The 56,162-nt window shown below is 64.6% G+C and carries 52 protein-coding genes and 1 pseudogene (2 of these 53 running past the window's edge); 18 read left to right on the top strand and 35 right to left on the bottom strand.

Going from position 1 to position 56,162, the window contains the following annotated elements:
• Both GGD65_RS01120 and GGD65_RS01115 read right to left on the bottom strand, forming a co-directional pair.
• Nucleotides 1–144, bottom strand: partial view of a hypothetical protein gene (locus tag GGD65_RS01120; protein WP_183234191.1) — the 5' portion only. 108 nt of this gene lie to the left of the window's left edge; the window shows 144 of its 252 coding nt (coding positions 1–144); the start codon lies at nt 142–144; its stop codon lies beyond the left edge, outside the window.
• Between the two features lie 74 nt (nt 145–218).
• Nucleotides 219–479, bottom strand: coding sequence for a hypothetical protein (locus GGD65_RS01115; protein ID WP_026202873.1), 261 nt, complete (start codon nt 477–479; stop codon nt 219–221).
• A 148-nt stretch (nt 480–627) separates the two neighbouring features.
• On the opposite strand from GGD65_RS01115, the gene GGD65_RS01110 reads away from it, so the two are divergent.
• Complete coding sequence (locus GGD65_RS01110) at nt 628–1,857, top strand: lytic murein transglycosylase (protein WP_183234190.1); 1,230 nt, start codon at nt 628–630, stop codon at nt 1,855–1,857.
• A 110-nt stretch (nt 1,858–1,967) separates the two neighbouring features.
• Here the strand turns inward: GGD65_RS01110 and GGD65_RS01105 are convergent, their stop codons facing one another.
• The 3 genes from GGD65_RS01105 to recJ all read right to left on the bottom strand — a co-directional run bounded on the left by GGD65_RS01105 (nt 1,968) and on the right by recJ (nt 5,579).
• A complete protein-coding gene (locus GGD65_RS01105; RefSeq protein WP_183234189.1) occupies nt 1,968–2,765 on the bottom strand; it encodes an aldolase in 798 nt (265 codons plus the stop codon).
• A gap of 97 nt (nt 2,766–2,862) precedes the next feature.
• Nucleotides 2,863–3,672, bottom strand: coding sequence for an SDR family NAD(P)-dependent oxidoreductase (locus tag GGD65_RS01100; RefSeq protein WP_183234188.1), 810 nt, complete (start codon nt 3,670–3,672; stop codon nt 2,863–2,865).
• 65 nt (nt 3,673–3,737) lie between these two features.
• Nucleotides 3,738–5,579, bottom strand: a complete 1,842-nt coding sequence (gene recJ, locus GGD65_RS01095) for a single-stranded-DNA-specific exonuclease RecJ (RefSeq protein ID WP_183234187.1) — start codon at nt 5,577–5,579, stop codon at nt 3,738–3,740.
• Nucleotides 5,580–5,859: 280 nt separating this feature from the next.
• On the opposite strand from recJ, the gene GGD65_RS01090 reads away from it, so the two are divergent.
• The 3 genes from GGD65_RS01090 to GGD65_RS01080 all read left to right on the top strand — a co-directional run bounded on the left by GGD65_RS01090 (nt 5,860) and on the right by GGD65_RS01080 (nt 8,510).
• Entirely contained in the window at nt 5,860–6,936 is a 1,077-nt protein-coding gene (locus tag GGD65_RS01090) for a methyl-accepting chemotaxis protein (protein ID WP_092258484.1), read from the top strand.
• A gap of 363 nt (nt 6,937–7,299) precedes the next feature.
• Nucleotides 7,300–8,043 carry an SDR family oxidoreductase gene (locus GGD65_RS01085; protein WP_091956819.1) on the top strand — a complete coding sequence of 248 codons (744 nt, stop codon included), beginning with the start codon at nt 7,300–7,302 and terminating at the stop codon, nt 8,041–8,043.
• 50 nt (nt 8,044–8,093) lie between these two features.
• Nucleotides 8,094–8,510 (top strand): cupin domain-containing protein, encoded by a 417-nt coding sequence (locus tag GGD65_RS01080; protein ID WP_183234186.1) that lies wholly within the window; start codon nt 8,094–8,096, stop codon nt 8,508–8,510.
• A 174-nt stretch (nt 8,511–8,684) separates the two neighbouring features.
• On the opposite strand, the pseudogene GGD65_RS01075 reads toward GGD65_RS01080, so the two are convergent.
• From GGD65_RS01075 to GGD65_RS01040, 8 genes and pseudogenes are all read right to left on the bottom strand, one after another.
• A pseudogene (locus GGD65_RS01075) lies at nt 8,685–9,741 on the bottom strand (glycosyltransferase family 4 protein).
• 134 nt (nt 9,742–9,875) lie between these two features.
• Nucleotides 9,876–10,091 (bottom strand): hypothetical protein, encoded by a 216-nt coding sequence (locus GGD65_RS01070; RefSeq protein WP_084675008.1) that lies wholly within the window; start codon nt 10,089–10,091, stop codon nt 9,876–9,878.
• 132 nt (nt 10,092–10,223) lie between these two features.
• Entirely contained in the window at nt 10,224–11,228 is a 1,005-nt protein-coding gene (locus tag GGD65_RS01065; RefSeq protein ID WP_183234185.1) for a 4-hydroxythreonine-4-phosphate dehydrogenase PdxA, read from the bottom strand.
• On the bottom strand, nt 11,225–12,763 hold the full coding sequence (locus GGD65_RS01060; RefSeq protein ID WP_018323069.1) for a tripartite tricarboxylate transporter permease: 1,539 nt from the start codon (nt 12,761–12,763) through the stop codon (nt 11,225–11,227). The genes GGD65_RS01065 and GGD65_RS01060 overlap by 4 nt, the downstream gene beginning before the upstream one ends.
• A gap of 10 nt (nt 12,764–12,773) precedes the next feature.
• Entirely contained in the window at nt 12,774–13,256 is a 483-nt protein-coding gene (locus GGD65_RS01055; RefSeq protein WP_026202871.1) for a tripartite tricarboxylate transporter TctB family protein, read from the bottom strand.
• Nucleotides 13,257–13,485: 229 nt separating this feature from the next.
• Complete coding sequence (locus GGD65_RS01050) at nt 13,486–14,478, bottom strand: tripartite tricarboxylate transporter substrate binding protein (protein WP_179730559.1); 993 nt, start codon at nt 14,476–14,478, stop codon at nt 13,486–13,488.
• A gap of 55 nt (nt 14,479–14,533) precedes the next feature.
• Nucleotides 14,534–15,793, bottom strand: a complete 1,260-nt coding sequence (locus tag GGD65_RS01045) for a CaiB/BaiF CoA-transferase family protein (RefSeq protein ID WP_183234184.1) — start codon at nt 15,791–15,793, stop codon at nt 14,534–14,536.
• Nucleotides 15,794–15,803: 10 nt separating this feature from the next.
• Nucleotides 15,804–16,598, bottom strand: a complete 795-nt coding sequence (locus tag GGD65_RS01040; RefSeq protein WP_183234183.1) for an enoyl-CoA hydratase/isomerase family protein — start codon at nt 16,596–16,598, stop codon at nt 15,804–15,806.
• Nucleotides 16,599–16,717: 119 nt separating this feature from the next.
• Between GGD65_RS01040 and GGD65_RS01035 the strand changes: the two genes are divergently transcribed.
• Entirely contained in the window at nt 16,718–17,383 is a 666-nt protein-coding gene (locus GGD65_RS01035; protein WP_183234182.1) for a GntR family transcriptional regulator, read from the top strand.
• A gap of 224 nt (nt 17,384–17,607) precedes the next feature.
• Nucleotides 17,608–18,579 carry an MBL fold metallo-hydrolase gene (locus GGD65_RS01030; protein ID WP_018323065.1) on the top strand — a complete coding sequence of 324 codons (972 nt, stop codon included), beginning with the start codon at nt 17,608–17,610 and terminating at the stop codon, nt 18,577–18,579.
• Between the two features lie 52 nt (nt 18,580–18,631).
• Here the strand turns inward: GGD65_RS01030 and GGD65_RS01025 are convergent, their stop codons facing one another.
• Together GGD65_RS01025 and GGD65_RS01020 are read right to left on the bottom strand one after the other, a co-directional pair.
• Entirely contained in the window at nt 18,632–21,778 is a 3,147-nt protein-coding gene (locus tag GGD65_RS01025; protein WP_183234181.1) for an efflux RND transporter permease subunit, read from the bottom strand.
• 5 nt (nt 21,779–21,783) lie between these two features.
• Nucleotides 21,784–22,986 carry an efflux RND transporter periplasmic adaptor subunit gene (locus tag GGD65_RS01020; RefSeq protein WP_183234180.1) on the bottom strand — a complete coding sequence of 401 codons (1,203 nt, stop codon included), beginning with the start codon at nt 22,984–22,986 and terminating at the stop codon, nt 21,784–21,786.
• 272 nt (nt 22,987–23,258) lie between these two features.
• On the opposite strand from GGD65_RS01020, the gene GGD65_RS01015 reads away from it, so the two are divergent.
• Together GGD65_RS01015 and GGD65_RS01010 are read left to right on the top strand one after the other, a co-directional pair.
• Complete coding sequence (locus GGD65_RS01015; protein WP_018323062.1) at nt 23,259–23,837, top strand: TetR/AcrR family transcriptional regulator; 579 nt, start codon at nt 23,259–23,261, stop codon at nt 23,835–23,837.
• 132 nt (nt 23,838–23,969) lie between these two features.
• A complete protein-coding gene (locus tag GGD65_RS01010; RefSeq protein WP_183234179.1) occupies nt 23,970–25,310 on the top strand; it encodes a TAXI family TRAP transporter solute-binding subunit in 1,341 nt (446 codons plus the stop codon).
• A gap of 10 nt (nt 25,311–25,320) precedes the next feature.
• Here the strand turns inward: GGD65_RS01010 and GGD65_RS01005 are convergent, their stop codons facing one another.
• The 5 genes from GGD65_RS01005 to GGD65_RS00985 all read right to left on the bottom strand — a co-directional run bounded on the left by GGD65_RS01005 (nt 25,321) and on the right by GGD65_RS00985 (nt 30,407).
• A complete protein-coding gene (locus GGD65_RS01005) occupies nt 25,321–26,040 on the bottom strand; it encodes a haloacid dehalogenase type II (RefSeq protein ID WP_183234178.1) in 720 nt (239 codons plus the stop codon).
• A gap of 141 nt (nt 26,041–26,181) precedes the next feature.
• Nucleotides 26,182–27,183 (bottom strand): class II fructose-bisphosphatase, encoded by a 1,002-nt coding sequence (glpX, locus tag GGD65_RS01000; RefSeq protein WP_018323059.1) that lies wholly within the window; start codon nt 27,181–27,183, stop codon nt 26,182–26,184.
• A 165-nt stretch (nt 27,184–27,348) separates the two neighbouring features.
• Nucleotides 27,349–28,665, bottom strand: a complete 1,317-nt coding sequence (locus tag GGD65_RS00995; RefSeq protein WP_183234177.1) for a homoserine dehydrogenase — start codon at nt 28,663–28,665, stop codon at nt 27,349–27,351.
• Between the two features lie 29 nt (nt 28,666–28,694).
• Entirely contained in the window at nt 28,695–29,915 is a 1,221-nt protein-coding gene (locus GGD65_RS00990; protein WP_018323057.1) for an LL-diaminopimelate aminotransferase, read from the bottom strand.
• Nucleotides 29,916–30,131: 216 nt separating this feature from the next.
• Nucleotides 30,132–30,407 (bottom strand): hypothetical protein, encoded by a 276-nt coding sequence (locus tag GGD65_RS00985; RefSeq protein WP_049815128.1) that lies wholly within the window; start codon nt 30,405–30,407, stop codon nt 30,132–30,134.
• Between the two features lie 253 nt (nt 30,408–30,660).
• Here GGD65_RS00985 and GGD65_RS00980 point away from each other — a divergent pair, with 253 nt between their 5' ends.
• Complete coding sequence (locus tag GGD65_RS00980; RefSeq protein WP_179730565.1) at nt 30,661–32,469, top strand: alpha/beta hydrolase; 1,809 nt, start codon at nt 30,661–30,663, stop codon at nt 32,467–32,469.
• Between the two features lie 67 nt (nt 32,470–32,536).
• Nucleotides 32,537–32,935, top strand: coding sequence for an MAPEG family protein (locus tag GGD65_RS00975; protein ID WP_018323054.1), 399 nt, complete (start codon nt 32,537–32,539; stop codon nt 32,933–32,935).
• A 130-nt stretch (nt 32,936–33,065) separates the two neighbouring features.
• Here GGD65_RS00975 and argC read toward each other — a convergent pair whose 3' ends face one another.
• The 3 genes from argC to GGD65_RS00960 all read right to left on the bottom strand — a co-directional run bounded on the left by argC (nt 33,066) and on the right by GGD65_RS00960 (nt 35,464).
• Complete coding sequence (gene argC, locus GGD65_RS00970; protein ID WP_183234176.1) at nt 33,066–34,046, bottom strand: N-acetyl-gamma-glutamyl-phosphate reductase; 981 nt, start codon at nt 34,044–34,046, stop codon at nt 33,066–33,068.
• Entirely contained in the window at nt 34,043–34,708 is a 666-nt protein-coding gene (locus tag GGD65_RS00965; protein WP_018323052.1) for an FMN-binding negative transcriptional regulator, read from the bottom strand. The genes argC and GGD65_RS00965 overlap by 4 nt, the downstream gene beginning before the upstream one ends.
• A gap of 225 nt (nt 34,709–34,933) precedes the next feature.
• The gene (locus GGD65_RS00960) at nt 34,934–35,464 is read right to left on the bottom strand and encodes a DedA family protein (RefSeq protein WP_018323051.1); all 531 of its coding nucleotides are present in this window, start codon (nt 35,462–35,464) and stop codon (nt 34,934–34,936) included.
• Nucleotides 35,465–35,737: 273 nt separating this feature from the next.
• Here GGD65_RS00960 and parE point away from each other — a divergent pair, with 273 nt between their 5' ends.
• The 4 genes from parE (at nt 35,738) to GGD65_RS00940 (ending at nt 40,292) form a co-directional block, all read left to right on the top strand.
• Nucleotides 35,738–37,783, top strand: a complete 2,046-nt coding sequence (gene parE, locus GGD65_RS00955) for a DNA topoisomerase IV subunit B (protein WP_018323050.1) — start codon at nt 35,738–35,740, stop codon at nt 37,781–37,783.
• A 428-nt stretch (nt 37,784–38,211) separates the two neighbouring features.
• Nucleotides 38,212–38,994 (top strand): outer membrane protein, encoded by a 783-nt coding sequence (locus GGD65_RS00950; protein ID WP_018323049.1) that lies wholly within the window; start codon nt 38,212–38,214, stop codon nt 38,992–38,994.
• Nucleotides 38,995–39,314: 320 nt separating this feature from the next.
• Nucleotides 39,315–39,500 (top strand): hypothetical protein, encoded by a 186-nt coding sequence (locus tag GGD65_RS00945; RefSeq protein WP_179730569.1) that lies wholly within the window; start codon nt 39,315–39,317, stop codon nt 39,498–39,500.
• A gap of 21 nt (nt 39,501–39,521) precedes the next feature.
• The gene (locus GGD65_RS00940) at nt 39,522–40,292 is read left to right on the top strand and encodes an SDR family NAD(P)-dependent oxidoreductase (protein WP_183234175.1); all 771 of its coding nucleotides are present in this window, start codon (nt 39,522–39,524) and stop codon (nt 40,290–40,292) included.
• Nucleotides 40,293–40,407: 115 nt separating this feature from the next.
• Here the strand turns inward: GGD65_RS00940 and GGD65_RS00935 are convergent, their stop codons facing one another.
• From GGD65_RS00935 to GGD65_RS00915, 5 genes are all read right to left on the bottom strand, one after another.
• Entirely contained in the window at nt 40,408–41,172 is a 765-nt protein-coding gene (locus tag GGD65_RS00935) for an outer membrane protein (RefSeq protein ID WP_183234174.1), read from the bottom strand.
• A gap of 180 nt (nt 41,173–41,352) precedes the next feature.
• Entirely contained in the window at nt 41,353–42,600 is a 1,248-nt protein-coding gene (locus tag GGD65_RS00930) for an FAD-dependent oxidoreductase (protein ID WP_183234173.1), read from the bottom strand.
• A 232-nt stretch (nt 42,601–42,832) separates the two neighbouring features.
• Complete coding sequence (locus GGD65_RS00925; RefSeq protein WP_183234172.1) at nt 42,833–43,258, bottom strand: hypothetical protein; 426 nt, start codon at nt 43,256–43,258, stop codon at nt 42,833–42,835.
• 141 nt (nt 43,259–43,399) lie between these two features.
• Nucleotides 43,400–43,618 (bottom strand): hypothetical protein, encoded by a 219-nt coding sequence (locus tag GGD65_RS00920; protein WP_018323043.1) that lies wholly within the window; start codon nt 43,616–43,618, stop codon nt 43,400–43,402.
• Nucleotides 43,619–43,844: 226 nt separating this feature from the next.
• A complete protein-coding gene (locus tag GGD65_RS00915; protein ID WP_183234171.1) occupies nt 43,845–45,353 on the bottom strand; it encodes a caspase family protein in 1,509 nt (502 codons plus the stop codon).
• A 207-nt stretch (nt 45,354–45,560) separates the two neighbouring features.
• Here GGD65_RS00915 and GGD65_RS00910 point away from each other — a divergent pair, with 207 nt between their 5' ends.
• The 4 genes from GGD65_RS00910 (at nt 45,561) to fabA (ending at nt 50,320) form a co-directional block, all read left to right on the top strand.
• Nucleotides 45,561–46,523, top strand: coding sequence for a helix-turn-helix domain-containing protein (locus tag GGD65_RS00910; protein WP_183234170.1), 963 nt, complete (start codon nt 45,561–45,563; stop codon nt 46,521–46,523).
• Between the two features lie 299 nt (nt 46,524–46,822).
• Nucleotides 46,823–48,358, top strand: a complete 1,536-nt coding sequence (locus GGD65_RS00905; protein WP_183234169.1) for a DEAD/DEAH box helicase — start codon at nt 46,823–46,825, stop codon at nt 48,356–48,358.
• A 165-nt stretch (nt 48,359–48,523) separates the two neighbouring features.
• Complete coding sequence (locus tag GGD65_RS00900) at nt 48,524–49,591, top strand: GGDEF domain-containing protein (protein WP_183234168.1); 1,068 nt, start codon at nt 48,524–48,526, stop codon at nt 49,589–49,591.
• Nucleotides 49,592–49,789: 198 nt separating this feature from the next.
• Entirely contained in the window at nt 49,790–50,320 is a 531-nt protein-coding gene (fabA, locus tag GGD65_RS00895) for a bifunctional 3-hydroxydecanoyl-ACP dehydratase/trans-2-decenoyl-ACP isomerase (RefSeq protein ID WP_179730576.1), read from the top strand.
• 56 nt (nt 50,321–50,376) lie between these two features.
• Here the strand turns inward: fabA and GGD65_RS00890 are convergent, their stop codons facing one another.
• The 7 genes from GGD65_RS00890 to sufB all read right to left on the bottom strand — a co-directional run.
• On the bottom strand, nt 50,377–50,817 hold the full coding sequence (locus GGD65_RS00890) for a TfoX/Sxy family protein (protein WP_183234167.1): 441 nt from the start codon (nt 50,815–50,817) through the stop codon (nt 50,377–50,379).
• 211 nt (nt 50,818–51,028) lie between these two features.
• On the bottom strand, nt 51,029–51,427 hold the full coding sequence (locus GGD65_RS00885) for an iron-sulfur cluster assembly accessory protein (RefSeq protein WP_018323036.1): 399 nt from the start codon (nt 51,425–51,427) through the stop codon (nt 51,029–51,031).
• 49 nt (nt 51,428–51,476) lie between these two features.
• Nucleotides 51,477–51,848: an SUF system Fe-S cluster assembly protein gene (locus tag GGD65_RS00880; RefSeq protein WP_018323035.1), complete on the bottom strand. Its 372-nt coding sequence runs from the start codon at nt 51,846–51,848 to the stop codon at nt 51,477–51,479.
• Nucleotides 51,845–53,092: a cysteine desulfurase gene (locus GGD65_RS00875; protein WP_183234166.1), complete on the bottom strand. Its 1,248-nt coding sequence runs from the start codon at nt 53,090–53,092 to the stop codon at nt 51,845–51,847. The genes GGD65_RS00880 and GGD65_RS00875 overlap by 4 nt, the downstream gene beginning before the upstream one ends.
• A complete protein-coding gene (gene sufD, locus GGD65_RS00870) occupies nt 53,089–54,393 on the bottom strand; it encodes a Fe-S cluster assembly protein SufD (RefSeq protein ID WP_183234165.1) in 1,305 nt (434 codons plus the stop codon). Before sufD ends, GGD65_RS00875 begins: the two co-directional genes overlap by 4 nt.
• Nucleotides 54,394–54,404: 11 nt before the next feature.
• A complete protein-coding gene (sufC, locus tag GGD65_RS00865; RefSeq protein ID WP_020508824.1) occupies nt 54,405–55,157 on the bottom strand; it encodes a Fe-S cluster assembly ATPase SufC in 753 nt (250 codons plus the stop codon).
• A 61-nt stretch (nt 55,158–55,218) separates the two neighbouring features.
• Nucleotides 55,219–56,162 carry the 3' portion of a Fe-S cluster assembly protein SufB gene (gene sufB, locus GGD65_RS00860; RefSeq protein ID WP_018323031.1) on the bottom strand. Its footprint extends 553 nt past the window's final position, so 944 of the gene's 1,497 nt are visible here — the last part of the coding sequence; its start codon lies beyond the right edge, outside the window; its stop codon occupies nt 55,219–55,221.

Raw genomic sequence — 56,162 nt, 5'->3', positions numbered from 1 at the left:
CACGCGGTCGGCGCTTTGCTCGAGGTGCAAATCGGTCTCGGGCTTCCAACTCAGCGTGGTTGCGAGATCGCCGGGAAAGATCTGCCATTGCGATCCGTCGTCGAGTTCGACGACATGGCTTTCCGCATGCGTGTGTATCTTCATTCCACCCCGAATGTTCAATGAACGGACTGCATGCGCAAGGCGGGGCCCCGACGCTCCGCCGGGGCCCTGCTCCGTCAGTCGTTGTCGTGATGAATCACGGTCTTGCTGCGATTGCCGAATTCATCCTGCTTCTTGATCACCGTGGTGCGATCAGAGGGCTCGCGCTCCCTGATGACGGTGGTGCGGTCGCGATCGCGATCCCGCTCACGATACTCGTGGGACTGACCGACCGTCACGCCGGCGCCGACCGGGCCGACGTGAACGCCGACTTCATCAGCGAACGCAGGCGTCGCAACGGCGGTGATCATGGCGGCGGCAAACAGATATGTCCTCATCATCTCTTCCTCCTTCCGGATACGGAGGGAATGCAGGACTGCGACAGTTTGTTCCGACCGAAGCATGATGCCGGGCCGCGCAGAATCAGCCGCGTGGCTGTTCCAGGAACCGACGCACACCGGCCATGTTTCGGGCTACAATGTGCCCATGACGCACGCTGATTCCTCCCCCCATCCGACTCGCCGCAGCCTGCTGCAATCGACGTTCGGTGCAGCCGCTTTGCTCGCATTCCCGACACACGTGCTCGCCGCGCCTCCAGGCTTCGACGAATGGCGCGAGAGCTTTCGCGCACGCGCGATGGCCAAGGGCATCTCGGCCGCGACCTGGCAGCGCGCGATGGGACGGGTCGAGCCCGACATGAGCGTGTTCAAGCAGATGCGGAGCCAGCCCGAATTCCACGAGCAGGTCTGGCAATATATCAACCGCCGCGTCTCCGACTGGCGCATCATCAACGGCAAGATCGCGCTGAAGAACAACGAGGCGCTGCTGGCGCGCATTGAGCGGGATTTCGGTGTCGAGCGGGGCACGCTGCTGGCGCTGTGGGGCGTCGAGTCCGCTTATGGCGATCCCCTGGTGCAGCAGAACCACATGACGCCGGTGTTTCCCTCGCTCGCCGCGCTCGCCTGGAACGAGCCGCGCCGCAAGACCTATTGGGAGACCGAGCTGATCAATGCGCTGCGCATCGTCGACAAGGGCTGGAGCACGCCCGAGCAGATGCAGGGATCCTGGGCCGGCGCGATGGGCCATTCGCAATGGATGCCGGAAGTCTGGCTCAATGTCGGCATCGATTATGATGGCGACGGCAAGGTCTCACCCTTCGGCAAGCCCGACGACGCGCTGGGCTCGACCGCAAAATATCTCGTCAACCGCGGCAAATGGCATCGCGGCGAGCATTGGGGCTATGAGGTGCGCGCCGCCAGCAATATGAGCGGCAGCCGCACCTATGCGGCCTGGGCGTCAGCCGGCGTCACCCGCGCCGACGGCCAGCCGTTCCCGCAGCCGAACGCATCCGCACAAATGTGGACGCCGGTTGCGGGCGGACCGACGTTCCTGTTGGGACCGAATTTCTACTCGGTGAAGAGCTACAACCCTTCCATGAACTATGCGCTTGCGATCTGCCATCTCGGCGACCGCTGCCTCGGGGCGCCGCCCTTCATCCAGCCCTTCCCCGGCTCCGAGCGCGCGCTGACGCTTGCCGAGGTGCAGGAGATGCAGACGCGATTGACGAAAGCCGGTTTCGACACCGGCGGCACCGACGGCCGGGTCGGCAACGACACCATGAAGGCGATCAAGGATTTCCAGCAGCGCGCGGGGATCACGCCGGCGGACGGCTATGGCGGGTTGAAGGTGCTGGCGAAGCTGCGGCAGGGGTCATAGGCCTCGCGTTGGCCCGTAGCCCGGATGGCGCGCAGCGTAATCCGGGACAATACCTCCGCTGTTGAAGTCCCCGGATTTCGCTGCGCTCCATCCGGGCTACGCACTCATCGCTAATGCCGGTACTGCGGCTCTTCGGCGTCGAGCTGCCTGCGGATCGCGGCGAGATGGAGCCGGGCGGATTCGGAATCGCCTTCGCGCATCTGCCTGTAGGTCTCGGCCGCGATCGCGGGATCGACGGGCAGCACCTTCCGTCCCGTCGACATCGCCAGCACCTGTACCTCGGCGGCGCGTTCGAGATAATAGAGATCATCCCAGGCTTCCGCGATGGTGGGCGCCAGCACCATCACGCCGTGATGCTTCATGAAGACGATGTCGGCATCGCCGACGGCGGATGCGATGCGCGCACCTTCCTGGTTGTCGAGCGCAAGACCGTTGTAGTCGCGATCGACCGCGGTGCGGCCATAGAATTTCAGCGCGGTCTGGCCGGCCCAGATCAAGGGATCGCCTTCGGTCATCGACAGCGCCGTCGCATAGGGCATATGGGTGTGGAATGCGACCTTGGCGCGCGGCAGGCGCTTGTGCATCTCGGCATGGATGTAGAACGCGGTCGCCTCCGGCACGCCCTCGCCGTCGAGCACATTGCCGTGGAAATCGCAGATCAGCAGCTTTGAGGCCGTGATCTCGCGAAAGGCATAGCCATAGGGATTGACGAGAAACAGATCGTCATGGCCGGGTACCACGGCCGAGAAGTGGTTGCAGATGCCTTCCTCAAAACCGTTGCGCGCCGCCATGCGGAAGCAGGCGGCGAGGTCTTCGCGTGCGGTGCGGATTGCATCGGTGGCGAGGTCCGGCCGGTTCGAGCGAGCGGGCTCAGGCGCAGAAGAGGACGAATGAAGGCTGTGCGCCATGGCGAAGGAAACCTCTGTCGGTCGGAAAGCTCCTCGCGTTGTACAGGGGCTGCGCCTGCGCGTCAGCCCCTGCGACCGCCACCCTGCCCTGCGCGGCTCAGGCCCGCCGCGGCACGCCGCCGGCATTCATGCCGCCGTCGATGACGAGCTCGCTGCCGGTGACGTAGCGCGAGGCATCGGAGGCCAGATACAGCACGCCTGAGGCGATCTCCGCCGCCTGCCCCGCGCGGGCGAGCGGCGTGACGACCTTGGCACGCTCCTCGGGATCGATTGGCGCGTTCTGGCCGGCGCCGGTCGCACCCGTCGGGATCTTGCCCCAGATCGGGGTATCGATGATGCCGGGATGCACGGAATTGACCCGGATGCCGTCGCCGGCCGCCGCGCATTCCATTGCGATCGATTTGGCGAACAGCCGCACGCCGCCCTTGGTCGCCGAATAGGCCGACAGGCCCGGCGCCCCGCGCAGGCCCGCGAGCGAGGACATCATGACGATCGAACCGCCGCCATGCTTTCGCATCAGCGGCAGGCAATGTTTGACCGAGAGAAACACGCCGTCGAGATTGATCGCGTTCTGCTTGCGCCAGTCGGCGAGGGTCATGTCGACGATCGATGGCACGGAGATGCCGATGCCTGCATTGGAGACGAGAATATCGAGCCGACCATAGCGCTTGGCGATTTCGGCGACGATATCGATCCAGCGCTCCTCGCTGGTGACGTCCTGCTCCAGGAACATCGCCTTGCCGCCGGCTTTCGTCACGCGCTTGGCGAGCTCGGGCCCGCGCAGCTCATCGATGTCGGTGATGACAACAGTCGCGCCCTCACGCGCGAACAGATCGACGATGGCCTCGCCGATACCGGAGGCGCCGCCGGTCACCAGCGCGACCTTGCCCTCAACCTGCCCTGCCACGTTCACTCCCTTTTTTGTTGTTTGAGCGACGTATTTTGTGTCGTCTGAGCTGGTCAGATCTTGCGTTATCTAATCACGGATGGCCCCTGGTCCGGTAGCGCGACGTCGATGACGCGGAATTGCACCCGCTCGACGCCCTGGTAGCGATCGACCGAGAGCGAGCCGGCGACATGCAGCTGCTGGCCGCGGTTGGCCAGCAGCGCGTTGCCGAGCTTCTGGCCGACCGAGCGGAACGCGATGCCGTTGACGATGGCGCCATCGCCCGACTTGAAGCGCAGACGCAGATGCGCCTGCCCGACCTCGTCGGCAAAGACGAGCTGGTGCGCCGGCAGCGCCAGCACGGCTTCCGGATTGCCGCTGCCGAACGGACCGGCACGGTTCAGCGTTGCCGCAAGCTCCGTCCTCACGGCGCGCGCGGAGACCGCGCCGTCGATATAGAGCTCGTTGACGTGGCGCGCCTCGGCGACGTCCTGCGCCAGCGCATTTTCGAGATAGGCGCGAAACTCGGCGAGCTTCTCTTTCCGCAACGTCACGCCCGCGGCCATCGCGTGGCCGCCGCCCTTCAGCAGAATGCCGTCAGTGACCGCCTGCCGCACCGCCTTGCCGATATCGACGCCCGCGATCGAGCGGCCCGATCCGGTACCGATGCCGCCGGGCTCCAGAGCTAAGGCGAAAGCGGGCCGCGAAAACTTTTCCTTCAGCCGGGAGGCAACGAGGCCGACCACGCCGGGATGCCAGCCTTCGGACGCCGTGACGATGACGCCGAGCTTGTCCTCGAGCCCGATCGAGGCCAGCGCCTCGGCTTCGGCTTGCGCTTCGGCCGCCTGCTCGATGACGCGGCGCTCGCCGTTGAGGCGGTCGAGCTCGGCGGCGATCCGCGCGGCCTCGACGCCGTCGCCTTCCAGCAATAGCCGCACGCCGAGATCGGCGCGGCCGATGCGGCCGCCGGCATTGATGCGAGGCCCCAGCATGAAGCCGAGATGCCAGGCCTCCGGCGGCCCGTTGAGCCGCGCCACGTCCATCAGCGCGGTATGACCGACATGGTCGCGCCGCCGCATCGCGATCAGCCCCTTGGCGACGAAAGCGCGGTTGAGGCCGATCAGGGGCGCGACGTCGGCAACCGTCCCGAGCGCGACGTGATGCAGCATGCCGAGCAGATCGGGCTCGGGCATCTCCGCGCTCCAGAAACCGCGCTGACGCAGTTCGCGGTTGACCGCAACCAGCGTCACCAGCACGAGACCTACAGCGGCGAGATGGCCGAGGCCGGAGAGATCATCGAGCCGGTTCGGATTGACCAGCGCGTCAACCTCCGGCAGCTCGGTGCCGGCCTGGTGATGGTCGATTACGACGACGGACATGCCGAGGCGCTTGGCTTCCGCCAGCGGCTCGATGCTGGTGGTACCGCAATCGACGGTGACGAGCAGCGTGGCGCCCTTGGCCGCCAGCCCGCGAACGGCTTCGACATTGGGCCCGTAGCCTTCGAAAATGCGGTCGGGAATGTGGATCAGCGGATCGAGACCGCAATGGCGCAGGTGCCAGGCCAGCAGCGCCGCCGAGGTCGCGCCGTCGACGTCGTAATCGCCGAAAATCGCGACCTTCTCGCCCTTCGCCGCCGCATCCGCGATCCGCTTCGCCGCCGCCTCCATCTCCGTCACCGTGAACGGGTCCGGCATGAGCTTGCGGATGGTCGGATCGAGAAAGTCGGGCACCGCGTCGATATCGACGCCGCGGCCGGCCAGCACTCGGGCCAACAGCTCGGGAAGCTGGTGCCGCTGCACCATGGCGAGCGCCTGGGCCGCCCCGCGGGGATCCAGCCGGTCGCGCCAGAGCTTGTCGGTCAGCGAGCGGGCGACGCCGAGAAAGGCCTGGGGCGCTTCGACAGGCAAGGCAGTGGCGGGCGGCGTCATGATGAGGGGCTGGCTAGAGGGACCCGGAAGTCGGAGCTGTCGCATCGGTTCGGCTGGCGACGACGATTGACCCGGAATCGCCTGGGATTTGCAATCTCCGCGTCGCACAAAGCGGTGGATTGCCGATTTGCTGCGCCGACTGACTATCATTTGGGCATTCGGCGGAACAGCAAATTAAGCAGGCGTTAGGCGGAATCCTCGAAAAAGAATCGTATTCGATCTGTAAGCGATTGTTCCGGGTTCATTGCAGATCAGATCTCATTGCCAAGGGAAATCCCCGATGTCTGCTGCGCTGGGTCTGAAGGCCAAGCCGATCGCCACCGAACCCGCTGACGACGATTCCGACATCTCCGCGCTGATCAACCGCCTCACCGCGGAGGTCAACCAGATCGCGGTCGACAAGACCAAGTCAATCCAGCAGATCACCAACCAGATGAAGATGCTGGCGCTGAACGCGCTGATCGAGAGCTCGCGCGCCGGCGCGCAAGGCGCGGGCTTCGCGGTGGTGGCACAGGAGGTACGCGGCGTCGGCCAGCAGGTCGAGACCATCGCGCGCGAGCTCGAAAGCCAATTGACCAAACGCACCGGCGATCTCGTCGCCTCGATCGACCGCATGAGCCAGCGCTCGCGCGGCGAGCGCATGGTCGACCTGTCGCTCAACGCTATCGAGCTGATCGACCGCAACCTCTATGAGCGCACCTGCGACGTGCGCTGGTGGGCGACCGATTCCGCCGTGGTCGATTGCGCGGCCTCGCCGACCGCCGCAGCGGTGTCGCACGCCTCGCAGCGCCTGGGCGTGATCCTCGGCGCCTACACCGTCTATCTCGATCTCTGGCTCTGCGACCTCGACGGCAACGTCATCGCCAACGGCCGCGCCGACCGCTTCCGCGTCGTCGGCCAGAACGTCGCCCACACCAAGTGGTTTCGCGAGGCGCGAACCTTGCGCTCCGGTGACGACTACGTCGCCGGCGACGTCGAGAACCAGCCGCTGCTCGGCAACGCGCAGGTGGCGACCTATTGCGCCAGCGTCCGCGCCGGCGGCCAGGCCCACGGCGCCCCGATCGGCGTGCTCGCCATCCACTTCGACTGGGAGGCGCAGGCCCGCGCCATCGTGCAGGGCGTGCGCGTCGGCGACAGCGACAAGGCCCGCGTGCTGCTGGTCGATTCGAATTTCCGCATCATCGCGGCGTCCGACGGCCAGGGCATCCTCAGCGAGCGCATCTCGATCTCGCTGAACGGCCAGCGCTCCGGCTTCTACCATGACCGCTCGGGTGCCCTGGTCGCGTTCCATGCGACGCCGGGCTATGAGACCTATCGCGGGCTCGGCTGGTACGGCGTGATCGTCTGCGGGGCGTGAAACAGCCGGCCGATCTAGAAAACGCGAAAACAACCCCATGCACAGTAGCCAAAGGGCTGCTTTCATTGGTGTTTTCAGCCGGGCTTGCGTCCTCGTTCTCTCAAACATTTTGACAAGTCGGGCAAAACACTGGCACTCTGCGATCATCGCAGAGTGTGTTTGCGGCACGAGGGAATGACCCTAGCGGTTTTGTGAAATCGCACTCCGGCTTCTGAAGCATTTTCCGGCAAGCCGCGCCCGTAACAGGCAAGAGCCCCGCGCCCTTGATCGATAGAGTCGCTTCGCATCACGTTGATCGACGTGAGCGCGCGAGTCCGCCCTGGCTAATCATCTCGCGCTCGTTACATGCCAAGGAGACCTGCCATGAAGATCGTCGTGATCGGCGGAACCGGATTGATCGGATCCAAGCTCGTGGCGAAGCTCAAACAGCAGGGCCACGACGCGGTAGCGGCCTCGCCGAAATCAGGCGTGAACGCCGTGACCGGGGAAGGCCTCGCGGCGGCGCTGGCCGGCGCGGATGTCGTGGTCGACGTGGCCAACGCGCCGTCCTGGGAGCCCGCCGCCGTGCTCGAATTCTTCGAGCGCTCGAGCCGAAATCTCGCCGCGACCGAGGCCGCCGCAGCCGTCAAGCATCACGTCGCGCTCTCGATCGTGGGGACCGATCGTTCGCCCGACATCGCGTATTTCCGTGCCAAGCTCGCCCAGGAGACCATCGTCAAGGCCTCCGCGGTCCCCTACTCCATCGTCCGCGCCACGCAGTTCTTCGAATTCCTCGGCGCCATTGGCGAGGCCGGAGCGGCCGGCGACAAGATCGTCGTTCCGTCGGCGCTGTTTCAGCCGATCGCCGCCGACGACGTGGTCGATTGCCTCGCAGAGATCGCGACGGGGCGGCCGCTGAATGGCACCATCGACATCGCAGGCCCCGAGAAGGCTCCCTTCAATGAGTTCGTCGCGCGCCGCCAGAAAGCCTCCGGCGACAGCCGTACGGTGGTCGGCGACCCAAAAGCGCAATATTACGGCGCTTCCATTCAGGACACATCGCTGAACCCGCTCGGCGAGGCTCGGCTCGGGAAGACGCCGCTCGCAACATGGCTCGCGCGCCTCTGAGGGGCCGCCAGTCCCGCAATCAACACAGAAACGGCAATGAAGGAAATCCCATGCGCAGATTGCTGATCGCAACGGCGGTTTACGCCGCGTCTGTCCTGACGGTCCATGCGGCCGAGACGGCAGCACCATCGGCCAAGGTCACCGTCGTATTTGACCAAATGCTGCCCAATGTCCCCGGCAAGAGCATGAAGGGCGTGCTGGTCGAGTATGGTCCTGGGGGCTCGTCGCCGGCCCACATCCACGCGCCCTCCGCCTTCATCTATGCCACCGTCCTGGAAGGCGCGATCCGCAGTCAGGTCAATGACGGCCCGGCCAAGGTCTTTCGCAAGGGGGAGAACTTTTCCGAAAGACCCGGCGACCGCCACGGCATCAGCGCGAACGCCAGCGATACCGAGCCTGCCAAGCTGCTTGCCGTGTTCGTGGTGGATACGGCCGACAAGGAGCTGACAATGCCTATGCCGAAATAGCCTGCAGACGCACTCCCGCCAGGGTCGGGTTCTATTCGAGAGGGTCCTCTTCGATGGCTGGGCGGAATTGACGGCATCCGCGGTGATCTCGGCCGCGAATGCTGGCGAGATCGCCAGGGCGAAGACAAAGATGCGAACCCGCCCCGCCTTTGTCGGCGACATCGCCGTCTTCTTTCATGTTTCCGTCCGTTGTGCGGTGAATTCTCGATCTGTAGCGGCAATCAGCGCGCGATACCGATCTTCGTACTGCCGCGCCATTCGGCGTGCGGTGAAGCGTTCCTCGAAGCGGGCGCGCACCCTCCTTCGATCCAGCTTGCCCAATTCGCCGACCGCCTTGACCGCCTGATCCTCGTTCTCGACGATGAAGCCGGTCACACCGTGCTCGATCACCTCAGGGACGGAGCCAGAGCGGTAAGCGATCACAGGCGTTCCGCAGGCCATCGCCTCGATCATGACCAGCCCGAAAGGCTCCGGCCAATCGATCGGAAATAGCAGCGCGGCGGCCCTGTCGAGGAAGGCCTGCTTTTTCACGTCATCGACTTCGCCGACAAGCTGGATCTTCTCGCCGTCGATTTGAGGCTCGAGGTGCTTCTTGAAATAGGCGGTCTCGGCGCGCGGAATCTTAGCGGCGATACGCAGAGGCATCCGGGCCGCGTGCGCGATGCGGATGGCGTCCTCCGGCCCCTTCTCGGCCGTCAGGCGACCGAGAAACGCCAGATAGGCTCCCTCCTCATAAGAGGGGCGCAACAGCTCCGACGGCAATCCGTGCTGGATCGTTCCCATCCACTTCGCATCCGGAAGCGGCAGACGCTGATGATCGGAGATCGACACGAAACCAGCCTCGGGGAATTGCCGAACCAGTTCGGGCAACCCAGGCAAGGCGACCGTGCATGGTCGTCATGAACGGCACGCCAAGCCGACTGAGCAACGGCAGTTGCAGCCAGTCGATATGCGCGTGGATCACATCGAAATCTCTCGCCCGCTTCGCGATCGCTTCCAGCAGCATTGCGTTGGCCGCACCCGGATCCGCGCCCTTTCGGCCGAGTCGCAGCGCGCGTGGCCATACCGGGTGAAGCTTGCCGGTCGTGCGCGAGTCGCCGCTCGCAAACAGCGTGACGTCGTGTCCAAGCTTGACGAGCTCATCGACCAGCCAGGCCACCACCCGCTCGGTGCCGCCGTAGAGCTTTGGAGGGACGCTTTCGGCCAGGGGAGCAAGCTGAGCGATGCGCATGACAGCCCGCCGCTATACCGCTGACCGGACGATCAGCACGATGGCCGCGGACAGAAGGTTCGAGATCGCGAGCAACGTCCACTGCGGCCTCGCGCTTGCGCTCGCCAGGCGGCACACGAGGCTCTCAATCAGGCTCAGCATGAGTCGTCCGAAAGCCGCTCGAGATAGGCAAGCCCGAAACCCGTGAGCTCCTGGGCATCGCCGTTACTCTCGCGCGCTTCCCATCTCCCTCGCAAATAACGCTCAAGCAGGCATCGACGGCCGTCTGCAGCGTCGACACCGCCATGGCGGGCGCGGTACACGCACCAAGCGGTATCGACCGCCGTTCGTAGCGGGTCGTCGTCGACCATCTTCCCAGCTCCCACTGGAGATATCCATGGGACGCCAACTCGTCGCGACGGCGGAAGTTTCCAGTTTTTCCCGAAAGTCTAATCCTGCCCGCAAAGCGAGCGCAGCAAGCGCTCACTGCCAGTGCGTGCAAATCAGGCGGCGCGTCGGGCGGCCATCTCCGCGGCGAGGAGCAACGCGGCGCGACTGGCGCCGATCGATGCGATTCCCTGCCCGGCAATGTCGTAGGCGGTGCCGTGCGCGGGCGTGCAGATCGGGAAAGGGAAGCCGCCGAGCATGGTCACGCCGCGATCGAAGCCCATCAGCTTCATCGCGATCTGGCCCTGGTCGTGATACATCGTCAGCACCGCATCGAAGGCGCCGGCCTTGGCGCGCAGGAAGACGGTGTCGGCCGGGAACGGCCCCTCTGCGGCGATGCCCTCGCGCTGACTGGCCGCGACCACGGGCGCGATGATGTCGATCTCCTCGCGACCGAAATTGCCGCCGTCGCCAGCATGTGGATTGAGACCGGCCACCGCGATCCGCGGCCGCGCGAAGCCGGCGTTGCGCATGCAGGCATCGGTCAGCTGGAGCGCACGATGGATGCGTTCGCTGGACAGGTTTGCGGCAACGTCCCTCAGCGGGATGTGCGAGGTCACCCGCGCGTTCCAGAGCCGGTCCAGCACGTTGAACTCGCTCGCCGCGGTCTTGAGGCCGGCCACTTCGGCCGAAAACGCGATCTCGTCGTCGTACTCGGCGCGAGCAAGGCGCATCGCCTGCTTGTTAAAGGGGGTGAAGCAGACCGCATCGACATAGCCGTCGCGGCCGAGCTCGAGCGCGTGCCGATAGTTCGCCAGTGCGAACTTTCCGCCAGCAAGGCTCGCGGTCTTCGGCTCGACCTCTTTGGGATCAAGGTGACGAAGATCGAGAAACAGCGCCTCGCCCTCCGCCGCGCGAAGATCGGCCCCCTGCTCCACCATCTTCAGCACTGGCTTGACGCCGGCAATGCGCGCGCCCTCCTCGAAGATGCGGCGGTCGCCGATCACGACGAGCCGGCAGCTCGCGCGGACGTCGTCCTGCGCCACCAGCTTGGCCGTCAGCTCCGGGCTGATGCCGGCGGGATCTCCCATGGCCAATGCAATCAGCGGCTTTGCGGTCATATGATCACCTTCTCCTGGGCCGTCGGTTCGGTCGCGGGGGATGCGGGTTTGCGCCAGAGGCGCGCGAGCTGCAGCACGAGCGGAAGCAGCAACAGCGCGATGCCGGCCATGATCAGGCATGTCACCAGCTTGTTCGCGAAGAATATCCCGAGCGATCCCTTCGACATCAGCATCGACTGCCGGAACGCATCCTCGGCCTTGTCGCCGATGACGATCGCGAGCACGAGCGGCGCCAAGGGATAGAACAGCTTCTTGAAGAGATAGCCGACGATTCCGAAGCCGAGCATCATGACGACGTCGAGATAGGAGTTCGACACCGAATACGCGCCGACGACGCAGATGATCACGATCAGCGGGGCGATGACCACGAAGGGAATCCGCATCAAGGCGGCAAACACCGGAACAGTCAGCAGCACCAAGGCGACGGCGACGATGTTGCCGACATACATCGAGGCGATCAGGCCCCAGACGAAGTCCTTCTGGTCGACGAACAGCATCGGCCCGGGATTGAGGCCCCAGATCATCAGCCCGCCCATCATGACGGCCGCGGTCGCCGAGCCGGGAATGCCGAGAGAGAGCATCGGCAGCAGCGCGCTGGTGCCGGCGGCATGGTCAGCCGTCTCCGGCGAGATGATGCCTTCGACCTCTCCGGTGCCGAAATAGCGGCCCCGGCGCGAGAAGCGGCGGGCAATGCCATAGCTCATGAAGGATGCCGCGGTCGGCCCGCCCGGGGTGATGCCCATCCAGCAGCCGATTGCGGCGCTGCGCAGCAACGCAATGCCATGTCGCGGCAGGCGGCCGACGGCTCGGAACACCTCGCGCCAGTCGATCTTCGAGGACACCGCGCGGGCATGGAATTCCTCTTCGACCGCAACCAGCAGTTCGCCGATGCCGAACAGGCCCATCACCGCGACGACGAAGCTCACGCCCTTGACCAGCTCGTCAACGCCCATGGTGAGGCGGACGCTGCCGGACACCGTGTCGATGCCGATCGCGGCGATGGCAAAGCCGATCGCGAGCGCCACGACGGTCTTGATCGGCGCGGCGCCGCCCATGCCGACGAAGCTGGCAAAGGCCAGGAAATAAACCGCAAAATATTCCGCCGGTCCGAAGGCGAGCGCGACCTGCGCCACCCAGGATGCGAGGAAAGTGATCAGGATGACGCCGATTAGCGCGCCGAAGGCGGCCGAGCCGAAGGCGGTGGCAAGCGCCGTGGTCGGCCTTCCGTCACGCGCCATCGGATAGCCGTCGAAAGTGGTCGCGACCGACGACGGCTCGCCGGGGATGTTGAACAGAATCGAGGTGACCGAGCCGCCGAACAACGCCCCCCAATACATGCTGGAGAGCAGGATGATCGCCGACACCGGCTGCATGCCGAAGGTCAGCGGCAGGAGCAGCGACACGCCATTTGGCGCACCCAGCCCCGGCAGCACGCCGACGAGAATGCCGAGCAGCACGCCGACGACCATCAGCACCAGGTGCGGCACGGTGACCGCGATGGTGAAGCCGTGGAGGAGTTCCCCGAGATTGTCCATCGGTCCTCCGTCAGAACCCGAGGGCGGCTGCGAGCGCACCGTGCGGCAAGCTCACCTGGAACATGCGCTCGAACACGACGTAGAGCGCGAGTGCCGTCGCCGCCGCCATCCCCAGCGCGCGCGGCACGGATTGATGTTTTGGGATCGCCAGCACCGCGAAGACATAGAGCGACGAGGCGACGTACATCCCGGCGAGCGGGATCGCGGCCACGAAGATCGCGGCCGGCACGAACAGGCCGGCGAGCCGGCGCAGCTCGAAGGGCGTGATCGCGATGGGAACGTTTGCCAGGGACGCAACCGGCAACACGCCCCGCACCAGGTTGTAGAGGCTTCCGAGCACGATGACGATGCCGGTCAGGAACGGAAACGTGCCGGCGTCCACGCCCGCGCTCGACCAGCCGATGCCGTTGTCGAGGCTGGAGATGACGACGGACACACCGAAGCCGCCGGTGAGCACGGCAGTCGCAAGTTCAAGAGCGCGGCGTGAGATCATGGGGGGCTCCGCTCAGGCGTCGGACAAGGGTCGGTAGTGGCGCATGCGTCTTTGCCCAGCCCTCGCTGTCGTCCCTGCGAACGCAGGGACCCATAACCCCAGGGAGACGTTTGACGAAGACTTGACGTCACATCCACGCCGGTACCACCACCAGCACTCCTCGAGAGATCACGCGGTATGGGTCCCTGCGTTCGCAGGGACGACAGCGGAGTTTGAGGCGCGCCCCACCTCACTTGACGAGCCAGCCCTGCTCGCCCGCGACCTGTTTGACGTGTTCGAGATCCTGCTTGATGAACTTGTCGAACTCGGCACCCGTCAGGAACGTGTCGACCTGGGAGGTCTTCTCGATGTAGTCCTTCCATTCCGGCGTCGCCTGCACCTTCTTCATGAGGTCGACATAGAACGCGGCCTGGTCCGGCGTGACCTTGCCGGGCAACCACACCGTGCGCGGCTGCTCATATTGCTTGATGTCGAGCCCCTGCTCGACGCAGGTCGGAACGTCGCCCCAGCCCTCGGTCGCGGTGACCTTGGCGCCCTGCGGCAGCCGCTTCGGGCTGAAAACGCAGAGCGGCCGCTGCGTGCCGCCGCGCCATTGCCCGAGGCTTTCGCTGGGATTGTTGACGTGGGAATCGAGATGTCCGCCGGCGAGCTGCACGGCGGTCTCGGCGCCGCTCTTGAAGGGGATGTAGGTCAGCTTGACCTTGCCGGCCTTCTCGATCATGCGTGTCAGCACCTCGTCGGTGTCCTTTGACTGGGCGCCGCCCATCTTGAACTCGCCCGATGCGGCCGCCTTCAGATAGTCGCCCGCCGTCTTGTAGGGCGCGTCCTGCTTGACCCAGAGCAAAAACTCGTCCTGCGCCATCGCCGCGATCGGAGTGAGATCGGTGTAGTTGAAGGCGACCTTGGAGACGAGCGGTTGCTGCCACGCGTTCGAGGTGCCGAAGATCACCTTGTAGGGATCGCCAGCGGAGGCCTTGCCATAGACATAGCCTTCGGCGCCGCTGCCGCCGCCCTTGTTGACGACGACGATCGGCTGCTCCGTCAGCTTGTGCTTGGTGATGATGTTCTGCACCGCGCGCGCGAGGTTGTCGGTCCCGCCGCCGGGCCCGGCGGTGGCGATGAACTCGATCGGCTTTTGCGGTTGCCAGGCACTGAGCGCCGGCATCGTGCCGGCAAGCATCGTCGCGGCTGCGGAGAGCATAAATATCGACGTCCGACCCATGATTTCCTCCAGCTGATTTTTGTCTCTTATTGTTGTCTGTCCTATCGACGTCCGATCAGGCGACGCGTTCCTCGCGCCTTCCCGATGCCAGGACGATTGCGCCTTCTTTTTCGAGCGCTTCGATCTGCTTCTGGTCGAACCCGTATTCGGCCAGCACCTCGCTTGTGTGCTCACCATAGACCGGCGCGCCCGATAGCACTTTGCCTGGGGTCTCCGAAAACTTGACCGGAAGACCGATTGTCTTGACCGGGCCGAGCGTGGAATGCTCGACCTCGACGACCATCTCGCGCGCCAGAGTCTGGGGATCGCTGAGCGCCTCCAGCATGTCGTGCACGGGTCCGCACGGCACGCCCTTCTCGTCCAGCGCCGCGAGCCAGTGCGCCCGCGACTTCGTGCGGAAGCGTTCGCTCAGCACCGCTTCGAGCACTTTGAGATTGGCCATGCGGTCGGCGCCGGTGACGAAGCGCGGATCGGCGGCGAGCTCACTTGCTCCGAGCGCTTCCAGCATCAACAACCAATGCTTCTTGTTGGCGCCGCCGACCACGAGCCAACCGTCGGAAGCTTCAAATGCTTGATACGGCGCATTAAGCGGATGGGCCGAGCCCATCGCGCGCGGTGCTGTGCCCGCGGCTAGCGCAATGGTCGATTGCCAATAGGTCTGCACCAGGGCGGCTTCATAGAGCGAGGTTTCGACCCACTGCCCCTCGCCGGTCTTGAGGCGGTGCGTATAGGCCGCGAGGATGCCCATGCTGGCGAGCAGGCCGGCGGTGATGTCGGACAGCGGCGGGCCGCATTTGACGGGCGGCCCATCGGGGCGTTCGCCGGTAAAGCTCATGATGCCGCTCATGGCCTGCGCGACGAGATCGAAACCGCGGCGGTGCTTGTAGGGACCGGTGCGGCCGAAGCCCGACAGCGAGCAATATATCAGCGCCGGGAATTGCGCGTGCAGCGCCTCGTAGCCGAAGCCGAGGCGCTCCATCGCGCCCGGCGCAAAGTTCTCGACCAGCACGTCGGCGTCCGCAATCAACCGCCGCAGCACCTGCTTGCCGCCCTCGGTCTTGAGGTCCAGCACGATGCCGCGCTTGTTGCGGTTCATCATCAGGAAGGAGGCCGCCTCCTCGCCGATCTTCGGCGGCACCGAATGACGGGTGTCGTCGCCGTTCGGCGATTTCTCGATCTTGATGACGTCGGCACCCATGTCGGCGAGCATCAGAGTGCAGGTCGGCCCGGCCATGACATGGGTGAGGTCGACGACCCTGAGGCCGGCCAGCGGTCCCGAACGGCGAGAGTTGGTTTGCGATCGATCGCTTTGCATCGGGCCTGTCCTATTGGCCGCGCCATTGCGGGGCGCGCTTGTTGAGGAAAGCATCGAGCCCTTCGCGAAAATCCTGGCTCGTGTAGCACATCAGGATGAGGTCCTCGCCTTCGTCCCGGGTCAGCCGCCGTTGCAGGCGGGCCACCGCCTGCTTGGTCGCATTCAGCGTCAGCGGCGCATGACTGGCGACGAGCCGGGCGACCTCGTCGGCGCGCTTTTCCAGCGCGGCAATGTCCTCGACCACCTCGCCGAGCAGCCCGACGCTCGCAGCCTCCGTGGCGTCGACGAGGCGTGCGGTGAAGATCAGGTCCTTGACGCGCGCAGCGCCAATCAGCGCGGTAAGACGGCTGACATTGGACATCGACAGGCAATTGCCGAGCGTCCGGGCAATGGGGAATCCGATCTTCGCGCTTGCCGTGCCGATGCGGAGGTCGCAGGCCGCGGCGATGCCGGCGCCGCCCCCGGTGCAAAAGCCGTTGATCGCCGCGATGGTCGGCACGCGGCACTGCTCGAGCGTGGTCAGCACGCGATCAATCCGGTTCTCGTAGTCGATCGCATCCTGCGGCGTCTTGAACTCGCGGAACTGATTGATGTCGGTACCGGACGCAAAGGCCTTGTCGCCGGCTCCGCGCAGCACCAGCACCTTGATCGCATGATCGCTATTGGCCTGCTCGCAGATCGCGGCGAGCCGCTCGTACATGGCGAAGGTGAAGGCGTTGCGGGCCTGCGGGCGGTTGAAGGTGATCCGCCCGATGCCGTCTTTGCATTCAAAAACGAGGTCGTCTGCCTCTACCGCCAGGTCCATTTCCTCATATCCTCTTGTTTTTTACATTTTTGAATGCAAAATCCGGGATTAGCAAGCTGGAACTTCGAAGTCTCGATCGAATATCCAAGTTTTGCATTCAAATTGGAGCGCTTGTCCCCATGCTTCACGAGGAAGTCGTCGGCCGTATCCGGGCCATTCTGCTCGACGGCGAAATCCCGCCGGGTGCTCGGATTCCCGAGCGCGAGCTGTGTGAGCGGCTTGATATCTCGCGCACGCCGCTGCGCGAGGCGCTCAAGGTGCTGGCCGCCGAGGGCCTCGTGCAGCTGCTGCCGCATCGCGGCTCGCGCGCGGCAAAACTGACCGACAAGGACATGCGCGACCTGTTCGAGGTCTGCCAGGGCTTGGAGGCCCTCGCCGGCGAGCTCGCCTGCGAACGCATCACGGACGCCGAGATCGACGAGGTCGCCGCCGTGCATGCGGCCATGGTGCTGCATTATCGCGATGGCGATCTGATCCAGTACTACCGCGGCAATCGCGCCATCCACGAGGCCATCGTCACCGCAGCCGGAAATCCCGTGCTCGCGGGGCTCTACACATCAGTAACGGCGCGCATCCGGCGCGCGCGCTACGTCACGCCGATGACGCCGCAGCGCTGGGCGCTCGCCGTGAAGGAGCACGACGCCATCCTGAACGCGCTCCAGCGCCGCGACGGCGCCGGCCTCTCCCACATTTTGCGCGCGCATCTCCGCCACAAGCGCGAAGAGGTGTTGCAGGCGGGCTTTGCCGAGACGGAAGGGACCGATCTCACGCTTAGAATTGCGTAAGGCGCAATTCGCGTTGTCCTGGCCGGCGGAGCGCGCGTCCACACGCGGCCGGCCCGCCGCCGCGGCTCGTTCGCGCTCCGCGTGAATCTGCGCACTAATTCCACTTGCTAGCTTGTCGCGGCCGGAGCAGCATACTTCTCTGCCGACCAGCGGCCGCACGGCCGATCAGGCCGGTGCCAACGCGCGAACAATCGCGCAAAATAAAAGACAAAAGCGAGGAACGCATGACAATCGATGTCTCACGTCGGTCCCTTCTCACGCTCGGAGCGGGCCTTGGTGCCAGCGCCATGCTCGGCACCAGCGCGATGGCGCGGGCACCCAAGCTCGGCACCCAGACGCCCTACTGGCACCGCTTCGTTCTCGGCGATGCCGAGGTCACCGTCGTGTCCGACGGGCCGCTGCCGCTCGGCGATCCCTCCGGAACCTTCACCGGCGTGCCCAAGGAAGAGGTGAAGAAGATGCTGGCGGACAATTTCCTGTCGCCGGACAACGTCGTGCTCGAACAGAACTCCCCGATCGTGAACACCGGCGACAAGCTCATCCTGTTCGATACCGGCATGGGCTCATCGAAGATGTTCGGCGCCAGCACCGGCCGGCAACAGAAGAGCATGACCGAGGCCGGCATCAAGCCGGGGGACATCGATGCCGTGGTGTGCTCGCATGCCCATATCGACCATATCGGAGGCATCGTCGACGAAGGCGGCAAGCCGCTGTTTCCGAACGCGCAGATCTACATCTCGCAGACCGATTTCGACTTCTGGACCGACGAAGGCAAGCTCGGCAGCCCGGCCAAGGACTTCGTCGTTCACGCCCGCAAGAATCTGCTGCCGGTCCGTGACCGGATCGTATTCTTCAAGGACGGCCAGGAATTCCTGCCGGGGGTCCAGGCGATCGCCGCGCCCGGTCACACCGTCGGCCACACCATCTTCATGGTGTCGTCGGCCGGCAAATCCTTTGCCTTCCTCGGCGACCTCTCGCACCATTCCGTGCTGCTGCTCGAGCGGCCGCGCATGGAATTCTCCTACGACACCGACCCGAAGCAGGCGGCGGAATCGCGGGTGAAGTTGCTCACGATGCTCGCGGCAAACAAGGTCCCGGTGATGTCGTATCACTTCGCCTGGCCGGGCTACGGCCATGTCGCCAAGGCCGGCGACGGCTTCCACTATTATCCCCAGCCGATGCAGATGACGTTGTAGGTTCTCGCGATCAGGTCCGGACGGCGCGCGCCGTCCGGACCATTGATGCGCCCTATTCCGCGGGCTCGGCAACCGCGCCGGCGCCTGAGGCCGCAGCGTCCGCCCGGGCACCGGGGAATATCCGCTTCACCAGCACGAACAGCGCGGGCACGAAGAAGATGCCGAGCACGGTTGCGGCGATCATGCCGCCGGCGACGCCAATGCCGACCGCGTTCTGGCTGGCCGAGCCCGCGCCCGTCGCCACCGCCAGCGGCAGCACGCCGAGGATGAAGGCGAGCGACGTCATCAGGATCGGGCGCAGGCGCTGGCGCGATGCGTGCAGGGTGGCATCGACAAGGCTGCGGCCGGAAGCGATCTGCTCCAGCGCGAATTCGACGATCAGGATCGCGTTCTTCGAGGCCAGCCCGATCGTCGTGAGCAGTCCGACCTGGAAATAGACGTCGTTGGCCTGATCGAACAGCGTCGCCGCGAGCAGCGCGCCGAGCACGCCGATCGGCACCGTTAGCATCACCGCGAACGGGACCGACCAGCTCTCGTACAGTGCGGCAAGGCTCAGGAAGACGATCAGCAGCGAAATCGAATACAGATACAGCGTCTGGCTGCCGGTGAGCCGTTCCTGGAACGACAATCCGGTCCATTCATGGCCGTAGCCCTTGGGCAGCTTGGCCATCTGCTCCTCCACAGCCTGCATGGCGACACCCGAGCTGATGCCCTGCCCTGCCTGCCCCTGCAGCTCGACGGCGGCGACGCCGTTGTAGCGCTCGAGGCGCGGCGAACCAAAACTCCAGCGATCGGTCGCGACCGCCGAGAACGGCACCATCGAGCCCGAGGCGTTGCGCACATACCAGCGGCCGATGTCGCTGGTATCCATGCGGAACGGCGCATCGCTTTGCACATAGACCTGCTTGACGCGGCCGCGGTCGATGAAGTCGTTGACATAGGCGCCGCCCCACGCTGCCGACAGCGTGGTGTTGAGATCGCTGAGGTTGACGCCGAGCGCGGTGGCCTTGGCCTGGTCGACGTCGAGGTTGAATTGCGGCGTGTCGTCCTGTCCGTTCGGCCGGGCCTGTGCCACGCGCTTGTCCGCCGCGAGCTGCCCGAGCAGCTGGTTGCGCGCCTGGATCAGCGCCTCGTGACCGTTGCCGCCGGTGTCCTGGAGATAGAGGTCGAAGCCGCCGGCATTGCCGAAGCCGGGAATCGACGGCGGCAGCGCCGCGAACACCATGGCGTCGCGGATTTTCATGAACGCCCCCATGGCACGGCCGGCCACGGCCTGCGCCGAGGCTGCAGGACTCTTGCGCTCGTCGAACGGCTTCAGGCTGACGAAGGCAAGGCCAACGTTCTGTCCCTGCCCTGCGAAGCTGAAGCCACTGACTGCGAACACGCCGTCCACGGCGTCCTTCTCGTTGTCGAGATATTGATGCTCGACTTGCTTGATGACATCGAGCGTACGCGTCGAGGTGGCGCCGACCGGAAGCTGGATCAGCGTCATGATCGTGCCCTGGTCCTCTTCGGGCAGGAACGAGCTCGGCAGCCGCTGGAACAGGACGACCATGGCGGCGAGGATCGCCGCGAAGGCGATCATCACTCCCGCGATGCGCCTGATCGCACCGCCCGCGGTGCGCTGATAGCCGTCCGCCATGCGGTCGAAGCCGCGGTTGAACAGGCCGAAGAAGCCGCGCTGCGCGCCATGATGCTTCGGCGGCTTCAGGATCGTGACGCACAGCGCCGGCGTCAGCACCAGCGCCACGAGCACCGACAGCAGCATCGCCGTGACGATGGTGAGCGCGAACTGCCGGTAGATGATTCCGACCGAGCCGTTGAAGAACGCCATCGGAATGAACACGGCCGAGAGCACGACGCCGATCCCGACCAGGGCCCCGGTAATCTCGCGCATGGATTTCTCGGTCGCCTCGCGCGGGCCGAGCTTCTCCTCGGCCATCACGCGCTCGACGTTCTCGACCACGACGATGGCATCGTCGACCAGGAGGCCGATCGCCAGCACCATCGCGAACATCGTCAGCGTGTTGATCGAATAGCCGGCAAGCGAGAGCACGCCGAAGGTCCCGAGCAGCACCACCGGCACGGCAATGGTCGGGATGATGGTCGCCCGCCAGCTCTGCAGGAACACGAACATCACGACGAAGACCAGCGCGATCGCCTCGAACAGCGTGTGAATCACCTTTTCGATCGACAGCTTGACGAAGGGCGTGGTGTCGTAGGGGTAGACGACGCGGAGCCCCTCCGGCATCGCGGCGCTGAGCTGGGCGACACGTGCCTTCACCGCCTCCGAGGTCGCGACCGCATTGGCGCCGGTCGCAAGACTGATGCCCATGCCCGCGGCGGGCTTGCCGTTGTAGCGCGCGGCGGAATCATAGGACTTCGAGCCGAGCTCGACCCGCGCGACGTCGCCGATGCGGACCGTCTGACCGGTCGTGGCCGTGCGCAGGATGATGTCCTTGAACTGCTCGACCGTCTGCAGGCGGCTCTGCGAGGTGATGGTGGCATTGAGCTGCTGGCCGCCGACGGACGGCAGGCCGCCGAGCTGGCCGGCGGTCACCTGGGTGTTCTGAGTCTGGATCGCCGCAGTCACGTCTCCAGGCATGAGGTTGTATTTCGCCAGCTTGTCGGGATCGAGCCAGATTCGCATGGCGTATTCGGCGCCAAACAACGTCACCTGGCCGACGCCAGCGACGCGGCTGATGGGATCGTTGACCGAGGACGCCACGTAATCGGCGATGTCGCTGGCGGCGAGCCGGCCGTCCTCGGAGACGAAGCCGAGCACCATCAGGAAGCTTGCCGAGGACTTCACGACCTTGATGCCCTGCTGCTGCACCACCTGCGGCAGCAAGGGGGTCGCGAGCTGCAGCTTGTTCTGCACCTGCACCTGGGCGATGTCGGCATCGGCTTCGTTGGTGAAGGTCAGCGAGATCTGCACTTGGCCCGTCGAGGTGCTCGACGACGACATGTATTGCAGATAGTCGAGGCCGGTCATGTTCTGCTCGATGACCTTGGTCACCGAGTTCTCCGCGGTCTCGGCATTGGCGCCGGGATAGGTCGCCGTGATCGTGACCACAGTCGGCGCGATCTGCGGATATTGCGCGATCGGCAAGCGCATGATCGCGAGAACGCCGCCCAGCATGATCAGGATGGCGATGACCCAGGCGAAGATCGGCCGCTTGATGAAGAAATGGGACATGACGGTTACTGCTCGGCTGCGGCGGCGGCAGGCCGCGCATCGGCCTGCCGCGTCGGATTCACGGTGAGGCCGGTTGCGGGATCGACCGCGACCTCCACGGTCTTGACGGGCGCCCCGGGGCGGGCCTTCTGCGTGCCCTCGACGACCAGGCGATCGCCGGCCTTGGCGCCGGAGCGAACCAGCCAATCGTTGCCGACATCCCCTCCGAGCTCCAGCGTCCGCTGCTCGACCTTGCCGTCCTTGTCGACGAACATCGCCACTGCCTGCCCCAGCGGATTGCGCGAGACGGCGCGCTGCGGCACGAGGATCGCAGCCGGATCGACGCCGGCGACGACGCGGGCGCGCACATACATGCCCGGCAGCAGCGCCCGCTCGGGATTGGCGAAGACTGCGCGCGAGGAAACCGAGCCGGTGCTCTCGTTGACGCTGGCATCGGTGAAACCGTACTTGCCCTTGTGGCCGTAGGTCTTGCCGCTCTCCATCAGGAGCTCGACCTGCACACCCTCGGCGGGACGCTTGAGCTTTCCGCTCGCGATCTGGCTGCGCAGGCGCTCCATCTCCGAGGTCGACTGATCGAGGTCGACATAGACAGGGTCGAGCTGCTGGATCGTCGTCATCGCCGTCGCCTGGCTCGCGGTGACCAGCGCGCCGGGTGTGATGCTCGACTTGCCGATCCGGCCCGAGATCGACGCGGTGACCTTGGTGCGATCCAGCGAGATCGCGGCGGTGTCGCGGTTGGCTTGCGCCGCCTTCACGTCGGCCTCGCCCTGCTTGTAGGCGGCAACGGCATCATCGACGTCCTGCTGGCTCGCCGCGTTGGTCTGCAGAAGCTGGGTCTTGCGCGCAGCCTTCAGCTTGACGCTGACGAGCGTTGCCTCCGACCTCTGCACCGCGGCCTCGGCGCTCGCCAGACCCGCCTTGTACTGCACCGGATCGATCTCATAGAGCAGGTCGCCTTCCCTCACCTCGGCGCCTTCCACGAAGTCGCGCTTGAGCAGAATGCCCGTGACCTGCGGACGGACCTCGGAAACCTGATAGGCGACGACGCGGCCCGGCAGCAACGTCGAGATCTTCGCTTCCTGCGGTTTCAGGGTCATGATGCCGACCTCCGGCACCATCTGCGGCAATGCCGCTTGCGGGTTCTGCTCCCCGCAAGCGGCAAGCAGCAGGGCAATCAAGGGAACAGCGCGGACGATCGGGGGGCGCATGATGACGATCCATGGGTGAGTTGCGGCCCCTCGAGGAGGATCGCGCACGGAAACATTCGGAAACTATTCAGTTTCCATCTGGAAACTTGATAGTTTCCTTCCCCGAAGTCAAGTGCTAGGCTGCCTGCGCAGCAGCGTTCAAGCAGTCGTGAAACAGCTCAGATTCAACGGCGGGTGTGTCCATGGCGAGAGAATCCAGAAATCAGAGACGTATTGCTCCGCCGTCGGAGCGGACCAAGCCGGCCGTCATCCTTCCCGCCCCCGACGCTCGCATGACGCAACTGCTGGCGGCGGCGAAGGACACCTTCACCAGCAAGGGATTTGCCGCGACCACGATGGACGACATCGCCGGTGCCGCCGGAATGTCGAAGAAGACGCTCTACAAATTGTTCGAGAGCAAGACCGAGCTGTTTCGCGCCATGCTGCTGCGCAGCCTGCCGGAAGCAGACTTCGCCGATGCCCCTTCGGAAGGATCACCAGTGATCCGACTTCGAAACATGCTGCGCGAGGCGGCCGACGTGGCGCTGTCGCCTGGCGAGATCGCCCTGCAGCGTCTGATCATCGGTGAACGTCAGGCCTCGCCGGAGCTGGGGCGCATGTTCGCCGAGGTCATCATGGAGAGCGGCACAGAGCATATCGTCGAGCTACTGAAGGCCGTTCGCCTGGAGCCTCGTTTCGCAGCTGTGCCGCTCCGTCTCATCGCCGAAATGCTGTTCGGCATGGTGTTCAGCCACGATCATTTCAGGCTGCTGACCGACACCGGATTCAAGCTCAATCGCCGCGTGCTGGACCGGCGGATCGACCTTGCGATCGCGACGTTCTGTGCAACCGAAGAGGCGCAAGCCTCGTAATATTCTGGCCCTCCGCAACCCCGGAGTCGGACCAAACAGGTTCGAGGGAGCCCGAGCGTTGCTTGACGCAAATCAACATCCGACCGCTCGCGGCAACAATGCTGGCCTACGGAAACTCGGGCGAGCCGCGTCATGGACGATCTCTCGAAAATCGGGATTGATGCCGCCAGGCTGCCGGGCTGGCTGCGCTTCGTGGTGGTGATCGTGATCGTAGCGCTTGCCGCCGGCGCGAGCCTCGCTGCCTATCGCTGGTACGCCCGGCCCGTGACACTGTCGATCGCAGTCGGATCCCTGGATGGCGACGCTCCCAGGATCGTCTCGGCGCTCGCGAGCAGGCTTGCCGTCAACAACGCGCCAGTGCGCCTCAAGCTGGTCGAGACCGGCGGGCCCATCGAATCCGCCGCGGCGTTCTCGTCGGGCAAGACCGACCTCGCCGTCGTGCGCGGCGATGTCGGCGATCTCTCTCAAGCGCAAGCGATCGTCGTGCTCACCGAAGCCGTCGCCCTGCTGGTGGCTCCGCCGGGATCGGCGATCTCGGATATCGCCGGCCTGAAACGCACGACGGTAGGGGTTGTCGCCGGCGACACGAACCAGAAGGTGGTCCGCGTCCTCACCAGCGCATACGACCTTGGCCGCGCCAATGTCGTCTTCAAGAACATCGCGATGGACGACGTTCGCCGCGCGCTGGACGCGAAAGAGGTGCGCACGGTGCTTTTCGTCATGCCGCTCAGCGAGCGGTATCTGTCGTTGCTACGCGGCCTGTTCTCACAGACTGCCAAGACCGCGCCGATTCTGATCCCGATCGAAAATGCAGGCGCGATTGCGGAGAAGGAGCGCGCCTATGAGAGCTTCGACATCCCCAAGGGAGCGCTGCGCGGGTCCCCGCCAGTTCCCGCGGACGACGTCACAAGCTTGCGCGTCGCCTTCTATGTGGTCGCCAAGAAGAGCCTCGACAACGACGTCGTCGCCAGCTTCACGCAGGCCATCACTGCTGCGCGCAGGGACATCCTGTCGGAATGGCCGGTCCTCGCCCAGTTCAGGGCGCCGGATACCGATGCCGGCGCATATCTCCCGGTCCATGCCGGCGCCGCCGAGTTCTACAATGGCAGCCAGCTAGGCTTCCTCGACAAGTGGAGCAACGTGATTTTTCTGGCGCCGATGGCGCTGGGCGCGCTTGCATCGATCGCGGCGGCGCTGTGGCGGTTTCTCAGGTCGGGCGAACACCAGCCGCGCGAACCGGCACTCGACGCGCTGTACACGCTCGGCCGACAGATCCGCGAGGCCAAAAACGAAACCGACCTGCTGGCGATCGAAGACCAGATCGACAATGTGCTTCGTAGCCAGCGCGCGAGATTGGACGGCGACGACAACCCGCTGGATGCTGCCACCCTCAACGTGGCGGCCCACCGCCTCGAGAACCTCATTCACGAGCGCAGGGCCGTGCTGACTGCAGCGCCCGCCGAGTCGCGGTAGCAGCGCGCTGTCAGCAGCCGAGCCTGTCGGCGATCCCGCCAAAATCCTTGGCGACGATGTCCCAATTGCCGGTGGCTTCGAAGTCGACCTTCTGGAGCGGACCGTACTCCGTCGGCCTCGCGACGAACGCGGTCTTCAGGCCGTTCTTCTGGGCGGCCGCGAGATCGCCGTTGTGGGCGGCGACCATCATCACCTCCTCCGGCTTGAGGCAAAGCAGCTTTGCTGCGCCGAGATAGGTCTCGGGATCGGGCTTGTAGTGCTCGAACAGCTCGGCCGACATGATGAGGTCCCACGGCAGGCCGGCGAACTTCGCCATGTTGGTGAGCAATGCGACATTGCCGTTCGATAGCGGCGAGATCACGAATTTCGACTTCAGCCGCGTCAGGCCCGCGACGCTGTCCGGCCAGGGATTGAGGCGATGCCAGCCCTTGGTGAGATAATCGAGATCGGCGTCGGTGAGGCCATTGATCGAAAACTGCGCGACCAGCTTCTCCAGCGAGCGGCGGTGCAGATCATCCAGCATGACATAGCCGCGCTCGGGATGTTTGCGCACATCGTCCATCGAGGCCATGTACATGCCGCGCCAGCCATCGACCAGAGCGGTCCAGTCGGCGCTGATGCCGCGCTGCCTGCTCCACCACATGAAGTCCGAGATCAGGCTGGTGCGCCAGTCCACGACGGTGCCGAACACGTCGAACACCAGAGCTTTGACGGCGGAGAGTTCGGACATGGCGCTTCCCGATTATTCTTATTGTCATTCCGGGATGCGCCATTAGGCGCTGGCCCGGAATCCATACTCCCGATCGTGGTTATGGATTCCGGGCTCGACGCTTTGCGTCGCTCCGGAATGGGGGCAGTTGTTATGCCCTACTCAATCCAGATGGAACTTCGCGAGCTCGCGATGCTCGGCCTTGATGTAGCGCACGGTGCCGGTGACGGAGCGCATCACCACCGTCTCGGTCTCGATCACGCCGTCCTTGCGGAATTTGACGCCCGAGAGCAGCGAACCCGTGGTGACGCCGGTGGCGGCGAACAGGCAGTCGCCGCGCGCCATGTCCTCGATGCCATAGATCATCTTGGGATCGTTGACGCCCATCTTGGCGGCGCGCTCGCGCTTCTCGTCGGAATCGAGGATGAGACGGCACTGCATCTGACCGCCGATGCAACGCAGCGCCACGGCCGCGAGCACGCCTTCCGGCGCGCCGCCGGTGCCGAGATACATGTCGACGCCGGTATTGTCGGGATCGGCGCAATGGATCACGCCGGCGACGTCGCCGTCGGTGATCAGGCGCACGGCAGCGCCGGTCGAGCGCACGCTCTCGATGATGCTGGCATGGCGCGGACGATCGAGCACGAGAACCGTGATGCCGTCGGGCTGGACACCCTTGGCCTTGGCGAGACGGCGGACGTTGTCGGCCGGCGTTGCATCGAGATCGACGACGCCCTTGTTGTAGCCCGGCCCGATCGCGAGCTTCTGCATGTAGACGTCGGGCGCGTGCAGCAGCGTGCCGCCGTCGGCCATCGCCATCGTGGCGATCGAGCCCGGCATGTTCTTGGCGCACAGCGTGGTGCCTTCGAGCGGATCGACCGCGATGTCGACCTGCGGACCGGCGTTCAGGCCGACCTTCTCGCCGATGAAGAGCATCGGCGCCTCGTCGCGCTCGCCCTCGCCGATCACGATGGTACCCTCGATGGGGAGCTTGTTGAGCTCGCGGCGCATCGCATCCACCGCAGCCTGATCGGCCGCTTTCTCGTTACCGTGCCCGCGCAGCCGCGCCGACGACACCGCCGCCCGCTCCGTCACGCGTACGATCTCCAACGTGAGGATGCGCTCGAGCAATGCGTGCGGGGGGACTGAAATATGGGTCGACATCGGCTTACTCCTTCGAAACGGTTTTGGACAGAAGTCTCTGCCCGCATCAACTCTCAACGCCCACGGTTCGTTCGCTCAAACCGCCTCATTGTTTCAGCATGACCTTTCCGGAAAACCGCTTCAACGCTTTGCGCTGGCGCGGCCCTCTGGGCCGGGGGGCACGCTCTAGTTCTTCTCGATCCGGATCACCTGCGGCCGTCCGCTGATCACCTTGTCCTTCTGCACGGCGGCGAGCGCGCGGCGCACCGCGTCCTCGTGCGTCGCATAGGTGATCAGGATGACGGGCACGGGGACCGCCTTGCCGTCGGCTGGCGCAGCGCCGCCATTGGGATGACGCTGCACGATCGACTCGATCGAAATCTTCTGTTCTGCCAGCCGCGTCGCGATCGCAGCCGCGGTGCCGGGGAAATCGCGCGCCAGAAGGCGGATGTAATAGCCGCCCTCGTGCCGCTCCATCGGCGCCTTCTTGGTGTCGCGCAAATGAGAAATCGGCCGGCCGAACGGATTGGCGCGGATGCCGCGCGCGGCATCGGCGATATCGGCGACGACGGCGGATGCCGTCGCGGCACCGCCGGCGCCGGGGCCGACCAGCGTGATCGACGGAATGCCTTCACCGTCGATCGTGACCGCATTGGTGACGCCCATCACCTGCGCGATCGAGGAGGATTTCGGAACCATGGTCGGATGCACGCGCTGCTCGATGCCCTTGGCGGTGCGCACCGCAACGCCGAGCAGCTTGACGCGGTAGCCGAGATCGGCAGCCGCGCGCAGATCTTCCGGCGCGATGGAGGAGATGCCTTCGACATACACTGCGCTTTGAGCAACTTTCGTGCCGAAAGCGAGGCTGGCGAGAATGGCGAGTTTTTGCGCGGTGTCGTGGCCGTCGACGTCGAAGGACGGGTTGGCCTCGGCATAGCCGAGCCGCTGCGCATCCGCGAGGCATTCGGCGAAGGACAGGCCCTCCTGCTCCATCCGGGTCAGGATGTAGTTGCAGGTGCCGTTGAGGATGCCGTAGACGCGGTTGATGCCGGTTCCGGCAAGTCCCTCGCGCAACGTCTTGATGACGGGGATCGCGGCGCCGACGGCTGCCTCGTAATTCAGCGCGCCGCCGTGCTTTTCAGCGGCTTTCGCCAGTTTCAAACCGTGCTTCGCGAGCAGCGCCTTGTTGGCGGTGACCACTGACTTGCCGGCGCTGAGCGCGGCCTCGACCGCCGACAGCGCGGGATCGCCGGCGCCGCCCATCAGCTCGACGAAGCAATCGATGCCGGGATGCGTGGCCAGCGCCATGGGATCCTTGACCCATTCGACGCCGCGCAGGTCGATGCCGCGCTTCTTCGCCTTCGAGCGCGCGGTGACGGCAACGACGCGGATGCCGCGGCCGCTGCGACCTGCGAGCACGCGGGCCTGCGTTTCAATCAGACGGACAACTTCGGCGCCCACGGTGCCGAGCCCCGCTATGCCCACTTTCAGGGGTGCAACCATGATGACTTAGAAAACCTGCCGAAGAGAACTTAACGCCGATTGGCGAGCGGAACGACGTTGTGCAACGTTTCGATGCCGCTTTCAAGGAAGCGTCGCACGCCGCGCGCGGCCTGCCTGATCCGTTGCTCGTTTTCCACCATGGCGATGCGGACATATCCTTCACCATGCTCGCCGAAGCCGACGCCGGGCGAGACCGCGACGCCGGATTTCTCCACCATCAGGGTCGCGAATTGCATGCTGCCGACGCTGCGGAAGGCTTCCGGCAGCGGCACCCAGGCGAACATCGAGGCCTCCGGCGGCGGGATCTCCCAGCCGGCGCGGCCGAACGATTCCACCAGCGCATCGCGGCGCTTGCGGTAGGTGTCGCGCATCTCCTTGATGCAATCGTCCGGGCCGTTCAGTGCGGCAGTCGCCGCGACCTGCACCGGCGTGAAGGCGCCGTAATCGAGGTAGGATTTGACGCGGGCGAGCGCTGCGATCACGCGCTCATTGCCGACCGCAAAGCCCATGCGCCAGCCGGCCATCGAATAGGTCTTCGACATCGAGGTGAACTCGACCGTGACGTCCATCGCGCCCGGCACCTGGAGCACCGAGGGCGGCGGATTGTTCTCGTCGAAATAGACCTCGGCATAGGCGAGATCGGACAGGATGAGGATCTCGTGCTTCTTCGCGAACGCGACGAGGTCCTTGTAGAAGTCGAGGCTCGCCACATAGGCGGTCGGATTCGAGGGATAGCAGACGACGAGCGCCAGCGGCTTGGGGATCGAATGCACGATCGCCCGCTCCACCGCCTCGAAGAACTGCGGCGTCGGCTCCGACGGCACCGAGCGGATTACGCCGCCTGCCATCAAAAAGCCGAAGGCGTGAATCGGGTAGCTCGGGTTCGGACAGAGGATGACGTCGCCGGGCGCGGTGATCGCCTGCGCCACGTTGGCAAAGCCTTCCTTCGAGCCCAGCGTCGCGACGATCTGGGTGTCGGGGTTGAGCTTCACGCCGAAGCGGCGGGCGTAGTAGCCGGCCTGGGCCCGGCGCAGTCCGGGGATGCCGCGAGACGCCGAGTAGCGATCGGTGCGCGGCTTGCCCAGCGTCTCCTTCAGCTTTTCCAGCACATGCGAGGGGGCCGGCAGATCCGGATTGCCCATGCCGAGGTCGATGATATCGGCGCCGGCATTCCGCGCGGCCGCCTTGGCCCGATTGACCTGCTCGAACACATAAGGCGGAAGGCGGCGGATGCGGTAAAATTCTTCCATGGCTCTCTGGGCTCCGGGGCAACCGGTCAGGACAGAATCGACAGGCCTGGACGGCGCATCGGAAACGCGTCCATTTCCGTCGTGAAAACTACTCAAAATCAAATGCTTAGAGCAATCATCGACGACGAAGACTGAAGTCGTTCGCCCTGACTCTCGGCTGAACCGTGGTCTTTTAGCACGGCAAGGCGGGGGCGCCAGCGATTACCTTGGAGCGGCTCATTTCGCATCCTTGCCGGCGACGGCCTGACGATCGCGCGCGGCGGCGAGCTCAGCCTCGATCTTGGCACGTTGCTCCGGCGGAATGACCGCTTGATCGCGATCCGGCGGCAGGTCGTGCACCGGCAGATAGGTGCCGGGCTCCCGGGGATGCGCTTGCGCGTCCGTGGGCGTCATATCCGCGAGCTGGCTCGAGCAGCCGCCGACGGCAAGCGCCGCGATCAGCAGCGCGCCGCGGATCGGCAGCGTCTTTTGCAGGTCCCACAACGCCAACACTTGGGAAATCCCCTACTCGTCCCAAAGCACGGCCCCGGGCAACCTTACCCAAGACCGTGCCCAAGCTCAAACCATTGCTGCCCAAATGGTGAGAGCGAGAAAACAGCCAATGCCCATCAAGCCGAGCGGTGCGGCCCGAATGTGACGGAACCAAGAAGATTTGTCGCAGTGCAACACATCTTCGAGAGTGTTTAACGTCAAACATGCGAGCTTCGCGGTGACGAATACGGAATGAATCGTTACTGTTCTGCTCATGAGTATGGCCACGACCGATACGCCCAAACCCGAGACGAAGTTCGATGCGGAAGCCTTCGCGATGAATGTCGCGCGGGCGATGGAGAGCGGCGGCAAGGCGCTGGCCGCTTACCTCAAGCCGCGCGAGAGCGGCGAGGTGCAGGATCGCCCGCCGCCCGAGCTCACCGAGGTCGTCAAGACCTTCACCTCGGTTGCCGAATACTGGCTCTCGGATACGTCCCGCTCTTCCGATCTGCAGACCAAGCTCGCCAAGGACTATCTCGACCTCTGGGGCTCGGCGGTGCGCCGCATGGCCGGCCAGGACGCGCCGCCCGCGATCGCGCCCTCGCCGCGCGACAAGCGCTTTGCCGACCCGGAATGGAAATCGAACCAGTTCTTCGATTTCGTGATGCAGCTCTATCTGCTCACGACCAAATGGGCGCAGGAGCTGGTGCGCGATGCCGAGGGGCTCGATCCGCAGACCCGCCGCAAGGCGGAGTTCTACGTCCAGCAGGTCCTCAACGCGATCTCGCCGTCCAACTTCGTGCTGACCAACCCCGAGGTGCTGCGCGAGACCGTGACCAGCAGCGGCGAGAACCTCGCCCGCGGCCTGAAGATGCTGGCCGAGGACATCGCAGCCGGCAAGGGCATGCTGAAGATCCGCCAGTCCAATCCGGACAACCTCGTCGTCGGCGTCAACATGGCGACGACGCCGGGCAAGGTGATCTACCAGAACGAGATGATGCAGCTGATCCAGTATTCGCCGACCACGGAGACGGTGCTGCGCACCCCGCTCCTGATCGTGCCGCCCTGGATCAACAAGTTCTACATCCTCGATCTCAAGCCGGAGAAATCCTACATCAAGTGGTGCGTCGACCAGGGCATCACCGTGTTCGTGATCTCATGGGTCAATCCCGACAAGCGGCTCGGCAACAAGAGCTGGGAAGACTACATGAAGGAAGGTCCGCTCACGGCGATGGACGTGATCGAGAGGGTCACGGGCGAGATGAAGGTGCATACCGCCGGCTATTGCGTCGGCGGCACCATGCTCGCGACCACGCTGGCCTGGCTCGCCGAGAAGCGCCGCCAGCGCGTGTCGTCCGCGACGTTCTTCGCGGCCCAGGTCGATTTCACCCATGCCGGCGACCTCCTGGTGTTCGTCGACGAGGAGCAGATCACGGCGCTCGAGCAGGACATGAGGGCGGCCGGCGTGCTCGAAGGCTCGAAGATGGCGATGGCCTTCAACATGCTGCGCTCCAACGATCTGATCTGGTCCTACGTCGTCAGCAACTATCTGAAGGGGCAGCAGCCGAGCGCGTTCGACCTTTTGCACTGGAATTCGGACGCGACGCGGATGACCGCGTCGAACCATTCCTATTACTTGCGCAATTGCTATCTGGAGAACCGCCTCTCCACCGGCACGATGGTGCTCGACAACACGCTGCTCGACCTCTCCAAGGTCAAGGTGCCCGTCTACAACCTCGCCACCCGCGAGGACCACATCGCACCTGCTGAATCGGTGCTGTATGGCTCGCAGTTCTTCGGCGGCCCGGTGAAATACGTGCTGTCGGGCTCGGGCCACATCGCCGGCGTCGTCAATCCGCCCGCCTCGAACAAGTACCAGTACTGGACCAACGACAACATCAAGGACGTCAACGTCGCGCAATGGATGAAGGAAGCCGTCGAGCACAAGGGCTCGTGGTGGCCGGACTGGCGCCAATGGCTGGGCGAGCTCGATCCGGAGCAAGTCCCGGCGCGCAGCGTCGGCAGCGACGCCCTGCCCCCGATCGAGGACGCGCCCGGCAGCTATGTCAGGGTTCGCGCATAGCGGACTCTGCCGCGCTCTTGTATAGACTCGCTCTCAAGGCAGCAGCGACGACAGAGGGGACCGGACTATGACGCGCGAATTGTTCTGGCTGACACTGACGGTGATCCTGACCGGCATCCTCTGGATTCCCTACACCATCAACCGGTGCCAGGTCCGCGGTCTCAGTGGCGCGCTGGCCAATCCCTCGCGCGGCGACAAGCCGCAGGCGGAATGGGCGAACCGCCTGATGTTCGCGCACGACAATGCGGTCGAGAACCTCGTGCTCTTTGCGCCGCTGGTGCTGATCCTCAACGCGATCGACTATTCGACAAAATGGACCGTGCTCGCCTGCGCCGTCTATTTCTGGTCCCGCGTCGCGCATCTCATCGTCTACGCGATCGGCATCCCGGTGTTCCGCACGCTGGCCTTCACCGTCGGCTTCCTCGCCCAGGCCGTGCTGGTGCTGGCGATCTTCAAGGTGGTTTGATTTCGTGTCCCGGACGCGCGAAGCGCGAGCCGGGACCCAGATGGCCGCAAACGAAGCAGAAAACATGGGCCCCCGGCTCAGCAGCGCACCGCCAAGTGGCGCTGCGCTGCGTCCGGGGCACGAGACTGCCCTACTCCTCCGGCAATCCCAGCATCAGCCGCATGTTCTGCACGGCTGCGCCCGAGGCGCCCTTGCCGAGATTGTCGAGCCGGGCGACCAGCACGGCCTGGTGATATTTGTCGCTGGCGAAGACGTAGAGCTCGAGCATGTTGGTCTCGTTGAGCGCCTCCGGCTCGATCCGGCCGCCCTTTGAGGCCTCGTTCTGCAGCGGCATCACCGAAACGTATTTCGAGCCGGCATAACGCTTGGCGAGCGCGGCCTGGAGCGCCGCACCATCCGGCTTGCCGGGCAGCGTGTCGAGTTGCAGCGGCACCGAGACCAGCATGCCCTGCCGATAGTTGCCGACCGAGGGAATGAAGATCGGCCGCCGCGTCAGGTTCGAATAGAGCTGCATCTCCGGCAAATGCTTGTGCTCGAAGCCAAGGCCGTAGAGCTCGAAGGACGGTGCGCTGCCGTCCTCGAAGCTCGCGATCATCGACTTGCCGCCGCCGGAATAGCCGCTCACCGCGTTGACGGTGACGGGATAATCGGGCGGCAACAGGCCGGCATCGACGATGGGCCGCAGCAGCGCGATCGCGCCGGTCGGATAGCATCCGGGATTGGAGACCTTCTTCGCCGCCTTGATCTTGCCGGCCTGGTCCGGCGTCAGCTCGGGAAAACCGTAGGCCCAGTCGGGCGCGACCCGGTACGCGGTCGAGGCGTCCAGCACCTTCGGGCCCGCAGCGCCCATGCTGTCGACGAGCGCGACCGTCTCCTTGGCGGCATCGTCGGGCAGGCAGAGGATGACGAGGTCCACCTCCTCCATCAGCGCCTTCTTGGCCGCGGGGTCCTTGCGCTTGTCGTCGGCGATCGTCTTCACGACGACGTCGTTCTGGAGCTTCAGCCGCTCGTTGATGCCGAGCCCGGTGGTGCCGGAGCCGCCATCGACGAAGACGGTCGCGGGCTTGGTGGCAGCGCCCTTCGGGGCCTGTTTGGTGTCAGCGAGGCTCATGATGCGCTCCCTTCGAGCATGTTCGTGTCGTCTGCAAAAACCTGCGGCCTTGCCTGCCGCATCAAATCTGAGATCTGCTTGGCGTCGGCATCGCCGGCGCTGAGCGCATTGGCGATCGCCGCATAGTCGGCGTCCGATTTGTGCTGGTTGAGCTTGAAGCTGCCTTCGACCTCCTCAACCGTCATCACCAGACCCACGATCGCCTTCTTCATCGTCTCGAGCCGTCCGGCCGTCATCTTGTCCGATGTCCACGGCTTCTTCGGCAGCAGCCAGTTCTCGAACTTGTCGCTGAGCGTGGCGATCTGCACCGCCAGCTCGTCGTCAGACAACATCCGCACCGGCCCGCTCAGATGCACCGACTGGTAGAGCCAGGTCGGCACCTGGTCCGGCGAGACGTACCAGTCCGGCGATACATAGGCATCGGGGCCATTGACCGCGAGCAGCCAGGACGCTGCGCCGTCCGCAAGCTTTAGCAGCGGATTGTGACGGGCGACATGAAAGGCGGCCTGCGGCGTGCCGTCGGCGGCATAGGTCAAATAGAACGGCAGCGGGGAAGCGACCGGTTTCTTGCCGTCAAAGGCGCACATAGTGCCGAAGCCGCGCTCTTCGGCGAACTTCAGGCTTGCGGCGCGGTCCTGCTTGAAAAAGGGTGGCGTGTACATCGTGGTCTCCTGCTGGGCCTCCTTGGGGGGCCGCCGGATCAGATCGCGCTGACAGGAGAGAGAGTGCCGCGGATCGGATCCAGCGGCAAAGACGATGATCTCAAACGCGATCGACCGCCCAAACCGCTAAAGAGCGGCGGCGGCGACGGGCGAACAGGATGGTCGCGGCGTTGATCATGGCGCGCGGCTATAAGGCCAGATCGGGTTTCCGTCAAGGTTTCGGCGTCAGATGACCCGCCAGATCCATTCCATGATCTTGGCGAGCACGTCGCCGAACATCAGGAGCACGGCCGACCAGATCAGGGCCGAGACGAAATTGGCGGCCTGGAAGCTCCAATAGGGCATCTCGAAGATGCCGGCCGCGAGCGGCACCGAGGCGCGCAAGGGCCCGAAGAAGCGGCCGATGAAGATGCTGGGGATGCCCCAGCTGCGCACGAAAGCCTCGCCCCTGGGCAGGAGTTCCGGATAGCGAGAGAGCGGCCACATCTGGGCGACCTTCTCCTTGTAGCGGTAGCCGAACCAGTAGGAAACCCAGTCGCCGAGCGCGGCGCCGAGGCCGCCGGCGATCCAGACCGGATAGAAGCTGATCCCGCTCGCCCCGATCAGCGCACCGATCGCGACCAGCGCGCCCCAGGCCGGGACCAGCAGCGAGATGAAGGCGAGCGATTCCCCGAAGGCGAGCACGAACACGATCGGGGCCGCCCAGGCCTGGTGAGCGCGCACGAATTCGGCCAGGGCGTGCGCATACTGCTCCATCAAAAAAAGCCTTCCCGCCCCGTCTCAAGGTGCTGCTCGATGAAAAAGACTGGTAAGCCAAGGGCTTGTGTGACATCAAGTCACAAAACTCGCCTCGCCGCGGACCGGCCGGTCAAATTGCCGGGAATTGCAGGGGCTGCGGCGTAAAATCGCCGGGATTGGCTCCCAACGACACCGCCGGGTCCGCCCCGCGGTAACCTTTCCAAGTCAGAAGTGGCATAGTCGGCCTAACCGATTCGCCGCTTATGCGGCCCTCAAAGCGTATCAAGATATATGTCCAAGCAGTTGAAACCCAAAGCAAAAGACGATTTTTTCGGCGGCGACGAGCCGAAACCCCGGGCGCCTGCCAAGGCGGCTTCGCGCGGAACCGGCGGGGAAGCCGACTACACCGCAGCCGACATCGAGGTGCTCGAAGGCCTGGAACCGGTGCGGCGCCGGCCCGGCATGTATATCGGCGGCACCGACGAGAAGGCGCTGCATCATCTGTTCGCCGAGGTGATCGACAACTCGATGGACGAGGCGCTGGCGGGACATGCGACCTTCATCGGCGTCGAGCTCTCCGCGGATGGTTTCCTCACCGTCACCGACAACGGCCGCGGCATCCCGATCGATCCGCATCCAAAATTCCCGAAGAAGTCGGCGCTCGAAGTCATCATGTGCACGCTGCATTCGGGCGGCAAATTCGACTCCAAGGTCTACGAGACCTCCGGCGGCTTGCACGGCGTCGGCATCTCCGTGGTGAACGCCCTCTCCTCGTTGCTCGAGGTCGAGGTCGCGCGCAGCCAGAAGCTCTACCGCATGACGTTCGAGCGCGGACACCCCAAGGGCAAGCTCGAGGATCTCGGCAAGATCAACAACCGCCGCGGCACGCGCGTCCGCTTCAAGCCCGATACCGACATCTTCGGCGCCAAGGCTGCGTTCAAGCCGCAGCGCCTGTTCAAGATGACGCGCTCGAAGGCGTATCTGTTCGGCGGCGTCGAGATCCGCTGGAATTGCGCGCCCGAGCTGCTCAAGGGCGTCGAGGACGTCCCGGCGGAGGCGACGTTCCACTTCCCCGGCGGCCTCAAGGATTATCTGGCGGCAGCAATTCACGCCGACACGCTGGTCCACCCGGATATCTTCTCCGGCAAATCCGGCCGCAATGGCGCGCATGGCGCCTGCGAATGGGCGGTGGCCTGGACCGCAGATGCCGACGGCTTCCTCTCTTCCTATACCAACACCGTCCCGACACCCGACGGCGGCACGCACGAATCCGGCCTGCGTAGCGCGCTGCTGCGCGGCCTGAAGGATCATGCCGAGCGCGTCGGCCAGGGCAAGCGCGCCTCGTCAATAACGTCGGAAGACGTGATGGTCGGTGCCGCCGTGATGCTCTCGGTGTTCGTGCGCGAGCCCGAATTCCAGGGCCAGACCAAGGATCGTCTCGCCACCGCGGAGGCGCAGCGCATCGTCGAGCAGGCGATGAAGGATCCGTTCGATCACTGGCTGTCGGGCAATCCGAACATGGCCAACCGGCTGCTCGATTTCGTGATCGACCGCGCCGAAGAGCGGCTGCGGCGGCGGCAGGAGAAAGAGACCGCGCGGAAAACCGCCGGCAAGAAGCTGCGCCTGCCCGGCAAGCTCGCCGACTGCACCGACGCCGGCACCGAAGGCTCCGAACTCTTCATCGTCGAAGGCGACTCGGCCGGCGGCAGCGCCAAGCAGGCGCGCGACCGCAAGACCCAGGCCGTGCTGCCACTGCGCGGCAAGATCCTCAACGTCGCATCGGCCGGCAAGGACAAGCTGACGGCCAACGCCCAGCTCTCCGACCTCGTGCAGGCGATCGGTTGCGGCCAGCTCCTGCAATACCGCGAAGAGGATCTGCGCTATCAGCGCATCATCATCATGACCGACGCCGACGTCGACGGCGCGCACATCGCCTCGCTGCTGATCACCTTCTTCTATCGGCAGATGCCGCGGCTGATCGACGAAGGGCACCTCTTCCTCGCGGTGCCGCCGCTCTACAAGCTCACGCACGGCACCAAGTCGGTCTACGCGCGCGACGACAAGCACAAGGAAGAGCTGATCAAGAGCGCGTTCAACGCCAACGCCAAGGTCGAGGTGAACCGTTTCAAAGGCCTCGGCGAGATGATGCCGGCGCAGCTCAAGGAGACCACCATGGATCCGAGCAAGCGCACGCTGCTCAAGGTGGTGCTGCTCGCCGACGATCGCGACACCACGGCGGATTCGGTGGAACGGCTGATGGGCACCAAGGCCGAGGCGCGCTTCGCGTTCATCTCGGACAAGGCCGAGTTTGCCAGCGAAGAGCTGCTGGACGTTTGAGTCCTTCGGCGCTGCAGCGCTTCATCGAGAGCCCCGGCGAAAAGCCGGGGCTCTTTTGCTTTGCGGGGCGATGACGTCGCTGCGGTCCCTACGGCTTTGAGCGATTCCCGGCATCGTCGTTGCGACTCGGCCAACGACTCACGGCGCTCAGGCGGAGGCACGACTGCCTCCATTTCGGACAAGGCGGGATTTGCTAACGAAACCTTACCCGAGGTTGAATTCCAAAAATCTCAGTAAGGCTTTGAATTTATGTGGTTATTCCAGATCTCGACAACCGCGACCGAAATGCCCGCGTATCGGCGTTTTCCGGCGACTGTGCCTGCCCGGCAACAGCATTCCGGCGGGAAACGTCTATAGTCCGGACATCAGATGACACGAACTTCAGTGCGCTCGCGCTGCTACACAGACCAAGGTTGGGGATTTTTATCATGAAGAAGGTTTTGCTCGCTCTGACCGCGGTTGCCGCGATGACCGGTTCGGCCTCGGCGGCCGATCTCGGTGCCCGTCCCTACGTGAAGGCCCCGATGCCGGCGCCCGTCGCCAACTGGACCGGTTTCTACGTCTTCGGCGGCGGCGGCGGCGGCCTCTCCAATGCCGACCAGCACGTCCAGACCACCGTTGGTGCGGTTCCGCTGACGATCGATCAGCGTCAGGGCGGCTCCGGTTGGTTCGGCACCGTCGGCGCCGGTTACGACTGGCAGTTCAGCGGCACCTGGGTCGCCGGTGTGTTTGCTGACGGCCAGTTCGGCAGCATCCGCGCCACCATCCAGGATCCGATCGTCGGCATCACCGGCAACCAGAAGCTGGAAACCTCCTGGGCCGCGGGCGTGCGCCTCGGCTGGCTGGTCGCCCCGAACGTTCTCTCCTACGTCAACGGCGGTTACTCGGGCGCCCACTTCGGCCAGACCAACTTCACCACGCTGGGCGGCACCCCGGCCGGCATCCACCTCAACAGCTACAACCGCAACGGCTGGTTCGTCGGCGGCGGTGTCGAGAACAGCCTGAACATCTTCGGCGTCTCTTCGCCCGGCTGGTTCATGAAGACCGAGTATCGTTCGGCCTTCTACAACGCCAAGACCTCGAACGAGCTCTTCGACGGTACCAACGCGCTGGTCGGCCGCGACATCCGCGCCAACAGCTGGAACCAGACGATCTCGACCTCGCTGGTCTACCGCTTCAACTGGACCGGTCCGGTCGTCGCGAAGTACTGATCCGAACGCAAGTTCAGACGTCAAAGCCCCGGCATCGCCGGGGCTTTTTCGTTATGGACCCGTCAACGGCAAGCGCTAATCCTCACGCGGTGCATGCTTCGACGTGTCCGCGCTTCCCGCCGCCCCCACCCAGCATCTCCGATCGCTCCTGCTTCGCCCCGTCCGCGCGAGACCAGGACTTCTCCCCGCGCGACGGCTTGTGGCTGGCGCCGCCATTGTATCCGGACCGAAGCTACGGCTAGTGTGGGCCCAAGCTTTCGCGGCAGCGGTGATCTCTTCATCGTCGCAACGCGACGGAAACGGACCGACGGGAGGAATGCATGCGCAGATTTCTGCTTGTAGCAGGCCTGTTTGCCCTCGCCGTCGGGCTGCTCTGGATTGGACAGGGCACGGGTACGGTTCCGTGGCCGCGATCGAGCTTCATGGTCGACCAGCTGCATTGGGCCGGCTATGGCGCCGCCATGGCCGGCTTCGGGCTGGTGCTGATCTGGCAGAGCAATCAATAAAAGAAACCAGGGAATACAAGCATGACATCCAGCCGGTTCGAGCTCCGCGGCAAGGTCGCGGTCGTAACAGGAGGTAATGGCGGCATCGGGCTCGGCATGGCGCGCGGCCTTGCCGATGCCGGCGCCGACATCGCCGTGGTCGGCCGCAACGAAGCGAAGTCCAAAGCAGCGGTCGAAGATCTCAGGCAGCGCGGCGTCAAGGCGATCGCAGTTGCGACCGATGTCACCGAAAGGGCCGCGATCGAAGCCATGATCGCGCGCGTGGTGAAGGATCTCGGCCGCATCGACATCCTCGTCAACAATGCCGGCATGAGCATCCGCAAGCCGCCGCACGAGCTCGAGCTCGACGAGTGGAACAAGGTGATCGACACCAACCTCACCAGCGCCTTCCTGTGCTCGAAGCTCGCTTATCCGGCCTTGAAGGCGTCAGGAAACGGCAAGGTGATCAACATCGGCTCGATGATGTCGATCTTCGGTGCGAGCTTCGCCACCGCCTACGCGGCAAGCAAGGGCGGCATCGTGCAGTACACGCGTGCCTGCGCCAATGCCTGGGCGCCCGACAACATCCAGGTCAATGCGATCCTGCCGGGCTGGATCGATACCGACCTCACCCGCGGCGCGCGGCAGCAGGTATCGGGATTGCACGAGCGGGTGCTGGCGCGCACGCCTGCGGGGCGCTGGGGCGACATCGACGATTTCGCCGGCATCGCCGTGTTCCTGGCCTCGCCCGCATCGAACTTCGTCACGGGCACCGCGATCCCCGTCGATGGCGGCTTCTCGGTGATGGCCTGAGGCCACACCTTCCGGCCATTCAGCAACGCAAAAAAGAAGCCCCGGACAAGTCCGGGGCTTTTGAATTTATGCAGTGCTTTTTTTGATCGTTGGTCGCGTTGCGTCGTCGACGTGCTCAGTAACGGGCAATGACCGGTGCGTCGAACTTGTAGCTCGCGCGCACGACGGCCCATTGGATGTCGCGCGGCTTGGCGTCGAAGGTGTAATTCCCCGAGGTGCCGCCGAGCTGATAGGTCTGGCTGCCGAAGGCCGCGTAATTATATTCGAGGCCGACGATCCAGTTGCGGGTGACGCCGTATTCCCAGCCCGCGCCGACAGTCCAGCCGTTGGCCCAGTGGGTCTGTCCGCCCGAGCCCGACACACCGACGGTGTCGCTGACCGACAGACGGTTGTTCGCGCCGGCATAGCCGCCCTTGACGTAGAAGAGGTTGTTCTGCACGGCGAAGCCGGCGCGGCCGACCACGGTCGCGAGCACGTTGGTGCGCCAGGAGAACACGTCGTCGCCCGCACCGAACGCGGTGTTCGTGAACGAGCCCTTGTTGTCGAGGCCGGAGATCGTGCCTTCCATGCCGAACACGTAGTTGTTGGCCTGCCAGTTGTAGCCGATCTGGGCGCCGCCGATGATGCCCGCGCTGCGCTGACGATAGCCTTCGCCCGGGACGAGATCGCCGAACGGCGCACCGATCCCATTGTTGATGAACTGCTGGTTGGTCCAGGCGCCGCCGATGTGGCCGCCGACATAGAAGCCGGTCCAGTTGAACAGCGGCTCGACATAAGCGGGCGCCTTCGCGTAGCGCGCGCCGAGATCGGCGGCAGAGGCCACGCCCGTCGAAACCAGAGCGGTCGTGCAGGCGAAGGCGGCAATCAATTTGTTACGCATGGTACAACCCCGTGTCCTTTGATGGACGCACGGTCACAGACGGGTGTTACTAAAATTCGAATCAACAGAGTTAACGTGGCGGATGGGCACGCGCAGGTCCGTGAATCCGTTGGCGCTGTTGCACGCCCGCAACGCCACATGCGCGATTTAACGCGAAATTATCCCTGTTGAACTCCTGCGCTACGATGCCGGCGTGGTCTTCGAATGCACGTGCTCGGGCCGCACGCCGAGCGCGAGCAGACGCGCGGGAATGCCCTGCAGCCATGGCAGCGCGGTGATGAGGCGCACGATCAGCGGCACCTTGAGCGGCCGGTCACTGCCTTGCAAGGCGCCGCTGATGATGTTGTTCTGCACGATCACCTGCATGCGCTGCGTCATCTTCACCGGGAACTCGCGGCGACGGCGCACGGCATCGAGCTCATCCTCGGACGGGCAGCCGTGCTGCATCTTGTCCGCCAGCAGATTGGCGGTTGCGACTGCATCCTGCACGGCGAGATTGACACCGACTCCGCCGACCGGAGACATCGCATGCGCGGCATCGCCAATGCAAAGCAGACCCGGCCGCGTCCAGCGCGCCATGCGGTTGATCGCGACGGTCAGCAGCTTGACGTCGTCGAAGCTCTTCACGTCGGCGATGCCGGAGCGAAGGATCGGCGCCATGCGCACGACGTCGTCGAGCAGCGCCTGCAGTCCCCTCGCCTTCACCGCCTCATGCTGTCCCTTGGCGATGACATAGGCGCACTGCCAATAGTCGCCGCGGTCGAAAGTGATCATCATCTTGCCGGGCTCGACGCGCGCGAACACGCTTTCCGTCTCGTCGGCCTTGCGGCCGGCGCGGAACCACAGCACGTCCATCGGCGCGCCGATTTCCTCGACGACGAGGCCGGCGCGCTCGCGCACCGTCGAATGCCGGCCGTCGCAGGCGATGGTGAGATCGGCTTCGATGTCGATGATGCCGTCGGGCGTTTTCGCCCGCACGCCGGCGATCGTCTCGCCGCGGCGGATCAGATCGACCGCCTCAGTGCTCATCATCACCTCGAGCGAGGCAAAGCGCCGGCCGGCCTCGCGCAGGAAATTCAGAAAGTCCCATTGCGGCATGAAGGCGATGAAGGGGTATTTGGTGTGGAGCCGGCTGAGATCGGCGATGCGCACCGGTGTGCCGCCGAACAGGCCGTCCATCTTCTGTAGGCGCTGATGCGGCAGCTTCAGGAAGCCGTCGATCAGACCCAGCTCGTCCATCACCTGAAGCGTCGAGGGATGCACGGTGTCGCCGCGGAAATCGCGGAAGAAATCGGCATGCTTCTCCAGCACCGCGACCTCGATGCCGGCGCGCCCCAGGAGATAGCCGAGCATCATGCCAGCCGGCCCGCCTCCGACGATGCAGCAACGGACTTTTTTCGTGCGGTTCGGTTGTTGGTCGGATGTCATTGCAGCCACGATCCGCGATGCGAGTCTCGATCAAGATATGGCGGGCAATGTAACGCCGATTCCGGTCGAATGACGCTTGAATTTGGCTGTGCGATCTCCAACGCCGGCCGCTCAGATCGCACCAATCCTTGCGATCCGGGAATAAGCGGCCCCCTACTGTTATCAGCAGATAAGACCCTAAAGGGCATCAAAGGCCCGCACTGCGCGGGCCCTTTCATGGACGGAAGCCAAACTATTTCTGATCCTCATTGCTGGTCCCGGTGCCGGGACTGCCGATCGGCAACCCGTTCGGTGCATGACCGACACCTGCGTTCCGTCCAGCTTGCGCTGCCGCTGGCGATGTGCCGTTTGCAGTCGGGGACTGAACGTTCGGATTGTTCAGGCCGGTGTTGGTGTTGACGTTGGCCCCGGTGGTGGTGCCATGAACCCCCATTCCCGAAGGAGCCGACGGCCCCGAATTGGCGCTGCTGGATGAGGTACCCATTCCGGCACCTGAGCTGGCCGCAGATCCCGCGCTGCCGGTCCCTGTACCGGCCGCGGCACTGCCACCGCCAGCAGCACCACCGCCGCCTCCGCCAGCACCGCCGCCACCCTGAGCAAAAGCGGTCGTCGAAAGCGCAGCGCATGCGAAAGCTACGAGGATGGACTTGCGGATCATGGATTGTCTCCCTGGTTTGGTGGACAATCCAACGACCCAATGAGTTGTTCCCTCGCCTGGGTGAACACGGGTCCGCCGTCCTTGGGGAACGCCCACAATCCCGCCGTGTATTGGTCCCCTTGGGGGCCTAGACGTGCCAAGTCACCCCCCAATCTCCTTGAGCAAGGCACGGCGTTTGTCGTGAAGTTCGCGGAGATATTGCTTATTCGAACGCTGCGTCTCCTGCCACTCGATGCGATCTTCAGCGGTCCAAAGGAAGGACTCGCGTTCGAAGCGAGCTATCTCGGCCTCATCAAATTCCTTATAAAGCTTGATATCACGCTCCACCTCTTCCAGCTGTTCCTGGATCGTTTTTGGCATCAGCCGTTCCCCCGGCCTAGCCTCCAGCCTGATCCAGTCTTCGGCTCAAATTACGGGGTTAGCAACAGAGGTTTGCTCGGTTCGGTGAGCTCACGCATTGATAAAGGCTATTGCGTAAGATTTTCTGTATTGTTGCCGGATCCGAGCCTCGCTGCGAGAAATCCGCTCCCTCGGGTCACCACCCTGCTTTGACGGCTGCGCTCCGGCCAGCGAACGCCGTCAATCACTACTGCCGGTTCGCACTCCGAAAGCTCTTGATCTCCGAGACGCTGCCGTCGCGATAAGTCAGCTCCACCGAGACGGACTGCGTGGCGGGGGCAAGCTTCATGTAGAGCGGCATGCCGGCGGTAATCGCACTGGGGTCGCGCATGTCGCAAGCAGGCATCTTCAGCACCTGGTTGGGCACGGCAGTGTCGATGCCGATGCGCACCTCGCGGATGGCGCAGCGGTAAGACACAAGGTGCGTGTAGTAGACCAGCAGCCCGTTGAACTCGCGGAATGACAGCCAGCTCGTCGACGTCATGTCGAGGATCTTGCGCTGGTCGCGGATCAGCGCGGCCTCGGGATCGAACCGGATCGGGAACGGTCCCTGCATGTCGCCGGATTGATCGACATAGCGGACCTCGATGGTGCCGGCCGCAGCATCCGGCGGCAACTCGATCGACGGGTTCGGCATCCGCTTGCGCGTGCGCGGATCGAGCGTATCGATGAAGCCGGTCTCGCGGAAATCGCCCTTGCCGGCCATGCGCCAGGAAATGCCGAGCGTCGGGTCGGCGAACGAGAACACCACGCTCCAGCCGCCATTGTGCCGCGAGAAGCTCGCGATCGGCGCGTTGAGGGTCTCCTCCTTCGGCAGTTGCGGCACTGACACCGGCGGCAGCGCCGCGAGCTTCTGCGGCGGCGGATCAGCCGGCCGCGCGACGGCGTCCTTCGCCATGCCGCTGAGGAAGACGTCGTCGACCATCTGGTCGAAATAGACCGGCACCTGCCTGTGCTTGACGGTATCGGCCATCTCGCTGACGGCACGGCGGGTGCGCTGCGCCACCTGCACGAGGTTCTCGCCGGGCTGCAGCAACTCCTTGGCGAAGGTGCGCGTGAACACCGAATTGGGATTGGCGTCGTCGTTGGAGAGGCGGTCGAGCGCGGTCTGGCGGGGACCTGCCGAAAACACCGAGAACACGCCTTCAGGCAGCTGCACCATCGGAGCAAGCCCGCCGCCACCGGCCACCGCGCGGGTGCCCTTGCGCTCGAACGGGTTGTTGCGGCAGGCATCGAACACCAGGATCGAGGTCCGCGCCTTCTTGTTTTGGAGCCGCTCGACGATTCGGTCGGCCAGGATCGAGGCGTCACGCACCAGCTCTTCCTGCCCTTCGGTCGCCGCCGGCACGTCCGTCGGCAGCAGGTAGTTCTGGCCCGCGATCTCGAAGCCATGGCCGGCGTAGAAGAAGAACGCGGTATCACCCGGCTCGATCGCCTTGTCGAAGGCGAGCAGGGTCTCGGAGAATTGCTGCCGGCTCTGGTTCTCTGCGACCATCACCGAGAAGCCGAGCTGCTTCAGCGTATCGCCCATGGTGCGGGCGTCGTTGACCGCCTTGAGCAGCTTCGGCACGTTCCTGTAGTCGTTATTACCAATGACGAGCGCGACACGCTTCTCGGCATAGGCGGGAGCTACAAAGCCGCTCAGGCTCGCCGTCAGGCCAAGGGCCGCCAGAATTCCGAAAAGCCGACGCGTCATCGCAAAATTCCCGTTGCAGAACGGCGCTAGGCCGCTTCCCTCGAACAGCAGTTCATTGGACCCCCTGCCGCTGTGTGATAGTCGGCCCAGACGTAACGAGGGTTCAAGGGCCCGGGCCCCGGTTCCACGATCTGCCTATGGCAGATTGCGCTGGAATCTGCTTTTTCTTTGGCATCAGGCAAACGCGCTCGAAGCGAGGGGGCTGCCGTGTATCGCTGGTGTACCGACGAAGTGGAGCCGCAGGATCGCTTCGATTATTGGCGCGAGGTGCGCTCCAAGGGATTGTTCGGCGTCACCGCCGAACTCGAGCGCGAACGGCGCGCGGACTTTTTCGGCGAATTCTCGCTGCGCCAGCTTGGCGGCGCCGGCCTCGTCGAGCTGAAGGCCTCGCAATATACGGTCGAGCGCAGCAGCTCCGACATCGCCTACGCACCCGGCGACAGCATCTGCGTCTACCAGCAACTCGGCAGCGGCGGCTGGTTCGGCGGCATGCGCGGAAACGACTTCGCGATCGCCCCGGGCAGTTTCGCCACCAGTCATACCGACCTGCCTTACCGAACGGCGCCGCTGGGCGCCGGGGGCTTCCATTTGCGGATCCTGAAGATTCCGGTCAGCGGCATCCCGGCGCAGGACAAACGCATGCGCGAGCTTGCGCCCCGGACATTCAGCGATCCCACCCTGGCGCCCCTGCTCGGTGCCTGCTTTGCCGAGCTCGGCGAAGCCTCCGCGGATCAGGGCGCCAGCGATGCGACCTCCCTCGTTCAGGCTTTGGCCCATCTGGCGCTGATCGAGCGCGGCATCGTCAGGCCCGGCAGCCGGCGCGGACAGGCCGCGCTGCGGACGGCCCGTCTCTCGCGGGCCCGGCGCCTGATCGCGGGCCACCTGCAAAACCCGGATCTGGCGCCGACGATGGTGGCCGACGAGCTCGGCGTGTCGGTGCGCCACCTGCACATGCTGTTCGAGACCGCGGCGAAGAGCTTCTCGCAGACCGTGACGGACGAGCGCCTGAAACAGAGCCGCCGCCTGATGCGTGAGGCACCGGAGCGGCTGATCGCCGACATCGCGACCTCCTGCGGCTTCGAGAGCCTGGCGACCTACTACCGGGTCTTCAATGCCGCCTATGGCATGGCCCCGGGTGACTTCCGGGCGCAGGGCTCGGATAGGGGTTAGCCGTCGTTTTGGCGGCTCCGGCCGGAGCGCGGGGCTGGGCGGAAAAACCCCAGTTGCACCCGCTATTTGGTAAAAACCTCAGGTTTTTTAGGACCTTCCCGCGCCCGCTCCATTGACTTTGGCCGATTCCCGCCTATGTTCCGGGACGACGCGGCTCAGATCGAAGACCGATTCCTGAGCCTGGCGCTTTGTTCGCGTGAGTCAGCACCCCCAGCTTCTTTGAGAGCGCGCCGTTTCGGGGTGGAACGCGACAGCCTTATTACCCTCGATTCCGAACGGCGGTTTCGACCAGAGGCTCAATGTCCTTTTCAGATCTCGGACTGTCCGAAAAAGTCCTCGCCGCAGTGGCGGCCACCGGTTACACCACCCCCACCCCCATTCAGGAACAGGCGATCCCCCACGTCCTCGCACGCAAGGACGTGCTCGGCATCGCCCAGACCGGCACCGGCAAGACCGCGGCCTTCGTGCTGCCGATGCTCACCATCCTCGAAAAGGGCCGGGCCCGGGCGCGGATGCCGCGCACGCTGATCCTCGAGCCGACCCGCGAGCTCGCGGCCCAGGTCAAGGAAAACTTCGACCGCTACGGCGCCGGCCAGAAACTCAACGTCGCGCTACTGATCGGCGGCGTTTCCTTCGGTGACCAGGATGCCAAGCTGACGCGCGGCGTCGACGTGCTGATCGCCACCCCCGGCCGCCTGCTCGACCATACCGAGCGCGGCGGCTTGCTCCTCACCGGGGTCGAGCTGCTCGTCATCGACGAAGCCGATCGCATGCTGGACATGGGCTTCATCCCCGACATCGAACGCGTCTGCAAGCTCGTCCCGTTCACGCGACAGACCCTGTTCTTCACCGCGACCATGCCGCCGGAAATCCGGCGCATCACCGAAGCCTTCCTGCACAATCCGCAGAAGGTCGAAGTGTCCAAGCCTGCCACGACTGCCGTGACGGTCACGCAGTCGCAGGTGCCCGCGGGACGCGAGGCGCACGAGAAGCGCGAGTTGCTTCGCCGCCTGCTGCGCGAGGCCAAGGACCTCAAGAACGCGATCATCTTCTGCAATCGCAAGCGCGAAGTCGCCATCGTTCACAAATCGCTCCAGAAGCATGGTTTCAGCGTCGGCGCACTGCACGGCGACATGGACCAGCCGGCCCGCATGGCGGCGCTCGAACAGTTCCGCAAGGGTGAGCTCCCCCTCCTCGTCGCCTCGGACGTCGCCGCCCGCGGCCTCGACATTCCCGAGGTCAGCCACGTCTTCAATTTCGACGTGCCCCACCATCCCGATGACTACGTCCACCGCGTCGGCCGCACCGGCCGCGCCGGTCGCACCGGCACCGCGATCTCGATCGTGACGCCGCTCGACCAGAAGTCGATGGTGGCCATCGAGAAGCTGATCGGCAAGAGCATTCCGCGCGCCGAAGGCGACTTTGAAATCCACGCCGAAGCCTCCGATGGGGCCGAGCGTCCGCGCGAGTCGCGTGGCCGCGAACGTTCACGCGGCGGACGCGGCAAGCCGCAGCGCGGCCGTGATCGGGAGCGCAGCCACGAGCCGCGCGAGGCCCGTGGCGAGGCAAGACATTCTTCCGAAGCAAGACATGCTTCCGAAGCAAAGAGTTCTTCGGAGGCAAGACAGCCCGCTGAAGCAAGGCATCGTTCCGACGACAAGCGCAGGGCCGAGCCGCGTCACGACGCGCGACAGCAGTCCAATAATTCGCATGTGCCGTCGATCGGCCGTCCCGAGCCCCGCCGCCAGCGCGAGGCCGACAGCGAGCCGGGCGATCACTCGCATCTGCCCGCGTTTCTGCTGCGGCCGGTTCGCTCCTCCCCCGCCGGGGCCTGAGGCGCGAGGCGCCCCAGGTTTCGGTTGAGCAAAGCCGCCGCACAATTTTTTAGATGCATTCGTGAACGTATATTTACGGGGTGTTCACGATCGTCCGTTAGCCTACGAACATAATTTAAGCATTGCTGCGGTCGACGGCGCACCGACCGCTGTGGGGTATGTTCCGTGGTCAAGGTTCTCGACGAACACGAACGCACAATGGCGTTCGCCGAGGTAGCGCTCGGGCAGATCCGATCGCTGCGGCAGACGGCAATTCCCCGCAACTATGAGATTTGGTACGTCTACGCCACCGGCTACAACGCGCCTCTCAACAAGATCGTCAACGAGACGCTGGCGCGCAGCGGCAAGCTGACTGAAGCCGATCTCGAGCAGATCTACGAGACCTATCTCTCCCACATCAAGACCACCGACCGCATCGACAAGGTCGGCGCGCGCGTCATCGGCGAGATCGACGACGTGATGAAGGTCTTGAGCGATGCACTCGGCATGACCGGCTCCTACGATGCCAGCCTGTCGGGAGCCACCGAGAAACTGGCGTCGGCCAAGAACCGCGAGCAGATCAGGGCGATCGTCGAGACGCTGCTGCGTTCGACCAGCGAGATGCGCGAGACCAACAAGACGCTGGAAGACCGGCTGACGCTGTCGAAGAACGAGATCAGCAATCTCCAGCAGAGCCTTGAGGCGATCCGCGCCGAGAGCCTGACCGATCCGCTCACGGGCCTTGGCAACCGCAAATATTTCGACCGCATGATCGACATGGCGGTGCAGAGCGCCCTCGCCTCGGGCGAGCCGCTGTCGCTGCTGCTGTTCGACATCGATCATTTCAAGTCGTTCAACGATTCCTACGGCCATCTCACCGGCGACCAGGTGCTGCGGCTCGTCGGTCTGTCGCTGAAGCAGACCATCAAGGGCCAGGACATCACCGCGCGCTATGGCGGCGAGGAATTCGCGGTCGTGCTGCCCAACACCGCGCTGCGTCAGGCCCTCACGGTGGCCGACCATATCCGCCGCGCGGTGATGGCGAAGGAATTGAAGAAGAAGTCCACCGGCGAGATCCTCGGCCGCGTCACCATCTCCGTCGGCGTCTCCATGCTCAAGCCGGGCGACGACACCGACGCACTGATCGAGCGTGCGGATGCCTGCCTCTACGCCGCCAAGCGCAACGGCCGCAACCGCGTGATCTGTGAAGCCGATCCGGAATACGCGGTCGAAACCCACAGCCGGGTGGCGTAGATTTTCAAAGAGCTGCCGTAGGGTGGGCAAAGGCGCCTGAGCGCCGTGCCCACGATCTCGGCATGATTATTTCGAACCGTGGGCGCGCTTCGCTTTGCCCACCCTACAGCATCGCCGCTTGACATTATTCCGTGGCGAACAAAATCTGACAAGACAACATTGGCCGTCTGCACCCGAGCCCCCAAAGGACTTGTCGTCGTGCCCAATCCCCATGATTTTCACACGCCGCAATCGTCCTACACCAGGGATGAGCTGCTGAGATCGAGCGACGGCGGCTATTTCGGCCCCGGCAATGCGCAATTGCCCGCGCCGCCGATGCTGATGATGGACCGCATCACGGAAATCAGCCTGGACGGCGGCGAATTCGGCAAGGGCCATATCGTCGGCGAGCTGGACATCGCGCCCGACCACTGGTTCTTCGATGCCCATTATTGCGGTGACGCGATGATGCCGCCGACGCTCGCATTGGACGCCATGTGGCAGATGGTGGGCTATTGGCTCGGCTGGTCAGGCTCACCGGGCAAGGGCCGCGCCATCGGCGTCGGCGAAGTCGAGTGCACGGGCACCGTCACGCCGGAGACGCGATGCGTGCGTTACGAGGTCGCCATGAGGATGGTCAGGCGCGGCAAGCTGGTGCTCGGGATAGCCGACGGCCGCGTGCTCGCCGACGGCATCTGCATGTTTACGGCGAAGGACATGAGGGTCGGCCTGACCAAGGCCGCAGACTGAGCTCTCGTATGGTGGGCAAAGGCGCGCACAGCGCCGCGCCCACGAACTGCGCATGATTATTTCGAACGGTGGGCACGCTTTGCATTGCCCACCCTACGGACCGTCTTCTTGACTGGCTTCTTCGCCAACCGCTTCTTGGCAACGGACTTCTTCGACGCAACCTTCTTCGGCCGCGTCTTCACCTTGGCGCGCTGGGCGGCGGCGAGCGCCGCCCTCGCCCATTGCGCGAGCTCGGCGGAATCGTCGAACAGGCGCGCCGGCAGCTCCCAATAGGAGTTGACCACCACGGTCTTGGCGCGGGTCGAATATTGAAACGGTTTTGAGCCTTCGGCTTCAAAGTCCGGGATCGTCACCTCGTCTGCGCGCAAGAACAGGCCGGCACGCAGTGACAGCGCGAAGTTGATGCCGTCGGCGGAGATGCCGTAGCCGGAGAACATTTTTCGAATGGTGACGGGGCCGAAATCGGCGAACAGGTCGATCAGGAATTCGCGGTCCATGGCCCAACTAACTCCCTAGTGTCGTCCCTGCGAACGCAGCGACCCCAGCGCGAGCGCTTCGCGCTCGTCGCGATAATCACAGGGAGGAGTTTAGCGAAGACTGTTAGTCGTGCCAGCTCCGGTACTGGCACCTTCCGCTCAAGATAGATCCACGCGGTATGGGTCCCCGCGTTCGCGGGGACGACAGCGGAGCGCTTGGCGTGAGCCGGGCCTACCCGTCGATCTTGGCCGGCCGCAGCTCGACCGACTCGCCGCAGCCACAGGCGGAGATCTGGTTCGGATTGTTGAAGACGAACTGGGCCTGCATCTTGTCGGCCTTGTAGTCCATCTCGGTGCCCAGCAGGAACAGCACGGCTTTGGGATCGACCAGGATCTTGACGCCCTTGTCCTCCACGACCTCGTCGGTCGGGCGGACATCATGGGCATATTCGACCGTGTAGGACTGGCCGGCGCAGCCGCCGTTCTTCACGCCGACGCGCAAGCCGACGATCTCGGAATCGGCGCGCTGGGTCAGCTCGGTGATGCGCTGGGCAGCAGCGTCCGTCAGCCGCATCACCTGCGGGCGCGGCCGCCGCGGCTTCGGAGTGGATGCTGGTGTCGCCTGGGTCATCTTATCTATCTGGTCCGTTGCGGAGCAAATTCAATGCTGAGGTTACGCGTCACCACATGTTGAGCACGAGGCGCGCCTCGTCGCTCATGCGTTCCGGCGACCACGGCGGCTCCCAGACGACCTTGACGTCGACCACGCCGACGCCCGGGACGCTGGCAACCGCGTTCTCGACCATGGTCGGCAGCTCGCCGGCGGCCGGGCAGTTCGGCGTCGTCAGCGTCATCTGGACGTCGACGGAGCGGTCGTCCTTGATCTCGACCTTGTAGATCAGGCCGAGCTCGTAGATGTCGGCCGGGATTTCCGGGTCGAACACGGTCTTCAGCCCGGCGATGATCTCCGTGGTCAGCCGCTCGGTTTCCTCCGGCGGCAGCGCCGAATGGGTCTCCATCGGACTAGCTTTGATTTCGGCCGTGTCACTCATGCGAACAAATCCCGCGCCTTCAAAAGCGCCTGTGCCAGATGATCGACTTCTTCCCGCGTATTATACATGCCGAACGAGGCCCGGCAGGTGGCCGTTACGTTGAACCGCTCTAAAAGCGGCATCACGCAATGGGTGCCGGCGCGCACCGCGATGCCCTGGCGGTCGATCACGGTGGCGACGTCGTGGGCGTGCGCGCCCTTCAGCTCGAACGAGATCACCGGGCCCTTGCCCCGTGCCGTGCCGATCAGCCGCAGCGAATTGATCTCGCAGAGCCGATCCTGGGCATAGGTCGTGAGATCGTGCTCGTGCGCGGCGATGCGCTCCTTGCCGATCGAATTGACGTAGTCGATGGCCGCGCCAAGGCCGACGGCCTCGACAATCGCCGGCGTGCCCGCCTCGAATTTGTGCGGAGGATCGCCATAGGTGACGACATCGCGCGAGACCTCGCGGATCATCTCGCCGCCGCCGTTGAAGGGACGCATCGCGACGAGGTGGTCGTACTTGGCCCAGAGAATACCGATTCCGGTCGGCCCATACACCTTGTGACCGGTGAAGACGTAGAAATCGCAGCCGATGTCCTGGACGTCGACGGGCAGATGCACCGCGCCCTGGCTGCCGTCGACCAGCACGGGAATGCCGCGCGCGTGGGCGATCTTCACGACCTCCTTGACCGGCACGATGGTGCCGAGCGCGTTCGACATCTGCGTGATCGCGACCAGCTTGGTCCTGGCCGTCAGCAGCTTCTCGAACTCGTCGATGAGGAAATTGCCCTCGTCGTCGACCGGCGCCCATTTGATCACGGCGCCCTGGCGTTCCCTGAGGAAGTGCCACGGCACGATGTTGGAATGGTGCTCCATGATCGAGAGGACGATCTCGTCGCCCTCTTTGATGTTCGGCCCGCCCCAGGACGAGGCGACCAGATTGATCGCCTCGGTCGCGTTGCGGGTGAAGATCACTTCTTCCGTACGGGGCGCGTTGATGAACTGCGCCACCTTGGTGCGGCCACCCTCATAGGCTTCGGTCGCGGCATTGGCGAGGTAATGCAGGCCGCGATGCACGTTGGCGTATTCGCTCGTATAGGCCCGCGTCATGCGGTCGAGCACGGCGCTCGGCTTCTGCGCCGAAGCGGCGTTGTCGAGATAGACCAGCTTCTTGCCGTAGACCTGCATCGCGAGCGCCGGAAAATCCTGGCGCACGCGCGCGACGTCGTAGGCACCGTTCTTGACCGCCGGATGCGTGCTCATGACCGCCGCTCCAGCCAGCGCTCGGCAATGCCGATCACGTGCTCGCGCAAACCGTCATCCGCAATCTGCTCGATCGCCTCGCCGACGAAAGCCTGGATCAGCAGCGCCTGAGCCTGCTTCTCGGGCAGGCCGCGCGCCTTCAGGTAGAACAACAGGCTGTCGTCGAGCGCACCGGCGGTCGCGCCGTGGCCGCAGGAGACGTCGTCGGCAAAAATCTCGAGCTCGGGCTTGTTGTCGGCCTCGGCTTCATCCGAGAGCAGCAACGCGCGGGTCATCATCTTGCCGTCGGTCTTCTGCGCATCGGGACGGACGATGATGCGGCCCTGGAACACCGAATGGGCGCGATCGTCGATCACCGCGCGGAAAACTTCGCGGCTGACGCAGTTCGGCACGGCATGGTCGACCACCAGCGTGGTGTCGCCATGCTCGGTCTTCTGCAACAGGTTGACGCCGTTGGCGGAGAGCTCGCTGCCCTCGCCCGCCAGCGTGATGAAGCCCTGGAGGCGGCTGACAGCAGCCCCGGTCGTCATGTTGAAGAAATTGAACTTCACATTGGCGCCGACGGTGACGAAGTGCGACGAGACGTTCAAGGCGTCGGGTGCATCGTCCATCAGGCGAATGTGTGCAACGTCGGCGTCATCGCCGACAGAAACGATCACGGCGTCATTGACCTGGTAGGCCGCAGCGCCTGCCGCAACGAAGCTCTCGACGATGGTGGCGTGCGCGCCCTTGCCGATCGTGACCTGCGAGCGGGTGAAGGCCGACGCCGATGTGGCGGTGGCGATGTGGATGATCTGGATCGGAGCGGACAGCTGCGCACCGTCGGCAATCGACAGCACCACGCCATCCGTCGCCATCGCCGCGTTGAGCGAGATCACGGCATCGGCGGACGCGGTCTTCAACAGACCGGAATCCTTCTCCAGCGTCTCCCGCAACGTCTTGAAGCCGGCCTCGGAGGCGAGCACCTTCACGTCGGAAAGATCGGCTACGAACACGCCGTCGACCAGCACCAGCTTGCGCGCGCCTGCGATCGCATGCGTCTTCACCGTGTCCGCGGCGCGCTGCAGCGCGGCCGCATCGGGCGCGGCTGCCAGCGGCAGCACCTCGCCGACCAGCGCACGCAGGTCGGTGTATTTCCATTCCTCGATCCGGCGGTGCGGAAGGCCGAGACGCTCATAGGTCTCGAACGCCTCGCGGCGCACAGCGGTGACCGCGGACGAACCCGGCAGCCGGCCCTCGGCGCTGGTGAAGAGATCGCTCACCGCGCGGCCCTTTCCGGTCTTTGCCACAGCAACGTTCATCGCAAAATTCCTTACGCGGCATCCTCGAACTGGGCGTAGCCGGATGCTTCCAGCTCCAGCGCCAATTCCTTACCGCCGCTCTTCACGACACGGCCCTTCGACATCACGTGCACGACGTCGGGCACGATGTAGTTCAGCAGCCGCTGATAATGGGTGATGACGACCATCGCGCGCCCCGGCGAACGCAGCGCGTTGACGCCGTCGGCCGCGATGCGCAGCGCATCGATGTCGAGGCCGGAATCCATCTCGTCGAGGATGCACAGGCTCGGCTCGAACAGCGCCATCTGCAGCACCTCGTTGCGCTTCTTCTCACCGCCGGAGAAGCCGACATTGACGCCGCGCTTGAGCATGTCCTGCGGGATGTTCAACGACTTCGAGACCTCGCGGACCTTCTTCAGGAAGTCCGGCGTCGAGTATTCGTCCTCGCCGCGCGCCTTGCGTTGCGCGTTCAGCGCGGTGCGCAGGAAGTTCATGGTGGCGACGCCGGGAATCTCGACCGGATACTGGAACGCCAGGAACACGCCCTTGGCGGCGCGCTCGTCCGGGCTCATCTCAAGGAGATCCTCGCCCTTGAACAGGATCTGGCCGTCGGTGACCTCGTAGCCGGGCTTGCCGGCGATGACGTGGGAGAGCGTCGATTTGCCGGAGCCGTTGGGCCCCATGATCGCATGGACCTCGCCCTCGTTCACGGTCAGCGTCAGCCCGTGGAGGATCTCACGCTCCTCGACACGAACCTTGAGGTCTTTCACTTCAAGCAAAGCCATTTTGGTGTCCAGTCTATTCAAATGATGCATGGAGCGCCTAAGCGCACCGCGAGGGTCGGTATTAACCGACCGACCCTTCAAGCGAGATCGAGATCAGCTTCTGCGCTTCCACCGCGAATTCCATCGGCAGTTGCTGCAGCACGTCCTTGACGAAGCCGTTGACGACGAGGCCGACCGCCTCCTCCTGCGAGAGACCGCGCTGGATGCAGTAGAACAGCACGTCCTCGGAGATCTTCGAGGTCGTCGCTTCGTGCTCGAACGTCGCCGAGGAGTTCTTGGCCTCGATGTACGGCACGGTGTGCGCGCCGCATTTATCGCCGATCAGCAGCGAGTCGCAGGCGGTGAAGTTGCGCGCGCCGGTCGCTTTCCGGTGCGCGGTAACGAGGCCGCGATAGGTGTTCTGCGACTTGCCGGCCGCGATGCCCTTGGAGATGATACGACTCGACGTGTTCTTGCCGAGATGGATCATCTTGGTGCCCGAGTCGACCTGCTGGAAGCCGTTCGAGATCGCGATCGAGTAGAACTCGCCGCTCGAATTATCACCGCGGAGAATGCAGCTCGGATATTTCCAGGTGATCGCCGAACCCGTTTCGACCTGGGTCCAGGAGATCTTCGAACGGTTGCCGCGGCAGTCGCCACGCTTGGTGACGAAATTGTAGATGCCGCCCTTGCCTTCCGAATTGCCGGGGTACCAGTTCTGCACCGTCGAATATTTGATCTCGGCGTCGTCATGCGCGACGAGCTCGACCACGGCGGCGTGCAGCTGGTTCTCGTCGCGCTGCGGCGCGGTGCAGCCCTCGAGATAGGAGACGTAGGCGCCCTTGTCGGCGATGATCAGCGTGCGCTCGAACTGGCCGGTATTGCGCTCGTTGATGCGGAAATAGGTCGACAGCTCCATCGGGCAGCGCACGCCTGGCGGCACGTAGACGAACGAGCCGTCGGAGAACACCGCCGAGTTCAGTGTCGCGTAGAAATTGTCCGAGGTCGGAACCACCGATCCCAGAT

It is taken from the genome of Bradyrhizobium sp. CIR18, from assembly GCF_014198295.1.
Lineage (GTDB): Bacteria > Pseudomonadota > Alphaproteobacteria > Rhizobiales > Xanthobacteraceae > Bradyrhizobium.
This window is presented reverse-complemented; position numbering and strand designations above follow the sequence as displayed.

Bases quoted from the DNA above. Each gene is read 5' to 3' on its own strand.
- GGD65_RS01115 (WP_026202873.1), bottom strand. From the start codon at position 479: ATGAGGACATATCTGTTTGCCGCCGCCATGATCACCGCCGTTGCGACG.
- GGD65_RS01110 (WP_183234190.1), top strand. From the start codon at position 628: ATGACGCACGCTGATTCCTCCCCCCATCCGACTCGCCGCAGCCTGCTG.
- GGD65_RS01105 (WP_183234189.1), bottom strand. From the start codon at position 2,765: ATGGCGCACAGCCTTCATTCGTCCTCTTCTGCGCCTGAGCCCGCTCGC.
- recJ (WP_183234187.1), bottom strand. From the start codon at position 5,579: ATGACGCCGCCCGCCACTGCCTTGCCTGTCGAAGCGCCCCAGGCCTTT.
- GGD65_RS01090 (WP_092258484.1), top strand. From the start codon at position 5,860: ATGTCTGCTGCGCTGGGTCTGAAGGCCAAGCCGATCGCCACCGAACCC.
- GGD65_RS01085 (WP_091956819.1), top strand. From the start codon at position 7,300: ATGAAGATCGTCGTGATCGGCGGAACCGGATTGATCGGATCCAAGCTC.
- GGD65_RS01080 (WP_183234186.1), top strand. From the start codon at position 8,094: ATGCGCAGATTGCTGATCGCAACGGCGGTTTACGCCGCGTCTGTCCTG.
- GGD65_RS01070 (WP_084675008.1), bottom strand. From the start codon at position 10,091: ATGGTCGACGACGACCCGCTACGAACGGCGGTCGATACCGCTTGGTGC.
- GGD65_RS01065 (WP_183234185.1), bottom strand. From the start codon at position 11,228: ATGACCGCAAAGCCGCTGATTGCATTGGCCATGGGAGATCCCGCCGGC.
- GGD65_RS01060 (WP_018323069.1), bottom strand. From the start codon at position 12,763: ATGGACAATCTCGGGGAACTCCTCCACGGCTTCACCATCGCGGTCACC.
- GGD65_RS01055 (WP_026202871.1), bottom strand. From the start codon at position 13,256: ATGATCTCACGCCGCGCTCTTGAACTTGCGACTGCCGTGCTCACCGGC.
- GGD65_RS01050 (WP_179730559.1), bottom strand. From the start codon at position 14,478: ATGGGTCGGACGTCGATATTTATGCTCTCCGCAGCCGCGACGATGCTT.
- GGD65_RS01045 (WP_183234184.1), bottom strand. From the start codon at position 15,793: ATGCAAAGCGATCGATCGCAAACCAACTCTCGCCGTTCGGGACCGCTG.
- GGD65_RS01040 (WP_183234183.1), bottom strand. From the start codon at position 16,598: ATGGACCTGGCGGTAGAGGCAGACGACCTCGTTTTTGAATGCAAAGAC.
- GGD65_RS01035 (WP_183234182.1), top strand. From the start codon at position 16,718: ATGCTTCACGAGGAAGTCGTCGGCCGTATCCGGGCCATTCTGCTCGAC.
- GGD65_RS01030 (WP_018323065.1), top strand. From the start codon at position 17,608: ATGACAATCGATGTCTCACGTCGGTCCCTTCTCACGCTCGGAGCGGGC.
- GGD65_RS01025 (WP_183234181.1), bottom strand. From the start codon at position 21,778: ATGTCCCATTTCTTCATCAAGCGGCCGATCTTCGCCTGGGTCATCGCC.
- GGD65_RS01020 (WP_183234180.1), bottom strand. From the start codon at position 22,986: ATGCGCCCCCCGATCGTCCGCGCTGTTCCCTTGATTGCCCTGCTGCTT.
- GGD65_RS01015 (WP_018323062.1), top strand. From the start codon at position 23,259: ATGACGCAACTGCTGGCGGCGGCGAAGGACACCTTCACCAGCAAGGGA.
- GGD65_RS01010 (WP_183234179.1), top strand. From the start codon at position 23,970: ATGGACGATCTCTCGAAAATCGGGATTGATGCCGCCAGGCTGCCGGGC.
- GGD65_RS01005 (WP_183234178.1), bottom strand. From the start codon at position 26,040: ATGTCCGAACTCTCCGCCGTCAAAGCTCTGGTGTTCGACGTGTTCGGC.
- glpX (WP_018323059.1), bottom strand. From the start codon at position 27,183: ATGTCGACCCATATTTCAGTCCCCCCGCACGCATTGCTCGAGCGCATC.
- GGD65_RS00995 (WP_183234177.1), bottom strand. From the start codon at position 28,665: ATGGTTGCACCCCTGAAAGTGGGCATAGCGGGGCTCGGCACCGTGGGC.
- GGD65_RS00990 (WP_018323057.1), bottom strand. From the start codon at position 29,915: ATGGAAGAATTTTACCGCATCCGCCGCCTTCCGCCTTATGTGTTCGAG.
- GGD65_RS00980 (WP_179730565.1), top strand. From the start codon at position 30,661: ATGAGTATGGCCACGACCGATACGCCCAAACCCGAGACGAAGTTCGAT.
- GGD65_RS00975 (WP_018323054.1), top strand. From the start codon at position 32,537: ATGACGCGCGAATTGTTCTGGCTGACACTGACGGTGATCCTGACCGGC.
- argC (WP_183234176.1), bottom strand. From the start codon at position 34,046: ATGAGCCTCGCTGACACCAAACAGGCCCCGAAGGGCGCTGCCACCAAG.
- GGD65_RS00965 (WP_018323052.1), bottom strand. From the start codon at position 34,708: ATGTACACGCCACCCTTTTTCAAGCAGGACCGCGCCGCAAGCCTGAAG.
- GGD65_RS00960 (WP_018323051.1), bottom strand. From the start codon at position 35,464: ATGGAGCAGTATGCGCACGCCCTGGCCGAATTCGTGCGCGCTCACCAG.
- parE (WP_018323050.1), top strand. From the start codon at position 35,738: ATGTCCAAGCAGTTGAAACCCAAAGCAAAAGACGATTTTTTCGGCGGC.
- GGD65_RS00950 (WP_018323049.1), top strand. From the start codon at position 38,212: ATGAAGAAGGTTTTGCTCGCTCTGACCGCGGTTGCCGCGATGACCGGT.
- GGD65_RS00945 (WP_179730569.1), top strand. From the start codon at position 39,315: ATGCGCAGATTTCTGCTTGTAGCAGGCCTGTTTGCCCTCGCCGTCGGG.
- GGD65_RS00940 (WP_183234175.1), top strand. From the start codon at position 39,522: ATGACATCCAGCCGGTTCGAGCTCCGCGGCAAGGTCGCGGTCGTAACA.
- GGD65_RS00935 (WP_183234174.1), bottom strand. From the start codon at position 41,172: ATGCGTAACAAATTGATTGCCGCCTTCGCCTGCACGACCGCTCTGGTT.
- GGD65_RS00930 (WP_183234173.1), bottom strand. From the start codon at position 42,600: ATGACATCCGACCAACAACCGAACCGCACGAAAAAAGTCCGTTGCTGC.
- GGD65_RS00925 (WP_183234172.1), bottom strand. From the start codon at position 43,258: ATGATCCGCAAGTCCATCCTCGTAGCTTTCGCATGCGCTGCGCTTTCG.
- GGD65_RS00920 (WP_018323043.1), bottom strand. From the start codon at position 43,618: ATGCCAAAAACGATCCAGGAACAGCTGGAAGAGGTGGAGCGTGATATC.
- GGD65_RS00915 (WP_183234171.1), bottom strand. From the start codon at position 45,353: ATGACGCGTCGGCTTTTCGGAATTCTGGCGGCCCTTGGCCTGACGGCG.
- GGD65_RS00905 (WP_183234169.1), top strand. From the start codon at position 46,823: ATGTCCTTTTCAGATCTCGGACTGTCCGAAAAAGTCCTCGCCGCAGTG.
- GGD65_RS00890 (WP_183234167.1), bottom strand. From the start codon at position 50,817: ATGGACCGCGAATTCCTGATCGACCTGTTCGCCGATTTCGGCCCCGTC.
- GGD65_RS00885 (WP_018323036.1), bottom strand. From the start codon at position 51,427: ATGACCCAGGCGACACCAGCATCCACTCCGAAGCCGCGGCGGCCGCGC.
- GGD65_RS00880 (WP_018323035.1), bottom strand. From the start codon at position 51,848: ATGAGTGACACGGCCGAAATCAAAGCTAGTCCGATGGAGACCCATTCG.
- GGD65_RS00875 (WP_183234166.1), bottom strand. From the start codon at position 53,092: ATGAGCACGCATCCGGCGGTCAAGAACGGTGCCTACGACGTCGCGCGC.
- sufD (WP_183234165.1), bottom strand. From the start codon at position 54,393: ATGAACGTTGCTGTGGCAAAGACCGGAAAGGGCCGCGCGGTGAGCGAT.
- sufC (WP_020508824.1), bottom strand. From the start codon at position 55,157: ATGGCTTTGCTTGAAGTGAAAGACCTCAAGGTTCGTGTCGAGGAGCGT.